Below are 55,765 nucleotides of genomic sequence, written 5' to 3'. Positions count from 1 at the left end.
TCTGGCAAGGCGTCGTTAGGCATGCGCCAAACGTTACCAGCGTAGTCCGGTAAGGACAAGTCATTAGGTTAATGCTTATGGCCCGGTGTCCTCACCGGGCGTCCCGTGCATGAAATAGGCAGGCTAGGTATCTCCGGAGGGGTGCGTTGACATCCCACGGACCGCGCCTAAATTCCGCGCCATGTCATTACCCGCGTCTCCGAACGACATCGTGCTGCGGGGCGTCCGCCACAACAATCTCAAAGGGTTCGACCTCCGCCTCCCCGCCGGCAAACTGATTGTCCTCACGGGATTGAGTGGGTCGGGCAAGAGTTCCCTCGCTTTTGACACTCTTTACGCCGAGGGCCAACGACGCTACGTCGAGACGTTTTCGCCCTACGCCCGCCAGTTCTTCGAGCGCATGGACAAGCCGCGCGTGGATTCCATCGAGGGCATCCCGCCCGCCATCGCCATCGAACAGCGCAACGCGGTCCGCACCACGCGTTCCACGGTGGGCACCATGACCGAAGTGTGCGATTACATGAAGGCGCTCTGGCCGCATGTCTCCACTCCCTTTTGCCCGAGCTGCCGGCGCGCCGTTCGCCAGGACTACCCCAACACGATTTGGCAGGAAATCTCGCCACTCTGGCCCGGAGCGGAAGTGTTGATTCTCTTCGAAGTGCCTTTGGCCAGAGGAATCGAGTTGCGTGAGTGCCTCGGCTGGGTGCGAAAACAAGGTTACCAGCGGCTCTGGTTCAACGGGCACGTCCAGAGGCTGGAAGACCTGGACACGGACGCGGCGGACAGCGCTTCGATGGGGTCCTTGATGCTGGTTCAGGACCGGTTGCGCTTGGTCGAATCCAGCCGGGCGCGCCTGGTCGAAGCCTGCGAACAAGCCTTCCATTTCGGGCGGGGCAAACTTCGTCTGTTGCGACTCGACCCGAGCGGATCAAACGAGGAAAGGAAGTTCAGCCGCGCGCTCGAATGTTCAGGTTGCGGTCGTTCCATCGCCGAGCCGAGCCCATCGCTCTTCAGTTTTAATCATCCGCGCGGGGCATGCCCGCAATGCAAGGGCTTTGGCAGGGTCATCGCGATCGATTATCGCCGCGCCCTGCCGGACCATGGACGAACTCTGCGCCAGGGGGTGGTGAAACCCTGGCTCGGAGGGCACGGACTCGAGTCGCAACGCGATTTGCTCAAGTTTTGCAAGCGGCGCGGCGTCCCGATGGATGTGCCGTTTCGGGAGCTTTCCGCCGAAAATCAGCGTTGGGTGGTAGAAGGCGACCCGGGCTACGGTTCCGACCCGGAGCATGAATGGCCTCACGCCTGGTACGGGGTGAAGGGATATTTTCGCTGGCTCGAGTCCAAATCCTACCGGATGCATTACCGGGTTTTCCTCGCCCGTTATCGCGCCTACGATCCTTGTCCAGCGTGTCAAGGAAATCGATTTCAGCCGGACGCATTGCTCTACCGGATGGAAGGAACGCCGGGCGGGGGAGGCGAAGGCGGAATCACTCTGGCCGATTACTACCGGCTTACGGTGTCCCGGGCGCTGGGACTGGTCCGCCAGTTCACGCTGCCATCGCATTTGGGGCGGGTCGCGGGGGAGAGTTTGCGCACCGTGTGGCGGGAGGTGGAGGCGAGGCTCGCGTTCCTTGAGGAAGTCGGGCTGGGGTATCTCACGTTGGACCGTCCCACCAAGACGCTTTCGGGAGGCGAGACCGAACGGGTCAATCTCACGACGTGTTTGGGAGCGCATCTCGTGAACTCACTCTTCGTGTTGGACGAGCCCAGTGTGGGGCTGCATCCGCGGGACACCGCCCGGCTGGTGCGCATCCTGCGAAGGCTCCGCGATGCGGGCAACACCGTGGTGGTGGTCGAGCACGAGGCCGAAGTGATGCGCGCCGCCGATCATCTCGTCGATCTTGGCCCAGGTCGTGGCGAAGCGGGAGGCCACATCGTTTTTCAGGGAAATTGGGCCGAATTGATGCGGCATCCTGACTCGCTCACCGGCGCTTATCTCTCCGGGCGGGCGCGGATCGGCGGCGGGCGGGCTCGCGTTTGCGCTCGGGAAGATGCCGCTCTGACGGTTCATGTGCGTCACCGACACAATCTGCGCAACGAGCGTTTTCGCTTTCCCCTGGGCAAGCTGGTTTGCGTGACGGGTGTCAGCGGCTCGGGAAAAACCACGCTGATCCAGGACGTCTTGCTGCCTTTGCTCCAGGAAAAATTCGCCGCTTCGTCCGTTGCCCCGGAAACTCCGGGGAGTGGCGAAGGCGGGGAGGAATCCGAGAATCTCGCGGATAGCGCCGAGGATGGACTGGGGGAGGTCCATGGTTGGGAAGTCCTTTCGGGGGTGGTTTGGGTGGATCAATCCGCGCTGGCCCGCACGCCGCGCTCGAATCCTTCAGGCTATGTGGGTGCCTGGGACGACATTCGCCGATTGTTCGCGCTTTCGGATGACGCGGTTCGCGAGGAGCTCGATCTGGGTTCCTTCAGTTTCAATTCGAGCCGCGGCCAGTGCGAGCGCTGCCGGGGTGCGGGTTATGAGAAGGTTGAGATGCAATTCCTGAGCGACCTGTTCATCCGGTGCCCTGCGTGCGAAGGCAAGCGGTTCCGACCGCATGTGCTCAAGGCGCGGGTCAGGCCCTCGAGTTCCCACCCGGGCTGGAACGCGGCCGAAATGCTCGAAGCCACCGTCGATGAGGCCGTTGCGTTCCTTGAACTTTTCGAGCATTGCCGGCCGGCCGCCGCGGCGGCGCGGCGGCTGCTTTTGCTGCAATCCATTGGCTTGGGCTACCTTCGCCTCGGCCAGCCCCTCAACACGCTCTCCGGCGGCGAAAGTCAGCGGCTCAAACTCGTGGGCCACCTTGCCGAGGCCGCGGAAAGGACGGGGGCGGCGCGGAAGCTCCAGCTTGGGGACGAGAATGCGAAGGATCATTCCAGCCCCGCAAGCCAAGCGCCGCTCTTGTTTCTCATCGATGAGCCCACCACCGGGCTCCACTTCGACGACGTCCGTCTGCTTTTGGCGGTGTTGCAAAGGCTGGTGGACGCGGGACATTCCTTGGTCGTGGTGGAACATCATCTGGGTGTTTTGCAGGCGGCGGACTGGATTCTCGATCTCGGTCCTGAAGCCGGGGACGCCGGCGGCCGGGTCGTGGTGGAGGGGCCTCCGGAAGCGGTTGCGGCTTGCCTGGAGAGCCACACCGGACGTGCGCTGCGGGAAGAGCGACGTTCCATTGCGGGCGCATTGGAACGCGCGGACGTGCCGGACTTGGCAGCCGCCATGCCCGCCGCGCTGATGGTTCGCGGGGCGCGCGAGCACAATCTCAAGAACCTCGACGCCGATCTGCCGCGCGATTGCTTTGTCGTGCTGACCGGGGTGAGTGGCTCGGGCAAGAGCACGCTCGCGTTCGACCTCGTTTTCAACGAGGGCCAGCGACGGTTCCTCGACTGCATGAGCGCTTACGCCCGCCAGTTTGTGGAGCGGATGGAGCGGCCCGACGTGGATGCCGTCCTCGGTTTGCCGCCCACGGTCAGCATTGAGCAACGCAACACGCGGGGGGGCGCCAAGAGCACGGTGGCGACTGTTACCGAGGTCTATCATTTTTTGCGGCTGCTGCTGGCTCGTCTCGGTGTGCAACATTGTCCGCAGTGCGGGCATTCCGTGGGCTCGCAGACCCGCGATGAGATCGTGGCCCGGCTCCGCACGGATTCGAAAGCGCGCGGCCCTCTCAAGTTGCTGGCCCCGCTGGTGCGGCATCGCAAAGGTTTCCACAGCCATCTTCCTTCCTGGGCAGCCGCCCGAGGCTACTCCGACTTGCGGGTGGACGGACGCCTCGTTTCCACCCAAGCCGCGCTGCACTTGGACCGCTTTACCGAGCACTCGATCGAGGTCGTGACCGGAACCTGCGCCGCCGGCGGCGGAGCGGGACGGCGGGATGCCATTCGGCTGCGGGGCCTGGTTGAAAGAACCTTGGAACTGGGCGGAGGAACGATGCTGGCTTTGGATCGCAAGGGCCGCGCGAGCATTCATTCCGTTGAGAGGGCTTGCGGCACGTGCGGGCGATCCTTTGAAACGCTTGACCCGAAGCATTTCAGTTACCACTCGCCTCAGGGCTGGTGTCCGCGCTGTCGTGGTTTTGGCGAGCTTTTTTATCTTCCGGAAACCGACCGGGGCGCTCGGGCCGATGCCATCGAGGAATCCTGGTTTCTCTGGCAGGAGGGGAAACGGGAGCCGTGTCCGGACTGTTCCGGGGCCCGGCTCAACGAGGTTGCTCGCGCGGTTCGCCTGCCCTATCAAACGAAAGGGGGGGGCGTCAAAGGGCGCAGTCTGTCCCCCTCCGATCTGGCCTCCTTCACGGTCGAAGGCGCCCTCGATCTTTTTCAGAAGATTCGTTTTCAAGGTAGGGCCGGCCAGGTGGCGCGCGATATTGTGCCCGAGATTCGCGAGCGCCTCCGTTTCATGACCGAAGTGGGGCTGGGCTATCTTCAGCTTGGACGCGCGGCGGGGTCTTTGAGCGGTGGAGAATCCCAGCGTGTCCGGCTCGCGGCCCAATTGGGCTCCAACCTTAGCGGCGTGCTTTATGTGCTGGATGAGCCCACGATCGGTCTCCATTCACGGGACAACGAGCAATTGCTCGCCGCGCTGGCCAGGCTCCGGGCGCGCGGAAATTCCCTGCTCGTGGTCGAACATGACGAAGAAACGATGCGGCATGCCGATCATGTTCTCGATCTCGGTCCGGGAGCAGGCGAGCAGGGCGGGCGCATCGTCGCCCAAGGCACGCTGGCCGATCTCGAAAACAGCGAACACTCGATCACGGGCCAATGCCTGCGCGAAAAACGAGTCATCCCGGCGCGCGGATCACGACGGCAGGTTTTTCCTGAAGCCCGAATCTCAGCCCTGGCGCGGAGGGTCCATGAGTCCTCATCCGCCATGGTCTTGCGCGAAGCGCCCGGTCCCCGCTTCCCGGCTCCGGACGCTCCGGAACCGGGTCATCCCTGGCTGCGGTTGAGAGGTGCGAGCCAAAACAATTTGCGCGATCTCGACGTCGCGTTTCCTTTGGGGCGCTGGACGACTGTCACGGGCGTCAGCGGATCGGGCAAGAGCACGTTGGTAAAGGAGTGCTTGCTCCCCGCCGTTCGCGTTGCGCTGTCCCGATCCGCCAAGCGTCGTCCGATATCCCTGCTTTCAGGCTGGGAGGGGCTGCGGTCGGCCTATGAAGTCGATCAATCCCCCATTGGGCGCACACCTCGATCCATCCCGGCGACGTATGTCGGATTTTTCGATGACATCCGGAAGTTGTTCGCGCTGGCGCCGGAAGCCAAGATGCGCGGATACGGTCCCGGGCGGTTTTCCTTCAACAGTGCCTCCGGACGTTGCGCCGTGTGCGAGGGTTCGGGCCAGATCAAGCTGGAGATGAATTTCCTGCCTCCCGCTTACGCGCGGTGCGAAGCTTGCCATGGACGCCGCTTCACTCCCGAGACGATCGAGGTCCGGTGGCAGGGCAAATCGATCGATCAAGTTCTCGAGCTGACGGCGCGCGAGGCCGTGGATTTCTTCGAGGCTCACCCGCGCATCCGGCGGCCTTTGCAAGCGCTCGTGGATACAGGACTCGGCTATTTGAAATTGGGCCAGACGAGCCCAACCCTCAGCGGCGGCGAGGCGCAACGCCTGAAATTGGTGACGCACTTGCTCGGAGGATTGAAAACCGGGGGTGCGGTTGAAAGCGCGGGGCAGGGCCATCTCTTCGTGCTCGAAGAGCCCACCATCGGCTTGCACATGCTTGATGTGCGAAAACTCGTCGAAGTGCTTCAACGACTGGTGGACGGCGGCCACACCGTCATCGTCATCGAGCACAACTTGGATCTCATTGCCGAATCCGACTGGATCATCGACCTCGGCCCTGAAGGCGGCAGCGGTGGCGGCCGCGTAGTGGCGGCAGGCACGCCCGAGCAGGTTGCTGAGATCAAGACCTCCCACACCGGACGTTATCTCAAGAAGTATTTCGCCGCCCATCGCCGCCGCCAAACCACGCGCGGCCACAAGGTTCCTGCCCGGGCCCGAGCCTGAGAGGTCCCTTTTTCATCACGGGGATCCCCCGGTTCATCCCGTCCAAGCCCTGATTCCCCTCAGGCCGGGAGAAGATTTGTAGAAAGGAGCTAAGGTGCCCCCAGCTCGACCCGCCCAGTCGATGGGGTCGGACGAAGAAAAAAACAAAAACCTCAAAATCCCAAAAACATGAAACTCGTGATTCAACTGTCCCTGGCCGCCTTGGTGGCTGCTTCACTCCCGCTCGAAGCTCAACGCGGACGCCCGCTCGGGGTGACCGTTGGCGACAATCCAAACGCCGAAACCCAAGCGGGTCCTCCCGCTGAAGGAGCCCGCCGCGGACGCCCGCTCGGTGTTACCGTGGGCCGTCCGTCCGACGCAGATTCTGAGAGCGACGCGGCCCGGCCCGGTGGACGTCCCCCGGCGGGGCGCCCTGATCCGGACTCCAGCGCCGAGCGCCTCGCCGGCCTGTATGCCAGCGTCCGCCCGTTCGATGCCAACAGCGATGGCAAGCTCGATGACAAGGAGACCGACGCGGTGGCCAAGGCAATCGTCGAGGGAAAACTCCGACCCGGCGCGCCGAAAGGACGCGGACCCGGAGGACGCCCGGAGGTCAGCGAGGATCGGGCCGGCCACGCCGCCGATCGCATCGCGGAAGGCTACGCGGCGCTGAGCCCGTTCGATAAAAACAAAGATGGCCAGCTCAATGAGGACGAGTCCGCGGCGGTGAAGAAAGCGATCGCCGACGGAACCTTGGATCTCCCGCATCGAGGTCATGGCCGGGGTGGACCCGGCGCACGCGGCCATGAAAAGCCCGAAGGAGGTGTTTCTCATGCGGAGGAGCGCGAAAAAATTCTCGCCACCTACGACACCAACAAAGATGGAAAACTGGATGAGAAGGAACGTGCAGCGCTGAGGGCGGACGTCGAGGCCGGAAAGATTGAACTGCCTGGCCGTCCTGGGCGATCCGGACGCGGACGCGGTCCGGGACGCTAAGGGCTGTTGATGGGGTGCCGGACAACTTCCTGTGGAGTATCCAAGGCCCGCCGAACCGCAAGGTTCGGCGGGCCTCAGCGTTCACCCTGGAAACCGCCATTCCGCAGCGTCGAGAGGCGCAAAAGCTGGAGCGTCGAAGGCCTGCCGAAAATCGAAATGGTTCCGCTGGGTGATCCATCGAGACTTGAGAGAGGCCTTTGCCGCGGAGATCTTGCGAGAGATCGATGCTGATCAAGGGCGGTTTCGGGGTTAACCCGAGCGCATTTCCTTCACGAGCTCAGGAAAGCGGCACTCGCTGCAAACGGCGTCGGTCTTCAGACAGAAATCCCGCAGAATCTGAAGCAGACCTTGCTGTTCGGCCGCGCGTCTCGATTTCCAAGGACAACGCCCTCCGAACAAGCGCAACTCGGCCTGACGCAGCAGGTGATTGGTTCCCGTGGCGGGCAGATTGAAGTAGCCCTCCATAACGCGGTGCGCCATGGGCTCGTTTCCTCCCAGCCAGGCTCGCGCCCACGCCCATGGCAGAACCGCGTTCATGGCCAACTCGGTGATGCGTTCACGCCCCAGCAAACGTTGGGGGAGGTTGCAGGGTCCCGAATCGAGAGACCACTGTTGGTGCCAAAAATTTTCCGTCTCAGGGTCCAGGATCTCGCCCAGGCGGCGAAGTGGGCCTTCTTTCTCATCGCCGCTCAGCGACTGAACCCACGTCTCCACGGCGGAACACAACTGAGGATTGGAGATCCATCCCGCAGCCACCGCCAGCCGGCGTTGGGGATGATTCGAAGGCCGGACCCCGCGGAGTGACCAGGCGCTTCGAGGCAAGGCGATTTCGGAAAGAGAGTCTCGATGCCGCCACCAATGCTGCCAAAGAGCGCGTGCTTTCGAAGCGGCTTGTCCCTCCAATCGGTCCGGTTCCACTGGGAGAAATCCACTCATCCCCAACAGGATGGCTTCGATGGTTTCACGGTCTCTTTCCGGCAAACAAAGCGGCTGCCATTCCGATCGGAGTTCCGCCAGCCGCTTCATCGGCCAAACATTGGCTTTGTATCCCAGGCCCGCGAATAACGCCTCCCAGAGGGCCTGTTCCCAGCCCACGGTCCGGGATCGAGCTGTGATGGCTTGGGCTTTGGCCTGGCAGCGAACCGCCGCCGCTTCGCGGAGTAATGCTCGAGCTTGCGATTCATCGAGCGTGGCCAGAGGTCCCTGGCATTTTCCGGCCATGCACGCGGGATGTTCCGGCGCTTCGACCAACCACCGCCGCAACTCTTCCAGAGGCGAATCCAGGAGGGGTTTCAAAACCAGAGTGGCCGGATGGCTCGGCGCCCGCGCGGACGAGGGTTCACTCCAGATCACGTGGAGGACGACGCGTTTGTAGAGCGGGTTCTGTTGGTGGCCGTGGCCCATCCAACTGGACGCTTCGAGATCGATCTCGACATCTCCGGAGAACGGAGGTTGCTGCTCGAATCGCACCAGGGCCTTTTGGAAATCGGGCCCCGCGGCTCGATTCCAGAATCCGGGATGCAGGACCTGGACGCGGCGGCCGTCGGTCAAGCGCACCGAATCACGGTCGAATCGCTGGTGAAGCCAGATCTGCTGGAGCAGCAGTTCCGAGGGTGGGGCGCTCGCTCGATCTTCGCGGAGGATGCTATTCGCCGCACGCCCAGCGTGAAGAAAACGCGCATAGACACTCAACTCAATCGGGAAACCATCCACCTTGGGAGGAAGTTTCGTGCTACCGGACGTTCGCTGTCAAGGCATGACGCGTTGAACCCCGGCCATTCTCATTTTGGGGAGCGCGGCTGGGTCGGAGACCAGCCGCAGCGCGCGGACACATCGGAAGACTCCAGATTTTTCAACCTCCTGCGGCGGGCCGATGGACGACCCAGCGCGCAGGCTTGCCCAGCCTGCGGGGCGACGAAGGGACCAGACGCGTGGAGATCATGGAAGGGCCTTGTTCTTCACCCGCCGGGCCGTCGGCGATACGTCAGGCTGGGCAGCCTGCGCCACAGTGCAGACAACTTGCGGCATGCGCCACCACCTGCCCCGGGTCAAGTTTCGCGCTTTCATTCAGGGCGGTTTCACGATAACTGGATTCATGTCTTCTCATTGTTCGACCCTTCGTGGGAATGCCGTCGCCTGGCTGGCGTTGAGACACCTCGTCGCCGTCGGCAGTCTGGTCGCGGTCGCAAGCCTCGAAGCGGCCGTCGTCTCGTTGCCGGGGCATCGTTTCACCGTGCCCGATGGCTTCACGGTCGAGCGCGTGGCAGGCCCGCCCCTGGTGGATCGCCCGATCCACTTCGATTTCGACGACGAAGGCCGCCTTTATGTCGCGGATTCGTCGGGATCCAACGCCAAGGTGGAGAAGCAACTGGCCGAGAAACCGCACCGGTTGGTCCGGCTCGAGGACCGCGACGGCGATGGTGTCTTTGACCATTCGACCGTGTTTGCCGGCGAAATGATGTTTCCCGAGGGCATGATGTTCTATGACGGCTCGGTCTATGTCGGAGCGCCGCCCAGCATTTGGAAATTGACGGACACGGATGGCGACGGCCAGGCCAACACGCGGAATGAGTGGTACCGTCCCGGCACCTTGACGGGTTGCGCCAATGACTTGCACGGGCCTTACCTCGGCTTGGATGGCCGGATTTACTGGGCGAAGGGGGCGTTTGCGCGCCAGCGTCACGAACGATCGGGGCGGGCTCCGCTGATCACCCGTGCCGCCCATTTGTTTCGCACCAAACCCGACGCGACGGACCTCGATGCGGTCATGACGGGCGGCATGGATAACCCGGTGGAAGTGGCGTTTCTCCCCAACGGCGAACGCTTCTTCACCACCACCTTCGTGCATCAGCCCGAAGCCGGGAAACGGGACGGCGTGGTCCATGCCATCTATGGCGGACTCTACGGGAAGGTGAATGATGTGCTCGACGATCACCCGCGCACGGGTGATCTGCTCCCCGTCATGGTCATGTTTGGGCCGGCCGCGCCCGCGGGCTTGATGCGCTACGAATCCCCGGCCTGGGGGGCTGACTATCAGGACAATCTTTTCGCAGCTCTTTTCAATTTGCACAAGGTGACCCGCCATCAACTTGTTCCTGAAGGCTCCACGTATCGTGCGGTGACGGAGGACTTTCTTGTTTCCGACAATGCCGATTTCCACCCCACCGACGTGATGGAGGACGCGGATGGCTCGGTGCTGGTGGTGGACACAGGAGGATGGTACAAAATCTGTTGCCCGACTTCACAATTGGCCAAGCCGGATGTGCTTGGCGCCATTTACCGCGTGCGCCGGATCGGGAGCTCCGCTCCTGCCGATCCACGCGGCAAGAACATCGGTTGGAATAATCTGCACGCGGCGGGGTTATCGGCTCTTTTGGGAGATCCGCGTCCTGCCGTCCGACGGCAGGCGGTGCATCGGTTGGGGAAGATGGGCGCGCGCGCGGTGCCCGCATTGCGAAGCGTGGTGGCGAGTGGATCTTCCGCCCCTCGGGGCACTGGAATCGAGGCGCGGCGGCAAGCGTTGTGGTCCCTGGCCCGAATCGAAACCGACGCCTCCATGGAAGCGGCCAGGATCGGCTTGGAGGATCCGTCGCGAGACGTGCGGCATGTGGCGGCGCATGTGGCGGGATTGTGGAGGGATCGTCAGGCCGTTCCCGCGCTGCTCGCGCTCTTGCGCCCGTACGAACCCGCACTGTGCCGGGTGGCGGCGGAAGCTTTGGGACGCATCGGTGACGCATCCGCCGTTCCTGCGCTCCTGGAAGCGGCGGGGCATCCCATGGACCGCATGCTCGAGCATTCCCTGATTTACGCCCTGATCGAGATCGGGGACCGTCAGGCCACGCTGCCAGGATTGCGCGCGGGCGCTTTGGGAACGAAGAAAGCCGCTCTCATCGCCCTGGACCAAATGAAGGCGGGGGGAGTTGGAGTGGAGGAAGTGCTGCCGTTTCTCGGCGCCGAGACCGTGAAGGAAACGGCCGCCTGGATTCTGGCGCGGCATCCGGAATGGGGCGAAGCCATCGCTCGACACCTGCGCCTGGCCTTGCGCAATCCCGACTTGAACGGGCCGGATCGAAACGAACTGGAAGGCTTGGCAGGAAAACTGGCTGGGAATCCATCCATTGCCGAGTTTCTCCAAGCCTTGGCCGCATCAGAAAATTCCTTGGAGAAGGCCAGCGGGCTTCTGGGCATGAGCCGGGCGAGCATGAAAGAGATGCCGAAAGGATGGCTGGATGAAGTCCTGCGGAGTTTGAAGACCGGTGGGCGGGAGGCAAAGCGGGCGGCGCTGAGGGCGATTCGGCAGTTGCCCCCGAGCAAAGCGGATGCGGCTCGCGCGGCCACCGCCTTGCGCGACTTCGCCACCCAGACCCGTGAAGAGGAGGAGCTGCGGCTCGAAGCGCTCGCTCTGGCGCCGGGAGGTTTGAACTCCGTGCCCGAGGCGTTATGGCACTTTCTGAAGCACCAGATCGATCCCACGCGGGCCGCCATGACGCGGGGCGTCGCGGCTCAGATCGTCGGACGGGCGAAATTGCAGCCGGAACAATTGCTCGAACTGGCTTCGCTCATCGAGAACGCGGGACCCATGGAAATCGGGCGCTTGCTCGGCGCGTTCAGCCAGGCGCCGGAGGAAAAATCGGGCCTGGCCCTCCTGGAATCCTTGAACAAGTCGAAGGGGTTGGCGGCGCTGCGTCCGGAACAGATTCGCACCCCTCTCACGAAGCATCCCGCGTCCGTGTTGGAAAAAGTGGAGGAACTCGCGAACCGGATGGACGAGACCGCGGCCGAACAACGCAGCCGACTCGAAAAGATTCTGCTGGAAATGAAGGGCGGGGATATCCGCCGCGGACAGGCCATTTTCAACGGTGCCAAGGCCGCCTGCGCTTCCTGCCACTCGATGGGTTACCTGGGAGGCAGGTTTGGTCCGGATCTGACCCGCATCGGAGAGGTTCGCAACGAGCGTGATTTGCTGGAATCGATCGTGTTTCCCAGCGCGAGTTTTGTGCGCAGCTACGAGCCCTTGATCGTGGCGACAAAGTCTGGCGAATTGCACACCGGCCTGCTGTTGCGGGACGCGGACACGGAAGTCGTCGTGGGAACGGGCCCGGATGCCTCGGTGCGCATCGCGCGGGTGGACATTAACGAGATGCGGCCGGGCGCAGTTTCGTTGATGCCTCAAGGACTGGAGGAACAGCTTTCGCGGCAGGAATTGGCGGATTTGCTGGCGTTCCTGAAAAACACCCGTTGGGGAGCGCAATAGAAACGCGACTCGCCCTGACCTGGCGCGGCGCGTCCGCTTGCCTTGAGGACGGCGGCTGAACCCCGCCCTGGCGAAGGATCGAACCCGGATGGACTTAACACCTCTTCGTGACCTGGCCCTGGCCGCACTCGGAGTTGGGTTTGCGTTCGTGGCCTCACCCACGACCGCGCTGGCCGCGAATGCGCCGGCCGGGCTCGAATCCGGTTCGAGGATCCTCCGCGAGGATTTTGCGTCCGATCCTCAGCTCCGGAACTGGATTTCGTTCGGAGCAAGCGAACTGTTTCGCTGGAACCAAGCGGCGCAGCGTCTCGACGTCACCTGGAACTCTGGAAAGCCCAACAGCTACTTTCGACTGCCCTTGGGTACGGTGCTCACGCGCCAGGACGATTTTAGCGTCGAGTTGGATCTCACCTTGAATCATATCAGCGCGGGAGGGGGTGCGGACAAGCCCGGGACTTTTCAGATCGCCTTCGGATTCCAGAAGCGTCTGGACGCGGAGAAGCCGGAGTTTGTGCGGGGGGCCGGGGATCGTTCTCCGAATCTGGTCGAGTTCAATTTCTTTCCAGACACCGGATTCGGTCCGACCGTCTGGCCCGCGGTGGTTTCGTCGCGTGGCCGCTTCAACTACAACAACGCGGGCGATTTCAGCCTGTTTGATCTTCCGGTCGGTGTCCCCCTGCGCATCGTCTTGCGGTATGCCTCGAGCGAGGAAACTGCCTCGATCCTGGTCACGACCAACGGCGTCCCCGTGGGGCCGGTGGCTGACGCGCCTCTGAGCCCAACCTTCACCGGTTTCGAACTGGATACCCTGTCGATCAGCAGTTACAGCGACGCCGGCCAAAGCCCGTTCCTGCCCGGATCCATCCTGGCGCAAGGTGAACTCGACAATGTGACCGTCACCATTCCGCCTCCGCCCATTCAAGACGAATCCGGTGCGATCGTCGATGGACGCTGGGAGCAAACCCTGACCAGCCGCCCCGGCTGGGAATACACACTGGAGGCCACAGTGGACTTCGCCTCGTGGAAGGCAGTCTCCGCACCCAAGCCGGGTTCAGGGGGATCGATTCGGCTTCGCGATCTCTCGGAGAGCGCGGGTTCATTTCGATTTCTGCGGGTGAAAGCCGTGCGGCTTCCCTAACTTCAGAGACACCACCTTCGCCCCCGGCCTCCGCATGTCCAAAGTCCTCCCCGAAGAACGCATTTCAGAAGCTGAGGCCCGGTTCGAATCGTCCCGGCGCCGCGTGGGACGCTGGCTCGCGCCACTGCTCGGACTCGTCGTTTACGCGATGCCTTTGCCTGGACTCGATCCCGGCGCCCATCGTCTGCTGGCGATTCTGGCCTGCGTCGTCGTCGCATGGATGACGGAAGCGTTGCCACTTGCGGTCACCGCGATGATCGGAGTAGCCGCGGGTGTGCTGTGCGGGGTCGCCCCCGCCCGCGAGGCGTTCAAGGGTTTCGGAGATCCCGTGTTGTTCATCTATTTGGGCGGGTTCCTGCTCGCGGAGGCAATCGTCCTGCATGGATTGAACCGGCGTCTGGCGTTGCGGCTGCTGAGCGTGCCGGGACTCTCCTCAACGCCCGCGCGCGTCCTGGCGGCCTACGGCGTCGTCACCGCCATGCTCAGTATGTGGATCAGCAACACCGCCACGACCGCCATGATGCTTCCCATCGGGCTCGCTTTGCTCAGCCAAATGGGTCAAGACCGAGCCAAGCCTTCCACCTACGCCGGCGCTTTGGTCCTAATGACCAGCTTCGCTTCCTCCATCGGCGGCATGGCCACGCCGGTCGGCACCCCTCCGAATTTGATCGGACTGGGTCAGATCGAACGTCTTCTCGGCGTCAAAGTAGGGTTTTTTGAATGGATGATGTTCGGAGTGCCCCTCGCGGCTTTGCTCATGGCGGGACTGGTTTGGCGGCTGGGACGAAGCGCCGCCGCCGCGACTCCTTCCTCTTCGGATTCGAGCCTGACAGGTCAAGCCAATCCGGCCTTGGCCTTGTCCGCGGCGCTTGTGCCGATGACGCGAGGCGAACGCAATGTGGTGTTCGCATTTGCCTTCACGGTATTGCTCTGGGTCCTGCCGGGTGCCGCCCTTTTGATTCTCGGTGCCGAATCCGGCTCGGTGAAATGGCTGCAGTTGCGATTGCCCGAAAGTGTGGCCGCGTTGCTCGGAGCGGGTTGGCTCTTTCTGCTGCCCGCTTCTGACCACCGCGGACCGGCGATGACCCTGGAGTGGCGTCATGCTGCGCGCATCGATTGGGGAACCCTCATTCTCTTCGGGGGCGGTCTGTCCCTGGGCGAGATGATGTTTTCCACCGGACTCGCCCGCTGGGTGGGCGAAAGCCTGGCTGGCTTGTTTCAGGTCCGCACCGAGTTCGGTTTGATCGTGCTGTTCACCGCGACCGCCATCGTCGTCAGCGAAACCACCAGCAATGCCGCCAGCGCGACCATGATCGTGCCCGTCGCCATCGCGGTGTCACAAGCCGCCGGGGTTCCTCCCCTGGCGCCGGCGCTGGCCGCTTGCCTCGGGGCTTCCCTCGGTTTTATGCTCCCGGTGAGCACCCCGCCCAATGCGATCGTCTATGGATCCGGAAAAGTCCGCATTCAACACATGGCCCGGGAAGGGCTCCTGCTCGATCTCGCGGGATTCGTGGTCATCGTGGCCGCGGCTGCCTGGTGGATCCCGGTGGTGATCAAAGCCAAATTATGAGGAGGCGCGGCTCCAACGCGTCGATTAACCTAGGTCGAAAGGTTCATGGTGAAATCAATTGCCCTGGCCGTAGGCGCGCATCCGGACGACATCGAGTTTAAGATGGCGGGCGCGCTTCTGTTGCTGCGCGAAGCCGGGTGGGACACGCACTACTGGACGCTGTCCTCAGGCAACTGTGGCAGCCAGACGCACGGCCCCGCCGAAACCGCCCGTCGAAGGCGTCTCGAGGCCCGCCGCGCCGCCGGCATCCTGGGCGCAAGGTGGCACGCGCCTCTCTGCCGGGACCTTGAAATCATTTATGATGTCCCGCTGCTGCGTCGCGTGGCCGCGAAAATCAGGGAGATCCAGCCCTCGATCATCCTCACGCATCCGCCGGTCGATTACATGGAAGACCATACCGAGACCTGCCGGCTGGTGGTGACGGCCGCGTTCGCACACGCCATGCCGAATTTCAAGGTCACCCCCGCGCGCCCCATTTACCAGGGAGACGTGGCTGTCTATCACTGCCTTCCCCACGGCCTCTGCGATCCTCTTCGCCGCCCCGTGCGCCCAGACTTTTTCATCGACACCACCTCCTTTCGCGAAACGCTGCGCGCTTCCCGCATCGCTCACGCCAGCCAGTTCGATTGGCTGAAACAAAGCCAGGGCATGGATTCCATGATCCGGTCCATCGAGGCGGAATCCTTCCGGGTCGGGAAGATGTCTGGAAAATTCCGCCAGGCTGAAGGGTGGTGGCGGCACGCGCACGCGGGATTCGGGTCGGAAAAGTTCGATCCCCTGCGCGTCGCTGCCGGAAAACGCTGCACCTCCGCCCGACGGTCCACTTGACCCGCTGCATGTCAAAATCATGGGATGTCATCGTGCTGGGATTGGGAGGCATGGGAAGTGCCGCGCTGCGGCATTTGGCCCGGCGGGGACGCCGCGTGTTGGGCCTGGATCGATACCATCCTCCCCACGGCTTCGGCTCCAGCCACGGTCGCACGCGCGTGATCCGGCAATGCTATTTCGAAGGATCAGCCTACGTCCCCCTCCTCTTGCGCGCTTATGAATTATGGCGGGAACTCGAGCAGGAATCCGGCGCGCGCCTTCTCGAATTGTGCGGCGGGTTGATGATGGGCGCCCCGGATTCCGAGGTCGTGTCTGGAAGCTTGAGCAGCGCGCGGGCTCATGGATTGCCCCACGAACTCCTGGACGCGGCGGCGATCCGCCGGAGGTTCCCCCAATTGTCAATGCCCGAATCCACCGTGGCCCTTTGGGAACCCCACGCGGGTTTGGTCTTCAGCGAGCACGCTATCGCCGCGCATCTCGACTCGGCCCGGCGGGCCGGCGCCTCCACGCTATTTGAAACGGTCGTCGAGGAATGGACCGCTTCCCCTGGCGGCGTTCGCGTCCGCACCGCGCGCGGCGAATTCGAAGCCGAACAGTTGATCGTCACGCCGGGGCCCTGGGCGCCGGACGCGCTGGCCGGTCTCGGCCTTCCTTTGCAAGTGGAGCGCCAGGTGTTGTATTGGTTTCAGCCCGATCGCGGGACAGACGATTTTGTCCCGGGACGGTTTCCGGTTTACATCTGGCAAAGAGACGAAAAGGTGCAGCCTTACGGTTTTCCCTCGGTTGATGGCGGGGAAGGAGGAGTCAAAGTCTCCTTTTTTCGCGCGCCGGAAACGAACTATTGCACTCCGGACACGGTGGATCGTCTTGTCTCGGAGGCCGAAGCTAGCCGCATGCGCGAAGTGGTGCGAGAATACTGTCCGGCCCTGGCGGGCCGTTTGGTTCACGCCGTGGTGTGCATGTACACGTTGACCCCCGATCTCCACTTCATCGTCGGCCAACATCCCGCGCACGCGAATGTGACGCTTGCCGCAGGGTTTTCGGGCCACGGCTATAAGTTCTGCAGCGTCATGGGTGAAGTGCTCGCCGATCTCGCCCTCCAGGGAAGAACCTCGTTCGACCTCGCCCTGTTTTCTCCCGCCAGATTCCCCCCAACACCGAACACCGCCTGCTTGAAGGAGGAAAGGAGTCCGTGATGAAACACCCCTCCGCGCCCGCCCAACCCGCTCCACGCTGGACTCGCCCTTCCGGAAGGGATTCTCGAGACACGCTTTGGCTCACCGTTTCGCATGGATGGTGGCTTTTCCTGCTGTCCGCCTCCGTCCTGCGCGCTGATTTCCAGGGCTCGTCCCATTTGATCGGCATCGATGATCCGCCGGTGAGCTATGCCAAGACCCAGGCTGTGGATCCCATCGCCCGGTTGCAGCGGAAAATCGATGCCGGGGAAGTCACGTTGCGAAAGGATCCAAAGTATGGATATTACCCATCCCTGCTGGAATTCCTGAACATCCCCGTCTCCTCGCAGGTGCTGGTCTTCTCGAAAACATCCTTCCAGCGCGACCGCATCTCAGCCAGCTCTCCCCGAGCTGTGTATTTCAACGACGACGTCTATGTCGGATTCGTCAAGGGATCCGAGATCATGGAGGTTTCGTCGGTGGATCCGCAACTCGGAGGCGTGTTCTACACGCTCGATCAGTCCTTGCCGAAGCCGAAATTCGTCCGCAACGACCAGTGCCTCGAATGCCACCAGTCCGCCAAGACCATGGGCTCGCCGGGACACCTGGTGCGCTCCTTCGTCACGGAGGAATCCGGACAACCCGATCTCAACACGGGAGTTTCCCAGGTGAATCATCGCACGCCTTTTCAAGAGCGCTGGGGCGGATGGTACGTGAGCGGCCAGCACGGCAAACAAATCCACCGGGGAAATCTCCTCGGCGCGAAGGAGGTGCTGCGGAACGAAAAGGAACCCAATTTCAGGGCGAACTTGGATTCCCTTCGGAATCTCTTCGACACTTCCGCCTACCTGCTCGACACCAGCGACGTGGTGGCTTTGATGATTCTCGAGCATCAATCGCACATGCACAACTTTCTGACGCGCCTGAACCACAGCGCGCGCATCGCCCTCAGCCAGTATGGTCACGTTCGCTATCTGAAATCCCCGGTGGAGGCTTTTCTCCGATACTTGTTCTTCGTGGAAGAAGCTCCGTTGACGGATCGCGTCTCCGGCTCGCCGGAATACGCGCGCGCCTTTCAAGCCCGCGGGCCCAAGGATTCCAAAGGCCGGTCGCTGCGTGAATTGGACCTGCGCACCCGGCTTTTCAAGTACCCGTGCAGCTATTTGATTTACTCGGGGGCTTTCACCCAGTTGCCCGCGCCGTTGAAGGACCAGATCTATGCACGCATGCTGGACGTGCTCACGGGCGCTCATCCGGCACCGGAGTACGCTGCGCGGCTCGCCCCGGAAACGCGGCAGGCCATCCTTGAGATCCTCGTGGAAACCCAACAGGATCTGCCCGCCGCCTGGCGCGCGGAAGTCGAGAAAGGATCCAAGCTGAAAGCATCTTATGCGCGTTGAGATCGTTCACCTTTTTGCCTCTCCGGGGCACAACTTCGTCGGGCATTACGGCCAAAAACCCGGCACTCATCCCATGGACGATCGCGACGCCGTCGAGTGCGTGGCCGGACGGGGCATCCGCGGGGACCGCTACTTCGAAAAGCAGCCCGGGGGGGAAGGGCAAGTCACGTTTTTCGCTTTCGAGGTGCATGAAGACCTGTCCATCCGCCTTGCCATGGAACCCGTGGCGCCCTCTGTTTATCGGCGAAATATCGTGGTTCGAGGGGTGGATTTGAACGCCCTTATTGGACGCCGCTTCGAAATGCAAGGCGTGGAATTTGAGGGCACCGAGGAGTCGAAGCCCTGTCTTTGGATGGATCAAGCCTTCGGTCCAGGCGCCAAGGAAGCCTTGCGAGGTCGAGGCGGCTTGAGAGCCAGGGTGCTGCGGGGCGGAACCCTCAAGAAAGGTTGGAGCGATTTGCGGCTCTTGGGCGAACAACCCATGGAACGTGCAGCATCCTAGCTGCATTTTTTGCATTCCCCGGGACCAGCCTCGAGACTCCTGACCTGACGCGGAATCAGGTTGAGCCCACTGGGCGGTCGATGAGGCGGAGGTCGCAAGAATCGTTTCGGTTGAGGTGAGCAAGCCGATGCGCGTCAGAGCGAATGGTGGGCCACGGAATGGGCGATGCCCAAAGCGACGGAGTCGCACATCCAATCCCAAAGGGATTGTGTCCTCCAGCCCAAGGTTGCGAGGAACGAGCTACCTTGGGTTGCCGTTTGGAGTTCAATTCAACCGCAACGCGGTTGTGGCTTTACGCCGCCAAACGGAAATAGGATTTCGTCACAACCCCGTTGGGGTTGGTATCCATTGGCGAACTGAGCCTCGAAGGTTGACGGTCAACCGGAGCCAACCCGTCGGTTTGATGTTTCCCCGACTGATTATGATGGGGACTGGCAGAGCCGCGAGCATCGAAAATGGCCCGATGGGAAAGAAGAAAGCCAGCCCGCTCAAGACCGCGGTGGTGGTGGGAGCCATCCTGATCCTCGTGGTCGCGGTTTTGCTGATCGTGGCCAACTGGGATGGGATATAGGATAGGCTGCTCCCGCCGGGAACAGGAAAGTAGCGGTTCGTTCGGAATGCGATCCACTCTGGCAGGAGCTCTGTATCAAACGCGGACTTGCGACAATCGAAGACGAGTCCCCAGAATCAGGGGCGTCGCTCACAGCTTGCCGACCGCGCCCCTCGGTCCTACGGTTCCTCATCCTTCCGCGCTCGCCATTCCATGAAGTCTTCAGCCATTCGCGTCACCGCCACTCTCCTTATCTCCGGCACATTCGCCGGTGCGGCGGCTGACGCCTTCGGAGTCTTCAAGTCCGAGGACCGCGGTCGATCATGGAGACGGTCGGACGACGGATTGCCGGAACGCTCTCGCATCAACGCATTCGGTTCCGCGAAGGGCATTCTGTTCGCGGGAACGGACTCTGGTGTCTTCACCTCGATCGATGAAGCGCTCAGTTGGCGGCCCGCCAAAGTAGCAAGCGCAGCGCCGGGCCGCGTCATCTCGTTCGCTAGCTTGGGGCGGAGAGTGCTGGCGGGCACCGATGGCAACGGACTGTGCGTATCCTCGGACGGGGGCGCATCATGGACTCTCGATCGAGCATTTCCTTCCCCGAAGGTGCGTAGTTTGTGCGTCCATGACGGCAAAGTTTACGCCGGCACCGATGCTCACGGTGTGTTTCACTCCACGGACGCCGGCCAGTCCTGGACTCCACTCTCGACCGGACTTCCCCGGCACGCGCAAGTTTTCGCCTTATCGGCAGCCAGAGGGGAATTGTTTGCGGGACTCTACAGCCGGGGGCTCTACGGCTGGGATCCGGAGAAACGATCGTGGCACAAGACCGGATCGGTGACCCCACTCGCGCTGGTCAGCATCGAGGATACCCTGATCGCGGGACACAATCCCGGCGGCATTAGTTGGAGTTCGGATTGGGGTGCCACTTGGTCGAAGGGCATGGCTGAAGGAAGCTCGGCCGAATTTTCAATTTCCTTTCCCGGCGTCCATTCCCACGCGCTCTCGAACGACGCCCCGGTCTGGGAACTTGGATCAGGCGGCAACCTAGTTTTTGCCGGAGCTTCCGCCGGGATCTACTACTCGCAAAACCAAGGCCGGACATGGACGCTCGCTCAAGGCGGACTTCCGGCGGGAAGTCCGGGCATCGCGTTCATAGTGAACGAGAAATTTGTCCTCGCCGGTGTGCTCATCAAAGGGAGCCAGAGCGAACTCAAACCGCCGGCCCAAGCAACGAGTGCGGATGTTCGTGGAGAATAAACCTGGAAACGGCAATGGATCAGCATCGATCCATCGCAAGATCTCGGCAGCGCGCGGCCAGGTCGGAAGACTCCAGATTTTTCAACGTGCTGCGGCGGGTCGAAGGACGACCCAGCCTCGCTCCGGGGCAAATGAGGACGACTGTGAAACATCGGACAAGAGCTGAACTTGGAGTGAACTCCTTCGCTCCGGCCGGCCCGATGAATTTCAGTTTCGCCGCCATACGCGGTAGAACCGGTAGGGCGACCCGGCTGGCGAGGGATCCGTCAGGCGCAAGACGGCGCCCCCGGATTCCTGGGTGACGACCGGTGCCCAGGAGACAAGGTCTTCCGAAACTTCGAGAACATAGGCGCGTCCAGGCTGCGCCGAATGCTCGATCATCGGACGCCGAATTGAACCGGCAAATCGAAACGCGTCGCCAGACACCAACAACCGTCCATCCGGCAACGCCCGCATGCCTTTCATAGTTCCCCCTCGCGCTCCAAACGCTGCACACCCGAGTAAAGTGCCTCGATGCCTGCCAAGCTTCTTGCAACCACGGATACACTTCACGGATAGACCGGTCCGCCGGTCATGCCCATCCGGCCGTCACCAAAAGGCCCAGTGGGCTCCTCCAGAGTAAACCAAATAGTTCGTTTTCCATAGCGCGGCGCTGCGCCAAACCACCGCGCCGTCCAGCGTGCAGAGGTTTCCGCCGGCGGCGCCGAAATGTTTTGGATTCTTTCCACCGGAAGGAAAGATGCCCGTTCCCTTGAACGGCCCCTTCCGAACCTGGCCTCGCGGTCCATGCGGCACCGTCACCCAGTTGGCATTCCACACGTTCTGATCGGAAAAAAGCACGAGCTTCGGATCTTCGCTGAGCTTTTGCGGAGATACCCATCCACAATCGGGCGGCATCTTTTTTCCACCGTGATAATTGTAACCGATATAATATCCGATGCCCGTTTGGTATCGGCTGTCCGGTTTGTCCGTCGTGCCGGGGTAGTGCACCGGGTAGAGATTCGGGCAGTCGAACACCTTGTCTCCGAATTGATTGCTGACGTAGCGATACATGAATGTTTCGATGCTCAAGGTGTAGGAATCATTGGCGTCACGGATGCCTTTGAACACCTTGTCGTCGAAATCGAGCCCGTAGAGGTGAGTGGCCAATCCAAGCTGTCGCAGGTTGCTCACGCAGTTGGATCGTTTGGCCTTCTCTTTCGCCGCGCTCAGCGCGGGCAGCAGCATCCCCGCAAGGATGGCGATAATGGCAATGACGACCAACAGCTCGATCAAGGTAAAAGCGGCAACGGATCGCGCCAGAGCAGGAGTCTTTGTTTTTGAGTTCATAGGGATGCGCTGGAAGAGCAGTCCTCACGGGGCGGAAGCCGGGAGGAACCAAGAATGGCACCGTACGGGCGGATTACGGCGGATGCGTCTCCCGCAGGCTGGAGCTGCACACGCCGGGCCGGGGCGGGGAACGAAATGCCGGCACCCATGTAACGGACCTGGGGCATATCGGCAGTTTTGGGAAAGGATGGAAGACCGTCAATTTGAAACCTCTCACCTTGCCACCTCCCCGTGCACCCGAAGTGGTCCGTCGTGTGGCGCAGGCTGCCCAGCCTGGCGTATCGCCGGCGGCTCGTCGCCCCGCAGGCTGGGCAGCCTGAGCCAGAGGCGCGACATCGTGAAGGGTCTCAAACCAAGCCGGCTCTCATGAGGCCTCCGGTGATCCTGGCCTTGGCAAGTCTTCACCATGTTCAACTGCCGTTGTCAGGTCGAACCGTCAAATGGCATCCATGACCTCCGGATCCTCGGCCAATGCCCTCAACTGCTCGTGCTGCGGCGTGGGATAGCGCACCCCTCCGCCGAGGATCAACTGCAGATCCTCCCAATTGAGATGCTTGGTTTGCTCGATGTTCTGTGTCCCCAATCACAGGGCGGCCGTCGGCGGCGGAGTTTGCGTCCGCGCTCGATCACTTGGTCGGGGAATAATCAGTCGCGACCAGGAACAGGGACTTGACCCCTCCCGGGGCCGTCAAGGAACCCCCCGCTTTCTCCTCCGACGCCTTCCGTGCCGCCACCCAATCCGGATCCTCGCGGAATGACTTGAACGACGCGTCCGCCGCCGCCTTGCTCGCGTGGCCCAAAATGTAAAGAAGGGTTTTGTCCGCGTCCTTTTGATCCGGCATCAAGTCCCAGTAGGCGAAGTTCGTCATGCCGTGCTTGGCGAACAGCTTGACCGTGTGGTTGCGGAAGCGGGCATTGAGCCCGGCCAAATTGCCTGGGGACGCCGTGTAAGTGCGCAACTCGAAGACGCGCGGACCGCTCGCGACCGCCTTGATGGAGGGCGAATAGTCCGTGGCAGTCATGAAGAAAGTTTCCACCTTGGCCACAATCGGTCCGTTGGCCTCCGTTTTCTTGGCGACTTCCTTCCATTCGGGATCGGCGACGAACGCCTTCCAGGATTGCTCTCGCGCTTCGCGGCTGGGATAGGCGAGGATGAAGACGAGTTTGTTTTCGGTGTTGTCCATCGGCACCCAATAACCGATGGATTCCATGCCGTGTTTCGCGAACAGTTTGAGGGTATGATTGCGGAAACGGGCGTGCAGATCGTCGAGTTTTCCCTGCGGGGAGTAGTAGACGCGCATTTCGTAACACCGGGTGTCCGCGGCAGCGGCGGCTTGGGGGGAGAAATTGGAAAGAGTCATGGCAAGGACCGCAAGAGTGAACAGGGCTTTCATGGGCCGGACCCTCGCATTTTCCCCCGCGTTTGGCAAAAGGAACGTTGACGCGGAAGCACTGCAGGGGAATGAAAAAGGGTGACCCGGTTGGCGCCGCGGTCTTCAGGCCGCTTTGATGTTCAACCGCCAAGCGCCTTTTTCGGCGCACCTCGACCCTGCTGAATTGCCGTTTTCAGCAAAAGAACTCCGCCGGGCCGGGGTGCGGAATGGTGAGTAACTTGAGCAACAAGTTCGTCGGGAGGTTTAACGAAGTTCGCGGTAGAGGATGTCTTTGAATTGAACCGTCATCGGTTCGCCGGAGCGCAACTGCAAACCGAGGATCCCGTTGAGATCGAAGTGCCCCGACTCCTGGTCGATCAGTTCGGAGCACTTCACACCATTGATGCTCAGGGTGATGGTTTGGCCCTTGGCGATGATGTGATACTCGTTCCATTCGCCCGCGGGTTTCATGGATGCGGTGACCCCGAGATCGGTGGCTGTCCGTTTGCCGGAGGCGTCGATGACGGTCCGCTTGCCGTTGGCCGTGAGCAACTCCGGCCCTTTCCGCGTGTGCAGTTCGTCGCAAACACCCCCCAGATAAGGGCCGCTCTGATAAATGTCGGCCTGATACCCGACCGCCAGGCCGTCCGGACGAATCACGCTGCGGAACTGGATGCCCGAGTTGCACCCGTTCCCGGTGGCTCGAAACTTGAGCTTCAGTTCGAAATCGGACACCTCGCCCCCCTGCCACACGAGGAATTGATTGGTCCGGCAGGGATGGGTCGGTGTGGACTGCCCCGTGATGGCTCCATCCCGCACCGACCAGTAACTCATGTCCAACGCCTTCCAGCCCTTGAGCGATGTGCCGTCAAAGAGCGAACAGAATTCGGATGCGGATACGCCGGCGGCCATGAAGAGAGCGAGGATGATGGCGAAGCGATAAGATTTCATGCGAGGGCCTTTGTTGGAACGGCAATCGATTCGTGGATGGAAGGGTAATGGGTTCTTTTAGGATTCGAGACGTAGATTATCCCAAGCCAAGGGCCTGTGAAAAGCCGCAAACGTGCGTCGGCCCGGATCCCGTGCCTCCATAGGTTGTCGGTGATGCGCGCAATACCGCCGGGGCGCGGCGTTCACGCCGGTTCAAGAGGTGTCTTCAAAGGGGCAGGGCAGCTTCAACGGGCAAGAGTGCTGCCAGGGGCGAAGGCATCCACCCAGGGCGGGCCATGGAATGGGAGGAGATCGCCGCGGCCGATGGGCGCGAGCGGCAGCGCCGTGATCGGCGCGCCCCGACGACTTGCGGATGCGCTGAGCCGGTAATCCTCCTGACCAGCCAAATCCCAGAGCAGGGCCTCGCGGTCGAGCAAGTCTTCTCCCTCTCCTCCATGAGAATGGAGGAGAGGGCTGGGGAGAGGAGTCGCGTCTGGCGGGGTGGGCGTGAAGCCCCTCTCCCTGGCCCTCTCCCCGCTCGTTCCTCGCGGGGCGAGGGAAACACTCTGCGCTGGGCCAGGCTGTGGTGCCGCCGGCAGCTCCAGATTCCACACGTTCATGCCGTGCGTCCGATCCTTAGCGACGTATGGGTCTTCGATCAACCGATGCGCGAGCGATGTCTTGCCCACCGCCCCTTCGCCGAGCCACACGACCTTGGGGTTGACGGAGCGACGCGTAGGTTCGGCAGGCGGAGCGGCGCGGACGGCGGTGAGGCAAAAGACGTAAATTGCATGGTGCGGATTCGCAGAGCCGACTCACAGTCGCGAAGCGTTCGGGCTGAAGGTGACCGAGATGGGCACGACGTAACTTTCCTCGGGTTTGAATACCTGTCGGCACGCCCCCGACCTCCAATCCCAGAGCCGAACCGTGCATCCCGAAGTCGTCTGTCATGTGGCGCAGGCTGCCCAGCCTGCCGTATCGCCGACGGCCCGTCGGCCCGGCGAGTGAAGAACGAGGCCCTTCCATGCTCTCCACGCGCCTGGTTCGCTTCGTCGCCCCAGGTTGGGCAGCCTGGACATCAGCAGACAGTGCTGTCTGCGTGACCACGACAACCCGGTCACCGACAATCTCTGGAGGCACCGTAGTGCTCGCGCCGCTCGAGCAAGAACTGGCGAAAGGGCCGGGTTCAGGCTACGGTGTGGGGAACCGCGACGATATGAAACCTGTTCCCTTTCTCGTTTTCATTGGAGCTGTCTGTTTGTTGGGGGGGGTGACGGTATGGCAAGGGGTTCAGGGAGCGAGCCGCAACCGAGGAATTTCCAGCCTCCAGGCGGAACTCGAACGGCAGCGGGCTGCGACAGAGGATCTGGGCCAGCGGTTGGGAGTGGCGGAAGCGGAGAGAGCACGCCTCGAATCGGTGGAGACCGGGATGGTCTCCAACCACAATGCGCGGCTGGCCGAGTTCCAGGCCACCTCGCGATTGCGGGACTCGGCGGAACGTGAGCTGCAATCCTCGAAAACGCAGAACGAGCGCTATCAAGCGGCGCTCGCCACGGCGACGGAGAAATTGCAGCGCCAGAACGAGGACATCCATCGTCTCAACGAAGAACTCAAGCGTCTGGCTGGAGAACGCAACACACTGATCGAGCGTCATAATCGCGTCGCCCAAGAGTTCAATGAGCTCACCAAGAAATGGAACGCGCAGCAAAAGGAGCTCGCTCGAATCAACGCCGCCGTTGAGGTTGGAAAATCCACGCCATGAACCACGGAGCGATGTCCGCCCATCCGCATGCCTGAATTGAGGCTTGAGGCGGTTTCCAAGTCTTTTCCACGTCCAGCCGGCGGCGAGGTGTGGGCCTTGCGCGCTTTTTCGCTGACCGTACCCCCGGGCGCGCTGTTCGCCGTGGTGGGTCCTTCGGGGTGCGGAAAGACCACGTTGCTCCGGTTGCTGGCCGGGTTGGAGACCCCGACCTCGGGCCGGATTTGGATCGGCGGCCGCGAGGCGGCGGGACTCGACCCGGCGGCGCGTGACCTCGGGCTGGTTTTTCAGAATCACGCGTTGTACCCGCATCTGACGGTGCGGGAGAATTTGGAACTGGGGCTGGAGGCGAGGCGTGTGGACAAGGTGGAGATTCGCCGTCGCAGCGCGGAGATGGCGGACCTCTTCGGTTTGCGGGACACGCTGGGGTGCCTGCCCGGCGAACTTTCCGGGGGCATGCGGCAACGAGCGGCCCTGGCAAGGGCGTGTGCGCGAAGGCCGGGCGCCCTCTTGCTCGACGAGCCCTGCGCCCACCTCGATCCGGAAACGCGGCGAGAGGCGCGGATGTTCCTTGCCCGGCTGTGGCGCGAGTTGCGCATGACCTTGATTTGGGTGACCCATGATCAAAGCGAGGCGATGGCGGTGGGAGAACAAGTGCTCGTGATGCGGGACGGAACGCGCTGCCAACTGGGCACACCCAGAGAAGTTCATGGACATCCCGAGAATGCTTTCGTCGCACGTTTCATGGGATCGCCCCCGATGAACCTGTTTCGAGGACGTTTCGTGAAGCCGCCCGGGTCGGCGAGCTGGGCGTTTGAGGAATCGGGTTCGAGCGCGAACGCGGAGGCGAAGGGGACGCGTTTGCGCCTGATGTGGCCCGAGGATTGTCCGATCCCCGGCGCCTTGTCCACGGGACGGGAAGTGCTGTTGGGGGCGCGTCCCGAGCATCTCGCCTTGGAATCCGTCGAATCGCTGGACGAAACAAATGGCGACGAGCGAGCGCGGATCGAACATGTGGAATGGTTGGGGGCGGAAACGGTGGTTCACTTCAGCACGGCGTTTCATGAGGGGACGGCGCGGTGCGGTGCGGTCTCGAAATGGGCGCCGGGAGTTTCGGCTCGCGTGCGGCTGTGCCGTCCGGAAGCGATCCGATGGTTTGACGCTGCGACGCAGGGCAGGCTGGCGGGCGGAGAGGTGCGCTCGCCTCACTCGTAACGCAGGGATTCGATCGGATCGAGATTGGCGGCTTTCCAGGCGGGATAGGTGCCGAAGACAATGCCCACGACGGAACAGATGAGCAGCCCGTACACGGCCCAATCCACCGGAATGACCGGTGTCAGTTTCAGATAATAGGCGATGAGGTTGCCGCCGAGAATTCCGAGCAGGACACCGAGGAGCCCTCCGAATTCGCAGAGCATGATGGCTTCGAGGATGAATTGGGTCATGATGTTCCGTTTCTTGGCGCCGATGGCGCGGCGCACGCCGATTTCGCGGGTGCGCTCGGTGACGGAAACCAGCATGATGTTCATGATGCCGATGCCGGCGGCGAGCAGGGCGATGGAGCTCACGACGGCCACGCCGGCGCGCACGGTCAGGGTGAAGCTTTGAAACTGGCTGATCATGGAATCGTTGGTGGCGATTTCGAAGTCATCCTCTTTCCCCGGCGGCACTTTGCGAATCACGCGAAGCGCGCCGCGGACTTGTTCGACGGTGTCGTCGAAGGATGCCTGGTCCCAGGCTTGCACGAGCACGCTCAGACTGCGCCAGGAGCGTCCGTAGCGGTTGAGTCCGGTGGTGATCGGGATGGCGGCGAAGTTGTCGGCATTCCCGCCGAGGGCGGAGCCTTTGCCTTGCAGCACGCCGACCACGGTGTAGCCGATGTTGTCGAGTTTGACCTTTTCGCCGAGGGCGGAGCCTTGGGGAAAGAGATTCGTGGCCAGTCCGTGGCCCAGCACGCAAACCTGGCGGGTGCTTTCCAGATCTGATTCCGTGAGCGAGCGACCTTCGCCGATGGACCAATTGCGGGCCGGAAAAATGCCGGGGGTGACGCCATGGACCGGGACGTTGGGGGGCGTTTTTTCGTATTTAGAAACGGCTTCGCCGCCGAAGAGTTCAGTTTCGACGCCAACGTTTCGAGCGAGCGTGGTGCGGTCTTGGAGAAGTTTGCCCTGGGCGTAGGTGATATTCTTGCGGCGCCAATACTTTTCGAACCCGCCCGGACCGCCAAAATACACCTCGGGAAACTTGGTGATGAGGAACGTGTGGCTGCCCAGCTGGCTCAATTCGGATTCGATGGAGCTCTGCAGCACCCGCATGGCGGTCATGACGACGATGATGGAGAAGACGCCGACGAGCACGCCGAGCAAAGTGAGGGCGGAGCGCAGCTTGTGCGAGGTGACCGCGTCGAGGGCCATGACGAGGCTTTCGCGAAGCTCGCCGGCCAGCCGCGACCAGCCGCCGGCCTTTTTCACCGGCGCCGCGGCAGGAGGCTGGACGATCGAGGTCATTCGCTTCGCAGCGCGTCCACGGTGTTCATGCGGGCGGCGCGCCAAGCGGGCAGGAAACCTGAGACGACACCGGTGAGGGCGGAGACCGAGAGCGCGGCGGCGAGCACTTTCAGGGACATCGTTGCGGGGAAGATGCGATTCACGCCGAGCGTCACCATCCAGGCGATGGCGACGCCGACGAGGCCGGCGAGCAAACAGATCAACGCCGCCTCGACGAGAAACTGCACGAGAATGGCCCGTCGCTTGGCGCCGATGGCTTTGCGGACCCCGATCTCTCGAGTGCGCTCGGCCACGGAAACGAACATGATGTTCATGATGCCAATGCCGCCGACGAAGAGGGAGAGTCCGGTGAGTCCGAGCCCGGCGGAGGCGATGGTGCCCTGCACCTTTTCGAATGTCTTGATGAACATGTCTTGTTGATTGATGGAGAAATCGTCGGGAACACCCGGCGGGACCCGGCGGATCTTGCGCATGACACCGCGCAGTTCCTCCTTGGTTTCGTCGAGCTCCGCCAGGGAGCGCGCCCGCACCTGGATTTCGAAGTAAGGAAAATTCCAGAAGCTGCTCATGAATTGTTTGAGCGGGACGATCACCTGATTGTCCATGGAGAAGCCGCCGAGAAAATTGCCCCGTTTGTCGAGCACCCCGATGACTTCGAGCTGCGCGCTGCCGACCTTGATGCGTTTGCCCAGGGGCGGCTCGTTCACGAAGAGATTGCTGGCCACTTGGGATCCGAGCACACAAACAGGGCGGCCTCCCTCCACTTCGCCGGACGTCATGAAGCGGCCGAGCTGGACGGCGATGTTGTCCGTCTGCAGCATTTGGTCGGTGGTTCCGATGACACGGACGCGCACGGAGTTTTTGTTTTTGTAGCCCACGGGCTGGCCGGTGACGGCGATGGGCGAGACGGCGCGGGCCGTGGTCATCATGCGTTCGACCGCCTGGGCCTGGGCATAGTTGATTTCGCGCCGGCTCTGGGAGCGGATCCAATCCTCGTAGGAGTTATTGAGCCAGGAGAAGCGGCTGACGAAGAGCACGTCGGCGCCCATGGAGGAAATGCTGGTCATGAAGGCGCGATTGAGGCCTTCGATGGCGGTGCCCATCAGAGTCACGGTGACCACGCCGATGACGATGCCGAGCGTGGTCAGCGCCGAGCGCAGGCGGTTTGCGCGCAATGCGTCCCAGGCGATGCGGAGCCCTTCGATCAACTCGGTCAGGGGCATCATGGCGGGGAAGCGGGCACGGGGTGAGGCCGGAGCCTTTGATCGTCGGCCAGAGCCTCGTCGCTGGCGATCAAACCGTCGCGGATGCGGATGATGCGCCGGGAATGACGGGCGACCTCTTCCTCGTGGGTCACCACGAGGATGGTATTGCCTTTCGCGGAGAGCTCGTCGAAAAGCGCGAGGATCTCCTGTCCGGTTCGCGAGTCGAGGTTGCCGGTGGGTTCATCGGCGAGGAGGATGGAAGGGTCATTGACGAGGGCGCGGGCGATGGCGACGCGCTGGCGCTGGCCGCCGGACATTTCGTTGGGTTTGTGGTGGACCCGGTCGGCGAGGCCGACGTGGGCAAGGCGGTCCAAGGCCATGCGGCGCCGATCTTCGGGGGGGATGCCGCCATAGATCAGGGGTAATTCGACATTGCGCAGAGCGCTCGCGCGGGGCAGCAGGTTGAAGGTTTGGAAGACGAACCCGATTTCTTTGTTGCGGATTTCGGCGAGCTGGTTGTCGTCCATCCGGCTGACATCGGTCCCGTTGAGGTCGTAGCTGCCGGAGCTGGGAGTGTCGAGGCAGCCGAGGAGATTCATGAGGGTTGATTTGCCCGAACCGGAGGGGCCCATGATGGCGACGTATTCGCCGCGCTCGATGGAGAGCGAGACATCGCGCAGGGCGAAGATGGTTTCGGCGCCCATTTCGTAGCGCCGGGAGATGTTGCGAATGCGGATAAGGCTCACGGCAGGCGGTTTGCAGCGTCCGGGTTACTTGGCGGGTTCTCCCGGCTTTTCGGATCCTTTGACCTCGATCTTGATTTTCTTGCCGTCCTCCAGTTCGCGGCTGATGGCCTGGTGGCTACCGGAAACGATTTCCTGGCCTTCGGTCACGCCCTCGAGAATCTCGGTGTGATTGTCGTCGCTGATGCCGGGTTTGACGCGGATCATCCTGGCCACGTCGCCTTCCTTGGCGAAGACCACTTCGACCGGCTTGTCGGATTCATCCTTGCGGCGCGTGGAATCGGGCGACGTCGGAGCGGGGACGGGTTTCGAATTTTCGGCGCCCGCTGTTCCGGGTTTGTCGTTCTTCTTGGGGAGGCGGGTGGTAACGCTTTGGATGGGCACGGTCAGCACGTTGGTGCGGTAGCGGGTTTCGACTTCGGCGGTGACGGTCATGCCCGGGCGGAAGATTTCCTTTTCCTGAATGCGAATACGGACCTCGAACTTGGTCGCGTCCTGGGACGAGGAGGAGGAAGAGGACATGGAGCCGATCCCGGAGAGGCCTTTGGAGGAATTGGCGATTTCGGTCACGAGGCCGCTGAACTTGCGGTCGCGGAAGGCGTCCACTTCGAGCCGGGCTTTTTGGCCCAGGGCGATGAGGACGACGTCGATCTCGCCGATATCGACTCGCGCTTCCATTTCATTGAGGTCGGCGACGATCATGACTTCGGTGCCGGCCATCATGGCGGTGCCGACGACGCGCTCGCCGAGTTGGGAGTTGAGCCGGGAAATCGTACCATCGATGGGGGAGACGATCGTGGTCTTGGCGAGGTCTTCCGTGGCTTTTTCCAGGGAGGCCTTGGCCATCTCGACTTGATGGGTGGCGCTTTGGAGTTGGGCTTTGGCGACTTCAAAAGAGGTTTTCACGTCGAGGAAGAGCGACTCTGAAATCAGGCTCCTTTTCATCAATTCCTCGTGCCGTTTGAACTCGGTATCGGCCTTGTCGAGGTTCACCGTGGCGGTTTGCTTCGCCGCCAGCGAAGCTTGGAAGCTGGCATGGGAGGATCTCCGACTGGCTTCGTAGAAGTCCGGTTTGATTTTAAGCAGCAAATCGCCCTTCTTGACCAATTGTCCCTCTTTGACGGGGAGGGCGATGATTTCGCCGCTGACCTCGGGGCTGATTTTGACCTGGATCACCGGTTGAATCCGCCCGTTGGCCACGACCAGTTCGGTCAGATTTCGACGACTCACCTTTTCGGTCTGGATCGCGATCACGGGCTGGCGTTTCTTGTAGAAGTAATAGCCCGTTCCCCCGCCCCCGAGGAGCACGAGGATCAGGACCACCCAGAGGATCGTTTTCCCCCTGCCTTTTTGGGTTGTCGTCATGATTCAGTCGATTTGCGGCCTAGCCCGATGGCTCGGGTCGGATTCATGGTCCGGCTGAAAACCACCGCCGCGATATGAATCAGACACCACGAAGGGCTCATTTGTTTCCAGAACCTTGCTGAAAGGAACGTTCTTGTCACCTGAAGGCTTGATTGGAACCCACGGACCAGCGCTCGCCATGGTGCAGGACGCGATAGGGCTGGTCCAGGTTGCAGGCGGCAGACTCGAAGTCCGCGGGACTGGCGGTGTTGAACTCGAACATGTCGTAGTGGCAGGGAATGACGAGGGCAGCGCCGATGTCTTTCGCCAATTGCGCCGCCTCGGGCCCCCACAAGTTTCCCGCCACCCGCCGTTCCTGTCCACGTCCATTGATGGGCAGGAGCGCCACATCGGGGCGGAACGGCCGCAAGAGATCGACCATGCCTTCGTAGCGCATGGTGTCTCCGCTGTGATAAATCGTCCATGGACCGAGTCGGAACACATAACCCAGATAACAGCACCGGCCCAGGGCGTCTCGATCGATCGCCTCGTGGGCGGCGGGGACGGCGTGGATGTTCAGGGGTCCCAACGCGAGGTCCTGGCCTGCGTCGAGGGAATCCAGGCGCGAAGGATCCAAGCCGAGGCGTTTTCCGGCGAAAGCCACGTTGGCCGCAGGCACGACGATACGCAGGGAAGGATTGCGATGCAGAATCGGCCTCAGGGTTTCGGCATCGAGATGGTCGGTGTGATTGTGGCTGGAAGTTGCGGCGTCGATGCCAGCGAGTTCGCCTGGATTCACGACGAGACCCGTCATGCGGACGTGCGGTTTGTCGGTGGTGGCGTACTTGGTGGTCAGCGCATCGGAAAGGTACGGATCGATCAGGAGGGCAAAGCCGTTCCAGGCCGCGAGGAATCCGCTTTGGCCGAGCCACCACAAGTGGAGCCGTTCGCGGTCAGCGCGAGCATGGGCGACGTCGTCGAGGAACGCGGCACCGCTGAGGAAAGGCGCTTGCACAGGGCGGGCTAGGCTGGCGGCAAGCCTCGTTCCTGCCGGACTTTTTCCACACCGGCGACGAGGTGGCGAAGCTTTTGTTTTGCCGCCCACCTTGCCGTTTGACTCAAGCCGCAATCCGGGGCGAAAGAGAGCCGTTCTGCCGGAGCGTGGACCAGACAAGCGCGGACGCGCGCCGCGATGTCGTCCGGGGTTTCCACGTGATAACTCTTGACATCGACGATGCCGACGGCGGCGTCCTTGGAACGGGCAATGGCGGCGAGCAGGTCGAGTTCAGAGAATTCGCGGCTGGCCATTTCGAGGTGGATTTCGTCCACATGCATGTCGAGGAAAGCCGGAAACATGGGGGCGTAGCGGCGGGGGCCGACGGCACGGCCCTTGTAGTTTCCGAAGCAGAGGTGCGTGGAGAGCCGGCATCGCCCACGGACCGGTTCAACCGTGCGGTTGAAGATATCGACGAAACGTCGGGGATCCTCGCGATAGGCGTAGCAGCTCATGGAGGGTTCATCCACGGTAATCTCGGAGCACCCTTCATCGGCCAGGGCTTCGAGTTCAGCCCGCACGAACGGGAGCAGCGCTTCGGTCAACGCCCAGCGGTCCGGATACTGGGCGTTGGGGACCAGCCGTCCGCTCAGGGTGTAGGGTCCGGGCACGCTGGCTTTGAGGGCTGGTTTGGGGTTGAGCAACTCGAGCTGGGGGGAGGCGAGGCGGCGCAGGCGGCGAAAATCCTCGACCGCGCCCAATCCGCGGGGAGCAGACAGGGTGCGAACCACCTTGTGTCGTCCGCGCTGGTCATGGGCAGGCGGACCGAACACCCGGGGCGGAGCCGATTCGAGTTCGAGTCCATCCAGGAATCCGTAGAAGGAGAGATTGAAATCGAGCCGGGTTTGTTCCCCATCGGTGATGACATCGAGGCCGGCTTCGAGTTGATCGCGCACCGCGATGGTCACCGCGTCCTCGATCAGTTCGGCGCGGTCGGATTCTCCGAAGCGGTCCAGGTGTTGGCAGGCGAATTCGAGCCAACTGGGGAACGGGTAACTGCCGATGACGGTGGTGCGCAGGGGACGTTCTTTCATGAGCATTCGAACCGTTCGTTCAAGGATCCAAGGTCCGCGGGACTAGACGCGCGGTTGCTGGTAGAGCCGGGCCATGCGATCCGCGTGCTCGTCGTAGGCGGATTCGAACAACTGGGTGGCGCGATCTCCACCCACGAGCGCGCCGGCTGTCAGCACTTTCGGCGGCTGACCCGCGGCCGTGAGTCGGGCGGCCACTTCAGCTTTGATCGCATTGACGAGCAGGCAGCCTCCGATCGTCGAGCCGGGGGAAACCGGCGTATCCAGGCCGGGCACGGTGACCATGGCGTCGCCAACCGGGGCGCCTGTATTGAGGACTAGGTCCGCCGTTTCGTGGAGCTTGTGTCCGCGCGGATGGCGGCTGGTGCTGGCGTCCGCGTGGGCGCGGCTGACGATGGCCACGACTTTCACCCCTCTGGCGCGGAACAATTCGGCCATTTCAACCGGTACGACATTGCATCCGCTGGAGGACACGATGAGGGCGGTGTCGGCGGGGGCGAGATGGAAATTCCGGAGGATGCGGGCGGCCAAGCCGGACACATTTTCGAGAAACATGGCCTGGCGCTGGCCGTTGGCGCCGACGACGAGATTGTGGAAGCTGAGGGAGAGTTCGACGATGGGGTTGAATCCGGGGAACGATCCGTAGCGGGGCCACATTTCCTCAACCAGGATCCGGCTATGCCCGGAGCCGAAGAGATGCACGACGCGGCCGGCGAGAATGGAGGCGGCAAACCAGTCCGCGGCCGTGCGAATGGCATCGAGTTGGGACTCCACCGTGCCGACGAGACCTGCGGCCCGCGTCAGGAAGTCGCGGGCTGGAGAGGTGGAATCCATGCCGGGGGTGGTTTGGAAAGATCCGGGGGCTATTTTTTCTCCGCTTTGGGCTCGGTCACCTTTTTGTAAACGTCCATGCGGGGGGCTTCGTCGCGTTCGCGATCGAAATTGGAAGCCATGGTGAGGGAGTCATAGCCCAATTGATACAGATTGAGGCGGTCGTCGTTGACCTCGCTGAGCTCGTTTTCATTGACACCACCCTTGATGTCGCCGAAGCGAAGCGCCTGGAAGACTCCTTGTTTCTCGATTTTCACCGAGCCTTCAGCGTAGAGCCGGAGGGAACCGTCCGCGTCCTGCATGCGGAACTTGAACTTGCCGGCCTTGATTTCGAGGGTGAGTTTGGCGACTTCGCCATCGGGCGACTTGCGCTCGGTTTTCCAGGTCCCGTTCAGGCGATCGAGATCATTGGCGAGAGAGAACGTCGCCAGTCCGAGGGAAAACAACAGGACGAGGAGGGAACGAGGAAACAGTTTTTTCATAATGCGAGAGATGGATGCGTTGACCGAGCGTTGCGGGGCCGATGGTTGAAGGCGTCCGCTGCCGAACTCAAGCGAAAAGGCCCAGCCCGACGCGATGACCACGCGCTGTGGCTGGTGTCTCGACTCCGCCGCGCTCGGGGATGGAAAGGGGGGATTTTGGGGGAGCGCGGCTGCGTGCGAAGCGCCAGTCGCAACGAAGCCGAATGAAATCGAGCTGGGTGACTTGAACCTCAACGGAGCAGTTGAGCGGTTGCGCCTGCGTCCCGACAAGCTGCCACGAGGGCTTGGCAAGGCTGCCGGGTTGGGCAAATCTTGGCGGATGACGACGGCGGAAAATGAGTTGTTGGAGGCATTGTTGGAACTGGAGCGGAGTATTCAACCGTCAGGCTCGGCAGGGGCCAACGTCAGTTTTCAGGCGTTGTTTGCCCGCATCGACGAGGCCGGGGCCAAACTGGGTCCGGGTATCGACCCGGCCCTGAGGCATTATCTGCAAAAGAAGAGCTACCAGAAAGCCCGGATGTTTCTCCAGGGACGCGAGGCGGAAAATCAGCGCGGTCCCTGTGGCCACGTCGAGTAGGCGAAACCGGACGACACATGTTGAGTCCGGAGGATACCATCGCGGCTATTGCCACGCCTTTGGGCGAGGCCGCCCTGGGCCTCGTGCGATTAAGTGGTCCTCGCTGCCTTGAGGTCGCGGATCGCTGCTTTCGTCCCTCAGGCCAAGGCAGCCTTCCCAGCCATTGCGCCACACACACGGCGCATTACGGTCATATCGTGCGGGATGGAAGGGTGGTGGATGAAGTCATGGTGTTGATCCTGCGCGCCCCGCGCACGTTCACCCGCGAGGATTCGGTTGAGATTGGGTGTCACGGAGGACTGGTGGTCGTGAAAGCCGTGTTGGAAGCCGTCCTCGCAGCGGGAGCGCGTCCGGCCGAACCCGGTGAGTTCACCCGGCGCGCCTTTTTGAGCGGCCGGATCGATTTGACCCAGGCTGAAGCGGTTGCGGACTTGATCCATGCGCGCACGGAGTTCGCCGCGTCGGTAGCTCAGGAGCAACTGGCGGGGAAACTTTCCAAGCAAATCGAAGCGTTGCGCGCCGAGTTGATGGAGGCGCTCGCGGTGGTGGAGGCCCATATTGACTTTCCCGAGGAGGATCTCCCGCCCCAGACGCAGGCTGGCTTATGGGATCGAGTGACGCGCGCGCGAGCGTTCGTCGGGCGGCTTCTCGCTCGAGCAGGCGAAGGACAGGTCTTGAGGCGTGGTTTGCGCGCCGCGCTCGTGGGACGTCCCAACGCGGGCAAGTCCAGTCTGCTCAATCATCTTCTCGGCCATGAACGCGCCATCGTGTCTCCGACGCCGGGCACCACACGGGACACCATCGAGGAGACGGCCTCGATTCGCGGCATTCCTGTGATCTTCATCGACACCGCGGGGATGCGGGAAACGGCCGACGCGGTGGAACGGGAAGGAGTGGAACGCAGCCGGCGAGCCATGGGCACCGCCGATCTGGTTTTGCATGTTGTGGATCAGTCGGAACCACCCCATTCGGACGACCTCTCCCTGTTGGCGGATGGATCGGGATCGAAGTCGATCCTGATCTTGAACAAGTGCGATCGGTCGTGTCATCCGGACTGGACTCGGGTCGTGGATTTGCGCGAGGCGGTTCGCATCAGTTGCCTGGAAGGGACGGGCTTGGAGGACTTGAAAGAGGTTGTTTCCCGGCGCGTCTGGCAGGGCGGCGGTCCGGCCGAATCATGGCAGTTGATGATCAACGCGCGTCATCAAGACGCGCTGCGGCGGGCGGGGGAAGCCTTGGAGAAGGCGCAAGCAGCGATGGAGTCAAACTGGACGCTCGAGATCGCCGCGATGGAGTTGCGCGCCGCGGCGGGCGCGGCGGGCGAGGTGGTGGGGAAAACCTCGACCGAAGACTTGCTGGACCTCATTTTTAGCAAGTTCTGCATTGGGAAATAGTCCTTCCGGCGATCGTCAGGCCAGGATTTCCCGAATCGGACTGCCGTAGTCGATTTCCAAACGCTTGCGCCCGGGAATATCCAAACGGCGCGATTCCAGACCCAGCAGATGCAGGACCGTGGCGTGCAGGTCGGTCACGTAGTGTCCTGGACCCAGAGCGTGATAACCCAGTTCGTCCGTGGCGCCATGGATGGAGCCCGGCTTCACGCCCGCGCCGGCAAACCAAATCGTGAAACCATGCGGATGATGATCGCGCCCGTCCTTGCCCCCGGCGCGCTGTTCCAGTCCGGGGGTTCGTCCGAATTCCGTGCAGAACACCACCAGGACATCCTTGTCGAGGCCGCGTTGCTTGAGATCGCGAAGCAAACCGGCGGTGGGGAGATCCACGGACGCGCAGAGTTTTTCGTGATTATCCTTCAACTTTTGGTGCGAATCCCACCCACCCAGGCGGCTGGGATAGGCGAGGACGAAGCGGACGCCGCGTTCCACGAGGCGGCGCGCGGCGAGGAAGCGTTCCCCGGCGACTTTGGTATGGTCTTGGTCGAGTCCGTAGAGTTTGCGGATGTGCGCCGACTCGGCTTCGAGGCGCATGGCCTCGGGCACGGCAGACTGCATTTTGAAGGCAAGCTCGTAGGCCTTGATGCGGGCTTGAAGGCGTTCGTCGTGGGGATGCCGTTCGGCGGCCAAGCGATTGAGATCGTGGACCAACTCGAACTCGCGGGCCTGTTCCTCGAGGGTCATCCCGGGCTGTCGAACTCCGAAGGGAAGCGGGTTTTGGGGATCGGTTTCAAGCGGGACGCCCGCGTGCTCGGGGCCGAGGTAGTGAGCATGCGCACATTCGCTGGAGTTGTGTGCTTTGGGAAGTCCGACCGTGACAAAACTGGGCAGGTTGTCATTCACACTGCCAAGCCCGTAGTGAATCCAGGAACCGATGCTGGGCTGAGTCTCGTCCAGGCGATGGCGCCCGGTATGAATCTGGTTCTCAGCCCAATGATCGTTGTCGGTGGTCCACATGTTGCGGACCCAGGCGATGTCGTCGGCACATCCGGCAAGGTGAGGCCACCAATCGGTGATCCCGATCCCGCACTGGCCCCGTGATTTCCACCCGACCTGCATGGGGTAGATGATCGGGTACACATCGCGAATGTTGATGTCGTCCGCGGGAACGGACCGGAAGCGCTTTTGGTGGAGCGGCGAATGGAGCGGGTTGGCGAAAGGCGTTTTGTCGAAGGTTTTCCCCGCGTGCTCATTCAAGGCCGGCTTGGGATCGAAGGTCTCCATGTGGCTGTAGCCGCCGCTGAGAAAAATCCAGATGACGGATTTGGCTTTTGGAGGGAAGAGGGGCTGGCCGGTAGGCGGCTTCCAAGGGAGGTGAGCGGAGTCGCCGGCGCGGGCGTATCCGTCACGCCAAAGCATGGAACCGAGGGTCAGACCGGCAAAACCCATGCCCATGTCGGACAAGAAACTTCGCCGGGGAAATCGGCCGCAGAAGGTGCAGTCAGAGTTCATCGGATGGTGACGAATTCGTGGTGGTTGAACAGGGCGTGAACCAATCCGGCGCGCGCGGCCAGGACAAGGGTTTCCGTGGAATCCTGGCGAGGGGCTCCGGGTGCGGAGGATAACGCCGAAGGCTTCAAGTCGAGGAACGAGACGGCCTTGGCGACCTCAGCCTCGGTCGGGCGCCGGGCCAGAATATGTTCCCACGCGTGTTGAACAAATTGGCGGGCGTCGGTGATCGGCGCCAGTTTGCCAGCCAGCGCCCGGCTTTGGTCAAACCCCAGCTTGCTGTTGGAAAGTGCCAAAGCCTGCTGGGGCACGATTGTTTGGCTGCGCCGGTAGCATTCGTTCGGATTCGGCGCGTCGAAGAGCTCGGCGAAGGCACTTTGGCCGAGGGGTTCAGGGAAGCACTCGAAATAGAGGCTGCGATGACGATTCGTTTCGGCCTGGCTGTTGGGGAGAGGGTATCCCACCGCCTTGAAGTCGAGCTCGCCGGCGAGATGGAGCAGGCTGTCCCGCAGCACTTCGGCTTCCATCTGGCCGGCGTTCATGCGCCAGAAGAGCTTGTTTTCGGGATCCTTTTCCCGTTGCGTCGCAAACCGCTTGGCGGCGGCTTCCGAATCGTCGGGGGAAGAGGCTTGGCGATAGGTTTGACTGGTGACGATGAGACGGTGCAGGTGCTTCATGCTCCAGCCGTGCTCCATCAAGTCGGCGGCGAGCCAGTCCAGGAGCTCGGGGTGCGCAGGTTGACTTCCGTTGCGTCCGAGATCGAACGTGGTTGCGACGAGGGGCGTGTGGAAGTGACGCGTCCAAATATGATTCACGGCGACGCGTGCGGTGAGGGGATTCTCAGGACTCGCGAGCCATCGGGCGAGAGCCGCGCGGCGTCCGGTGCTTTGCGAGGGGTACTTTGGCGAGAAGGGGGTGTGAGCCAGCAGGTTGGTTTGCAAGTTGGCCGGAAGCGCTTCCAAACGTCTGCGTTGGGCGGTGACCTTTTCGGAGGCACTCTTGCGGGCGGCTTCGGCTTTAACCTTTTCCTCTTTGGATTCGGCAGCGCCGCCCGCTTTCCGCCGCGCTTCCGCCATGGCTTGCTCGGCTTCGAACAACGCGAGAGAAGCTTCCGCCTCGTCGAGCTCGGCCTCGGCTTTGCGAAGCGCAAGCCGTTTCTCGGCGGTGATGGCGGATTGGGAAACATCGGATGCGGGCTGCGACGAGGCGGCCGGGGTGGGAGGCGGGAGCGGAGCTCCGTCGGCGGCCAATCGATTCTGCACCGCTTCGAGATCTGCCTGGGCAATCCGCCATTGGTTGAAGCGTTGTCGGCTCAGGGTTTCAGCCGCCAGCCAGCGGGAGAAGGCTTGCGCGCGCTCGACGGGTGCGAGGGACGGCGAAAACTGGGCGCGTGCCTCTTCGAACTCACGATCGGCTTTCTCACGGGCGTTGACGGCTTCATCGAGAGCTCGCAGCCGTTTGGCCAGCTCAGCCTCGCGGATGAAAGCTTTGGATCCCGGATAAGACGCCTGGGAGGGAAGATGGACCCGTTCGGCGGCCAGAGGGTCGGCGCGCAGGAATCGCGGCAGGCCGGGTTCGACGGTTGGTTTGCCATCGGGAAAGCTTCGTTCATCTCCGCGCAAGTAGATGAACGTCCTGGCGTCGAGGGTTTCGTCGAAGACGCTGACGATGCCGTTGGTGACGACGCGGCGCAGGGTGCTGTAATCGTATTTTTGGAAGGGGCCCGGATCCGCCTCGCCTTGAACCCAGTCCTGGCGCACTTGAATCGGTTCGAAGAACGCGCGGAACCGGAAATAATCCTCGTGCCGGATGGGATCGTACTTGTGGTCGTGGCAATGCGCGCAGTTGAAAGTGAGTCCAAGGAACGCTTTGCCGGTATGCTCCACGACATCGCGGAGCCATTGATTTTTGTTGAGCGCGTACCAATTGCGCACGAGATAGCCGGTGGCCGCGCGCGCGCCGTCGTCCTGGGGAGCGAGTTCGTCGCCGGCGAGCATCTCGGCCAGCATCCTGTCATAGCCTTTGTCCTCGTTGAGCGATCGAACGATCCACTCGCGCCAGCGCCAGACCTGGGGGGCGCTGTTCCAGACATCGGGCACCTGGCGGCGTCCGTACCAATCGCTGTATCGCCAGATATCCATCCAATGACGAGCCCACCGTTCACCATGAGCGGGGGCATTGAGAAGGCGATCCACAACCCGCTCGTAAGCGTCCTCGGAGGAATCGTCGAGAAAGGCTTCGATTTCAGCGCGGGTGGGTGGATGCCCGGCCAAATCGAGATAGACCCGGCGGAGCAAAATCGATTTGGGAGCCTGACCCAGGGAGGAAAGCCCCGCCGCCTGACGCCGGGTGGAAATCCAAGCGTCAATGGGATTCGCCGGTCCGTGGAACGCGAAGAAAGCCGCCACGGTAGGATCGGACTTCTCGGCGACAAGGGTCAATGCCGCGGAGGGGAGTGGCGCTTTGACTGGAGGTTTGAACGCCCAATGATCCTTGGGGTCGGATTCGGGTTTCTCGTCCGGCGGGGCGGTGGCGCCGGCGAGGATCCAGGCGCGAAACTTTGCTTGTTGCTCGGCGGACAACGGTTCTCCTTCGGGAGGCATCCGCTCGTCGGCGTCATGGGAATCGATGCGTGCGAGGAGCGAGCTCTCGTCCGGTTTGCCGGGCTGAACGACGGGGCCTTTCTTGCTGCCTCGCAACATGGACGCGGCTGTATCGAGCCGCAGGCCCGCTTTTTGTTCGAGCGCGCCGTGGCAGCTGTAACAGCGGGCTTTGAGGAGCGGTTTGACATCGCGGGCATAGTCCACGCCTTCGGCCGCCCGGCCGGTCAGGGCGGTGAGGCAGCACATCCAGAAAATGACGCGAGGCCAGGGCATGGGGTTCGATCAGGATCCGCATCCTGGCACAAAGTGTGGACCGATTCAACTGGGCGGTGTGAGGTTCCCGTAGTTCCGGTGCATCTGCTGGTTGCCGGGGCTCGCCGTTCATGGCGCTTCCGCTCGCTCCCCTCGGCCGCGGCGCTCTCCTCCCGTTCCATGGCCCGCCCTGGGTGGATGCCTTCGCCCCGGATGATCGACCGTCTGGGTGCAACTCCAGGACAGAGAGGAATTCTCCACTCATCCGCGCGATCCGAGCGGCTGCTGGCGGCGAAGCTCAAACTAAGCGGGTGGACTGCGGCGCGACGGACCCTTGCCTGCTGATCAGGTGATCGAACTCTCCCCGCTCAGAAAATCCACCACGGCCGATCCGATTTGCAAACACGCCGTGGCGGCGGGAGATGGGGCATTGATGACATGGACCATGCGTCGATCGCGAATCAGTTCGAAGTCGTCCACCAAGGCGCCGTCCGGACGCACCGCTTGCGCGCGAATGCCCGCCGGAATGGGCGTCAGGTCCTCAGCCCCTACTTCCGGGATGAGTCGTTGCAAGGCTTTGACGAAGGCCGCCTTGGACAAGCATCGATGGAACTCGCCCATGCCCATTCGCCAATGCTTGGCCGCCAGCTTCCGGAAACCGGGAAACGTCAGCATTTCCCAAGTGTCCCCCCAATTCACATCCGAAAACCGGTAACTCTCCCGCCCGAAGGCCAGGACCGCATTGGGTCCGCACTCCAACCCTCCTTCAATCATGCGTGTAAAATGCACCCCTAAGAAAGGGAACTGAGGATCCGGCACAGGATAAATCAAGTTCCGGCACAGATGGGTGCGCCCGGGCCGAATCTCGAAATACTCGCCGCGGAACGGAATGATTTGGGATTGGGCGTTTGCCCCGGCCAGACGCGCCAGCCGGTCGGAATGCAGACCGCCGCAATTGACGCCGAGGGAAGCGGTCCATTCCTGGTCTCCTGCTCGCAGGACCACTCCATCCTCGCGCGCTTCCAGCGATTCCACGTGCGCCCCGGTCTCCACGGATCCGCCCGCGCCCCGGATCAAGCGGGCGAGCGTTTCGCACACGCCGGGGTAATCCACAATGCCGGCATCGTGAACCTGAATCGCCGCGATCCCGGCGCAATGCGGTTCCAGCTCCCGAATGCGTTCGGGCCCCACCTTTTCGCACCGCACGCCATTGGCGCGGCCGCGTTCGAAAAGGGTGTCCATCCGCGGCAGTTCTTGAGGGTCCGTGGCCACAATCAGTTTCCCGCACAGGTCGTGGGCAATGCGGTGTTCCTGACAGAATTGGATGAGCGCTTCGCGTCCGGCCCGGCAGTGAAGCGCTTTGCGTGAGCCGGGCTTGTAGTAAATTCCCGAGTGAATGACGCCGGAGTTGCGTCCCGTCTGGTGAGAAGCGAGCCGGGATTCCTTCTCGAGGACGAGCACCTTGCCGCCCGGATGGCGCCTGGCGAAGGTCCACGCGGCAGCCAATCCCACGATGCCACCGCCGACCACGGCGAGATCGAATCGATTCACGTCGGCATCCTGACTAATTCTTGGCGGGGCGTCGGAAGACCTTGTGAAGGGCCGCTTGATCCGTGCATTTGATGATCATTTCATCGATGGTGACGTGTTTGGGCCGGCTAGCCACCCAAACGAGGGTCTCGGCGACGTCATCGGCCGTGAGCGGCTCCACTCCTTCATACACTTTGGCGGCCTTGGCGGCGTCCCCGGAAAAACGCACCAGGGAAAACTCGGTTTCAGCCATGCCTGGATCCACGGTCGTGACTCGAATGCCGGTGCCCGAAAGCTCCAGCCGCAAAGCCTTGGTGATTTGCAATTCGCCCGCCTTGGCCGCGCAATAGGCCGCGCCGCCTTCGTAAGCCACGCGTCCCGCGATCGAACCGATGTTGATCAAACTCGATCCGGAACGCTGGCGCAGCAGGGGCAGCATCGCGCGGGACATGCGCAGCACCCCGAGCACGTTGGTCTGCATCATCCATTCCCAGTCGGCGTCCTTGCCGGTCTCCACGGTGTCCAATCCTTTGGCACCGCCCGCATTGTTGATCAGCACGTCCAAGCCTCCGGGGGTCGTGGATTTGGCCCACTGGGCGAACTGTTCGACGCTCGGGGTGCTGCTGACATCGAGTTCATGGCTGAGGGCCTGGGGAGCTCCGGCTTCCCGGCAGCGTTGCGCGACCTCGTTCAGCTTGGCGACACGGCGGGCGCCCAGGAGCAGGTTCGCTCCTTCTCGCGCGAACGCCACGGCCGCGGCGGCGCCGAATCCGCTCGAGGCTCCGGTGATGAGGACCCATTGATGGGCAAAACGTGTTGGCATGCGCCGGTTGTACCAGGAAGGAATCCTGGATCAAGTCCAGCCCCTGAAAACGATTCGGCCCCGGCGTTGCCGCGTGCACCACGGCCAATCTGCGGGTGCACCGAATTCAGGCCGGTGCATCCAGAGGTTGCCGGTGACCGGGTTGTCGTGGTCACGCAGACAGCCCTGTCTGCTGTGGCGCAGGCGGCCCAGCCTGCGGGGCGACGAAGGAAACCCGGCGTGTGGAGAGCATCGATGGGCCTCGTTCTTCACCCGCCGGGCAGACGGGCCGTCGGCGATACGGCAGGCTGGGCCGCCTGCGCCACATTAGAGACCAGTTCGGGATTCACGGGAATTGAGGCACCCTCCCGGTTCCATCCTTGCTGGATGAGCACCTTACGCTTAGTTTCGGGGCAATGGATCACGACGCTCCCGCCTCTTCGTCGCCGGGCTGCCCCTCCGATGCCGCTGCGGAGGACGCTTCGACTTGTCCGCCGTCACCTCCACCCATCATCCCTCCGCCCCCGCCCATCGTGCCCCGGTCCTTTCCTTCCGCCGCCCCGCCGACTGCGCCGCCCCCCTCGCGGGCGCCGCGATCCAGGATGCGTTTCTGGGTGGTGTTGCTGCTGGTCGTGGGTGGGTTTGGAATCTGGGTGCTCTATGCACTCGTTTCGGGCTTCAAAGAGGGCTTGGCTCATTTTTCCCATGTGTCCGATCACGCCAATGGCGATTCGCTCGTGGAAACGGTGGTGGTGAACAACCATTCCAGGAACAAAATCGCGCTCGTTCGCATTGAAGGCATCATCATGGATGAGGCCTTCGATCCTTCTGGGCGTTCGACGGTTGATCTCATCCAGGAACAGTTCGACCGGGCGGCGGACGATGACCGCGTCAAGGCGGTGCTCTTGAAGATCGACTCCCCGGGCGGGGAGGTGCTGGCGGCGGACCGGATCTACAAGATCATTCGTGATTTTCAAAAAGAAACAAAGAAGCCCGTGATTGCCGCGATGGGCAGCCTGGCGGCTTCGGGCGGATACTACGTCGCCGCTCCGTGCCGGTGGATCGTGGCCAATGAATTGACCATCACCGGCAGCATCGGAGTCATCATGCATAGCTACAATTACCGTGCATTGATGGACAAAGTCGGCGTGCGTCCGGAAGTCTATAAAAGCGGGAAATTCAAGGACATGCTGAGCGGGGACCGGTTGGAAGTCCTGCCCGAGGAAAAAGAAATGATGCAGTCCATGATCAACGAGACGTATGAACGCTTCAAGACGGTCATCCTTGAGGGACGGCGCTGGGCGGGGGAAAAGAACGGCGACACCGGTGGAAAGCTGGCGGAAGACTGGGTGCAGCACGCGGATGGACGGATCTTCTCGGGCCGCCAGGCGCGAGACAAGGGCTTCGTCGATGAACTCGGCGATCAAAGCTCCGCGATCAAGAAAGCTTTGGAAATCGCCGGCATCCCGGACGCCAACATTGTCAGCTTTAAGGAACCTTTCGAATTCGGGAGCCTCTTCAGACTCTTCGGCAAGACGGAATCGCGGTCCGTCAAAATCGAACTCGGGCTGGACTGGCCCAAGCTCAAGGCCGGGCGGCTTTATCTGGTTTCAAGCCACTTGTTCGGAGAACGTTGATCGCCGGGTTCTCTCGGATGGGAGAAACGGCATCGAAGGGTCCGGGCGAGTGGGCTCTTGCGATCAAACCGGCTCGTTGCCGCCGCTTTGCACCCAGCGCGTGACCCGTTCGAGCGCGGCCTCGGGGCTGGCCAAGACAACCGTTCCACCTCGAGGCTTCAGTTCGACTTCGCCTTTGGCCAGCGACTTCTCCCCGACGGCGATGCGCAACGGGATGCCAATCAAATCGGCGTCTTTGAACTTTACCCCCGGACGATCGTCACGGTCATCCAGCAGAACATCCACGCCTCGGGCCTGCAATTGCTCGTAGAGCCGGGTTGCGGTGTCCATGACGGGTGTTCCGGGCTGGATGGCGAGGGGCGTGATGACGACGCTGTAAGGGGCCACGGGCAACGGCCAAAGCACACCGTCCTTGTCGTTGCACTGTTCAATGACCGCTTGCAGGGTGCGGGTGACTCCAATGCCGTAACAGCCCATAAACGCGGGCTGTTGCTTGCCCTGCTCGTCGAGGAAAAGGGCGTTCATCGCCTGGCTATATTTGGTGCCCAGCTTGAAAACGTGGCCGACTTCGATCGCCCGCCGGATTTTCAGCGGAAGCCCGGAGGTCACGCAAAGTTCTCCTTCGCGGACCGTGCGCAAATCGTGCCAGGCGCTGACGCGAATATCCCGTGTCATGGACACGTGGCGGAAATGAAAACCATCCTCGTTCGCGCCCGTCGTCATGCCGTTCGCGCTCCGCAGCGTCTCGTCCGCGTACACTGTCAACTGATCGACACCCACGGCTCCCAGGCTTCCAGGCTTGGCGCCCAAGGCACCTTGGATTTCTTCCGGCGTGGCCGGTCTGAACGTTGTGGTGCCGAGTTGGGCGGCCAGCTTGGCTTCGTTCAACTGATCGTCGCCGCGGATCAGGACCAGCACCGCTTTGCCCTCCACCAGATACACCAGCGTCTTGATCTGTTGTTCGGGGCGCACGCTGTAGGGGGGTTGGGCGAGCGCTTCGATCGTCACCACACCGGGTGTCGCGAACTTCTCCACCGCGGCTCCCGTGGAGGTTGAAGGCGTCGGCTCAAGGGGGCCCCGACTGGATGCCTTTTCGATGTTTGCGGCGTAACGTCCCGACTCGCAATAAACCACCTCGTTCTCACCCGTTTCGGCCGGGACCATGAACTCGTGGGAAAATTTCCCGCCGATCACGCCCGTGTCGGCCTCTACGGGGAACGCTTTGAGTCCGCATCGCTCGAAGATGCGGGTGTACGCCTCGTACATCTTGTGATAGCTGGTCATGGCCGCCTCGTCGCTGACATCGAAACTGTAGGCGTCCTTCATGATGAATTCGCGCGCGCGCATCAGGCCAAAACGGGGGCGGATCTCGTCGCGGAATTTCACCTGAACCTGATAAAAATTGCGCGGCAACTGACGGTAGGAGCTGATTTCTCCCGCCGCCAGCAGCGTCACGACTTCCTCGTGGGTCGGGCCCAGGACCCATTCCTTGCGCGCTCGATCACGCACCTTGAACAAGACCTCGGAGGCCGTTTTGTAGCGTCCGCTCTGCTGCCAGATCTCCGGGGGCTGAAGCGCGGGCATCAGGATCTCGAGCGCTCCCGCGCGGTCCATTTCCTCCCGGATGATTTGCTCCACCTTGCGCAGGACCCGGAGCCCCAAGGGCAGGAATGTGTAGAGGCCGCCGGCGAGCTTGCGGATCAAGCCGGCCCGGAGAAGGAGTTTGTGCGAGACGATCTCCGCCTCGGCGGGAGTTTCCCGAAGGGTGGGAATGAGAGTCTGGGACCAGCGCATAGTTTGATCATCGCCCCGGCAACTCCGAGGCGGCGGGAAACGTCACCGCCCCAACCCGGTGAGACAAGTCAAAACCACACCTCGGCTGGACCTCCGGTGCATCCACAAGTTGTCTGTCGTGTGGCGCAGGCTGCCCAGCCTGCCGTATCGCCGACGGCCCGTCGGCCCGGCGGGTGAAGAACGAGGCCCTTCCATGCTCTCCACGCGCCTGGCCCGGATCATTCATCCTGAGCTTGAATCCGCGACAGTTTGCCGCGTGAGGGCACGCGGCCTACCATCGCGCCTGGCTCTGTGTTTGGAGGCCCGGTGTCCTCACCGGGCGTCCCGTGCATGAAATATGCGGGCTAATTTCCTTCGTCGCCCCGCAGGCTGGGCAGCCTGCGAAACAGCAGACAGGGCTGTCTGCGTTACCAAGACAACCCGGTCTCCGACAACCTGTGGATGCACCGCTGGACCTCGGGCGCTTCTCGCGTTTTTTGCTCCTTTACCGGAGCGAGGCTTTTCCGAATGGCTGCGGCATCAGCGAATCCAGGCCAGCAACATCCAGGCCGCGAGTCCGGCCGCCACGAGGACCCAAAGCCAATGGGGCCCCTGTCGCTTCCGGGGTTCGTCAAACTCCTCCTCGACGTATCGATCATAGTCGAAACCTTCCTGCGGAAGGCCCAGCCGGTCGGCTTGGGCGTCATCCGACCAGCCGGTGTTCTCATCCGAGCCGCAATCTGGGCACGCACGGGCGCGCTCAGGGATCATGGCTCCGCACTGGGGACAAACGTCGGGCGGCATGGGCCTTATCCCATCCCGGCATATTCCTCGTCCGTCAGGAGGTCCAATCCCATCACGATGTAGTCGTGCGAAACTGCCTGCAGGTCCTTCACGTAGTCCGGCAACCGCAGCAACACGCTGAAGCCGAGCAACGCGAAGACTTTCATGGCGCCTTCCTGGCGGCTGATGAACTCGGCTTCCATTTTTTCAAGGCCGGCGGAGGCCGCAAGGTGAATCAATTCGCTGATCAAGGCGCGGGCCAGTCCTCTCGAACGGAAATCCGGATGCACCATGACGCTGACGCGTCCGATGTGCCTCTTCCATCCGCCGTGCTGTTGATGCAGCGTGGCGGCGGCGGCGACGCGGCCATTCGCCCAGGCCAGCAGAGGCAGATTGCGGTCATAATCGATCTGTTGGCACCACTGGCGAATCAGCGCGCGGTCGGTGACGTGATGCTTGATGAAGAGCCGCTCAGGGGCGGGAATTTCGAGGAAAAACCGGTGGAACGCCTCCTCGTCGGACTCGGCCAGCGGCCGCAATTCGGCGTTCAGGCCGCCCGGAAGAGCCACGGTCTTGGGGTAAACATCCAGCGCGGATTCGAGAGACATGCGATGCCTGATTGAAGGTTGATCAGAGAGTATCGACCTTCAATCCATGCCGCAAGTAAAAGCGGGACGGAGCTGAGTTGCCGTTTCCAGGTTTAAGCTCGAGTTGCCGGTCGAGGAGCAAGCCCAACCTGCGCTTGGCGGTGAACTCAGCCTCGAGTCGGGCGGCGCGCTCGACTTCGACCCGGCGGATCAACCGGGGCAGATCAAGCCCGGATATTTCATGCACGGAACGCCCGGTGAGGACTACAAACACGGAGGCAGTCGCGATGGTAGGCCGCGTGCCCTCACGCGGCAAACTGTCGCGGATTCAAGCTCAGCATGAAATATCCGGGTTAAGCCGTGCGGCCGACGGGGTGAATCGGGTGCCTCACGCCGGGCGACCCGACCCGTCAGATGAAGCAAGCAAACTCCACACTACCTTCCTGTCACCTCGGATGAGGCAGGAAATCGATCGGGGATCGATCCCATCCACTCGTGGGTCTGTTCACCCGAGCCTCCCCGGCGGGCCGCCAGGGATTGCAGCCACGCCTCAGCCGCCTCGATATCGGCGTCGGGCGTGGAGGTCCCCGCCGTAATCCCGACGGTTTCTGCTTGATCGAACCATTCCGGCCTGAGTTCGGAGGCCTGCTCGATCCGGAGCGAGCGCGCGCCAGCGCCGGCGCAGGTGGCGGCCAATTCGCGGGTGTTGTTGCTGTGACGGCCGCCAATCACCACCACCACGTCACAAATACGAGCCAGAGCTTCGGCGGCTTGTTGCCGCTGCTTGGTCGGACGACACACGGTGTCCCGAAACTCCACCGCCGCATCCGGAAAATGCCGCCGCATCGCCGACACTAAGTCCGTCACGCGGGCAATGGGCTGAGTGGTTTGAGCCACCACCCCATATCGGGCTCGCCGAGGCATGTCGCGGAAGTCGTTCTCGGTCAACACCACGGAGAATTCCTCGAAATCCCCCGTCAATCCCCGTACTTCAACGTGCCCGGCCACCCCAACAACCACCGGATAATGCCCGGTGTCCACCAACGCCCGTAACGCCTGATGCGCATGATGAACCAGGGGACACGTGCCGTCCAGCACGGTGGAAGTCTGGTGCGACAGCAGGGCGCGAATATGATCCGACGTGCCGTGGGCGGTGATCATCACCGGGCCCTGGGGCGCTTCCAAGGAGAGTGGTGCGAAACGAATCCCCTGGCGGCGCAGATCCTCCAGCACGGTCGGATTGTGAACCAAATCGCCCAGGATGGTGAGGGGTTCGGGGTTCTGAGCGGCGGACGATTGAGCCATGGCGATGGCGTCCTTTACCCCAAAACACATGCCCAAATGTTTGGCTCGAAGAATACGCATAGAGTTCAGGAACGGGCGATGACGTGCGAAGAGATGGGGTTCTTGAGCGACCGACGGCGTCCAAGCCGACCCAGCATGACTCCAAGCGTCACCGGGAACAGCACCGTGCAGGCCGCGAGAATCGCCGTGAGATTGGGCATCGGCTGGGTCCAGGCGTGGCGCAGGAACTCACCCACCGGAACCGGAAGCGCGATCCAAGGAACCCAGCGCGGAGACTGGGCGGGGCGGAGGAATCCGGCGAAGAGGGCAGCCGTGAAAGACGTGCGCGCAGCCAAGCGTATCTCGTCCGTCAACAAATTGAGATAACCGGCAAGGCAAGCCACGAACCCGATGAAGAACTGGGGCCAGAGTCGAGGCGCGCGGCGCAAGATCCAGGCGCCGCAGCCGAGTCCGGCCAGGAAAAGATGAACTCCTCCCGATTCTTGGAACACCCTCCAGGGGATGGCCGCCAGAGCGGCGGCGGAAGGTTCAAGCCAGATTTCGGTGATCATGAGACAACGGTCCATTCGCGCGATCCAAGGAGGCATCGGCGAGGTCCGGAAAAAGTTTACTTTGCTTCAAAAAGTCTCTGACCGTGGCGGCTTGTTTTTGTTCAAAAATCAGGGCTGTGCTTTTCGATGCTGCCGGACCAAGGCCTCCATGTGGTCCAAGTATTGTTCGAAGGCCTTGCGACCATCCCCGGTCAGGGAGCAGGTCGTCAGGGGACGGTGATTGGAAAAGGTTTTGGACACGACCAGGAATCCCGCGTACTGCAACGTCTTCAAGTGAGTGATCAAGTTGCCATCGGTCATGCCCAGGGCTTCCCGAATTTCCGTGAAGGAAAGCTCCCGCGCGGCGGCCAGCATGGACACGATGGCCAGCCGGCCTTTTTCATGGATGACCCTGTCGAGTTGATGATGAAGGGAAGTGGAGGTCATGACACGAGATCGGGATCCCTCTTTTCAGCCCAGCGCAGCACCACCCCGCTGACGAGATGATACCCGCCGAATGCGGTTCCCATGCACCAGTGAAAATCCGAGGGCTTCGGTTTCCACCAGGAAAAGGCAAACGCGAGCCCGAGCGCCGCGCCCGTGGCGATGAACAACCACGCCAAAAGCTGGGGCCCACGCGGCAGGAAAAAAGCCGCCGCATGCATCGATAATCCGTAACAAACCATCCAAAGCGCAGGGACCAGCTCGGCCATGGCTTTGCCCATGGGACGGTCGGACAGCGTGGGCACCGCCAGGATGGCTCCGGCGGCGAACCCGGGACACACGGCTTGAAGCACGCGCCTCGCGGGCGGGGTCCAAAACCGCTCGCCCGCACCCAAAGCCTGACGGCGAACCAGCACCAAGGCAAAGGTGCCGACCACGAGCCCGGTGAACATCCAGAACATCACCGTCTGGCGGGGGTCCTTCATGTCCAAGGCCACGCCAAACAGCGCCCCCGTGACCCCCACAACTCCGGCCAGGACTTGCAAGGGCGCCACCGCTCGTCGATAGAGCGCCGACCGCTCCATCAACGTTCGAATCGCGGCCAAATTGGCTTCCGCCGAACGGGAAGGCATGCAAAAACTTTGCACTGCAAAGTCGAAAAGTCAAAGCTTTCTCCGACCTGAATGCCGAGGGCTTGCGACAGTCGCTCCTCCGCCTTGCTCTCGTGGCGGGGATGATCCGCAGCCTCACGCCGTCTCTGTTCATGTGCCGTCTCCGTTGCGTGAACGATGCGAGGGACTCGCTTCCCTTCAGTTGCCAGCCGCCACCGTGCGGGCGCTCTTGGAGATGTTGGAGCAACGGCACCCGGAACTCTACGTCTGCCTTTGCGATGAAACCGGCGCCGTCCGGCGCCACATCAACGTTTTTATCAACACCGAACACATGCGAGACCGCGCTGGAATCGAGACACCGCTCGCCGATGGCGACGAAGTCATTTTCCTCCCCGCCGTCTCCGGAGGATAAATCCCATGGCTCAACGAATCGTGCTCACCCTCGGAACCAAGAAAGGGCTCTTCGTCGCCGAAGCCGCCAGAACGCGGAACAAGTTTGCCTTGCGTGGCCCCTTCGGCGCGGGAGTCTCCGTCTATTCCTCACTCATCGACACGCGTGGCACGCCGCGCATCTATGCGTCGAGCTGCAACCCCTTCTTCGGAATGAAGGTCCTGGTCTCGACCAATCTCGGAAAAGATTTCCGCGAAACGAAGTCTGCCCCTGCGTTCCCCAAAGGAGACGGACGCGCCCTCGCGAATATTTGGGCCCTCGAAGCGGGGCGCGACAAAAAGGAACTCCTCTGCGGCGTCGAGCCCGCCTCGCTGTTCCGCAGCCGCGACCAGGGCGACACCTGGGAAATCGTTCCCGGCATCAGCAATCACCAGCACGCTTCCCAATGGCAACCGGGCACCGGCGGGCTCTGCATGCATACCATCCTTCGCGACGGACAACGCGTCCATCTCGGCATCTCGACCGGTGGACACTACCTCAGCGAGGATGGAGGCGAAACTTTCACGGCCGCGAACAAAGGCGTGGGCGCGGGATTCATGCCCGATCCCTATCCGGAATTCGGCCAATGCGTGCATAAAATCGCCGGGCACAAGGCCGCGCCAGGCCGGCTCTACATGCAAAATCACGGCGGATGGGCCGAGTGGGATGGACCCGGCGGAAGGCGTCCGAACATCGGCGTGTTGCGCAGTGACGACCATGGCCATACCTGGCGCAGCATCGCCCAAGGTTTGCCTTCGGATTCCCCATCGCCGTCCATCCGCACCATCCCGACGTCGTTTACGTGATGCCGTTAGAACCAATGACGCGGACCAGCCCCGGGGGCGCCCCGGCGGTCTGGAGAAGCGAGTCGGGCGGCGACGGCTGGACCCGGTTGGCGAAGGGACTGCCCAAGAAACACGGCTATTTCACGGTGTTGAGGGATGCGATGGACATCGACGAACTTGGCGCGCCAGCGCTTTATTTCGGAACCACGACCGGCCAGCTCTGGATCGGCCGGGAAGGGGGTGAGGAATGGGAATGCCTCTTCTCGAACCTGCCGCCGATTCATTGTGTGAAAGTTGCGGTGGTATGATGATCTAGCCGAAGCGGCAGGAGTCCCTCATCCCTGTGCCCGCGAACAACCAGCCAGCTTCCTCCGAATCAACGTTGCCGCTGTGCTTTGAAATAGGTTAAGAGCTTGGTCAACCATCTGGCCTCCTTATGCCCTCGACCTGCAACACCTCCCGCAGAAGACACTTTCACCACGGATTCACGTTGATCGAACTGCTGGTGGTCATCGCCATCATTGCCGTCCTGGCAGGAATGCTTTTGCCCGCGATTTCCAAAGCCAAACAGAGCGCCAAACGCATTCAATGTCTGAACAATCAACGGCAGATTGCGACCACCTGGACGCTTTACTCGGCGGATTTCAATGACGCCATGGTGGCCAATGGCGCGGAAGAGGGCGCCGGCCGGGACACCCTTTGGGTGGGGGGTGGTTATCACAATTTCAATCAACCGTTCACGAACGAGATTTATCTGATCGATCCGCGCTATGCCTCGTTCAGCCGTTATTTAACCACGAAACATGTTTATAAGTGTCCCAGCGACCGCACGAGTTTCGTGGCTTTACGTGGACGCCCGGTTCCCCAAGTTCGGAGCTTTGCCATGAACTTGTATCTCGGGCCCACCGCTTCCATGAACCGGCACCATTCGAGCCGATATCAAGTGTTCAAGAAGACTTCCCAGCTCTCCCAACCGTCCGGGATTTTTCTAACTCAGGATCTGACCCCTCAAAGCCTCTGCACCCCCGCGTTTATCGTGCTGATGCCGGGTGCCAATGGAGGGGGTGACACCTATTTCCATCTCCCGGCCACTCACCACAACAACGGAGGCGTGGTCAGTTTCGCCGATGGCCATGTCGAACTGCATCGCTGGCTCGATTATCGCACCATTCGTTCCACCACACCCGGCCAGCGCATCGCCCACAATATCGTCGCCCGCGCCAGCAAAGATCTGCAATGGATCCAGGAACGGACGACGACGTTGAAGTAATCTGCCCGATTCCGTTTCGATCACCCGCCGTCCCGCCTCCGGCGCGAGGCGAATGGCGCCAGCAAAACCAGAGCCACCACGCTCGACGCGCTGATTGCGCAGCCCCGGACGAAGCTCCTGTCCTCATAACGAAGCCGCACGCGGTGTGTTCCGGCCGGAACTTCCAGCGCTTGAAACGCCGCATTTCCCTTCAGCAATCGAACGGGCTTTTCATCCACGGTCGCTCGCCAAGGAGGATACCATGCTTGAGCCACCACGGCCAAGGTCGGCTCGGAGGTCCGCACCGTGAACTCGATCTCGTGATTCCCCCAGCGAACATTCTCCACCACCGCGTTCGACGATGCAACCGCACCAAGTGCCAATGGAACCTCGGCATCGAACAAAACCTCCCGCCGCGGGTTCCAGGCGCCATCGGCCAGGACATCCCACATGGCGGCGGACACTCTCGGTCCTTGACCCGCGGTGATCCAAGGCATCGCATCGGGTCGGAGCCGCCACTCCAGAGCGCCATCTTTCACCTCGACCATCGTGCGCACCCCTAGAAAATTCAGGAGCGGTTCGCGTGATGCCGGCACATCCAGTGTGCGATAAAGGAGTTGGCGGTGGATTCGGTCGACATCCCTGATCGAGAGCGAAAACAAGCCGTCCACTTTGGCGGGCCCGTCGAGCAGGTTGCAGTTCGACAATAACAACTTCCGGCTGAGCAGAAAATCCCGGACCGGATCCTGGGCAGGCCGCCGTTGAGCCTCGACTTCGGATCGAGGCGTGGTCATCCCGCGGTAGGCTCCCGCGTGAAGCGGATGCGCGGGATCTTGAATCAATCCCGGTTGGTAAATCTCTCGCGTCACCGTGGGGTTCAATTCGGGAACGTGGGTCTTCAAGTCCAACACCACGGCCAGCGCACACAGTCCTCGCGCGATCTCGCGCCACTTTGAGGAGGCGGACACGAGCCCGACCATGAGTGAACCCGCTCCCACAAGGAGACACAACGTCCGCCCCGCCGCGTTCGCCGCCAGCGGCAGATCCACGCCGGAATGTTTCGGATAGCGGTGGCCCTCCCAGGCCAGGATCCACACAAGGAGCAGCAGCACGCCGAACATCCACCCGCCTCCTCGAACAAGCCCGTTTGCATTCCGAGGGCGCTTCTCCATCCAAGCCAAGCCGAAGGCAGCCAGCAAAGGCAGGGCGAACGACGAGACCACGACCCATTTCACGGGATATCGAAAGAGACCCGCTTGCGGGAGAACAGCCCGGAAGAATCCATCCAAGAAAGTCGCTTCGGCCAGAGCGAGGATGATGGACAGAAGAAACAGGCCACCCAAGGCCAGTCCGCGGCAGTCTCGCACGCGCACCAAACTGACAGACGCCAAACCCAACACGATGATCCCGCTGTAATACGAAGCCGTCCAGTATTGCCCAAATTGTGCGGGCACCCCGAAGAACTTCGTGAAGCAGTGGTAGAGCGGCAGAATGAAATTAGCCCAACCTGTCGCAGGCATGGCCCAATCGGTGCCCCCGAAATCCGCGTCGCGCTGGGACCATTGCAGCAACTCAAGGAAAGGGAGGAGCTGGCAGGAGGCCAGACCTGCGATGGCGAGGACGGCTCCGGCGAAGCAGGCGGATCGGGTGCCGGCAATTTTGAAAGCATGTTTGA

At 62.1% G+C, this 55,765-nt stretch carries 44 protein-coding genes and 1 pseudogene; 19 read left to right on the top strand and 26 right to left on the bottom strand.

Annotated features, from left to right (window positions below):
• Positions 1–181 precede the first annotated feature (181 nt).
• Both uvrA and FJ404_07865 read left to right on the top strand, forming a co-directional pair.
• On the top strand, positions 182–6,052 hold the full coding sequence (gene uvrA / locus FJ404_07870) for an excinuclease ABC subunit A (GenBank protein MBM3822785.1): 5,871 nt from the start codon (positions 182–184) through the stop codon (positions 6,050–6,052).
• A 168-nt stretch (positions 6,053–6,220) separates the two neighbouring features.
• Positions 6,221–7,027, top strand: a complete 807-nt coding sequence (locus tag FJ404_07865) for a hypothetical protein (GenBank protein MBM3822784.1) — start codon at positions 6,221–6,223, stop codon at positions 7,025–7,027.
• 249 nt (positions 7,028–7,276) lie between these two features.
• Here the strand turns inward: FJ404_07865 and FJ404_07860 are convergent, their stop codons facing one another.
• Positions 7,277–8,740, bottom strand: coding sequence for a DUF2851 family protein (locus FJ404_07860; GenBank protein ID MBM3822783.1), 1,464 nt, complete (start codon positions 8,738–8,740; stop codon positions 7,277–7,279).
• Between the two features lie 160 nt (positions 8,741–8,900).
• On the opposite strand from FJ404_07860, the gene FJ404_07855 reads away from it, so the two are divergent.
• From FJ404_07855 to FJ404_07820, 8 genes are all read left to right on the top strand, one after another.
• Complete coding sequence (locus FJ404_07855; protein MBM3822782.1) at positions 8,901–12,281, top strand: dehydrogenase; 3,381 nt, start codon at positions 8,901–8,903, stop codon at positions 12,279–12,281.
• Between the two features lie 88 nt (positions 12,282–12,369).
• Positions 12,370–13,419 carry a hypothetical protein gene (locus tag FJ404_07850; protein ID MBM3822781.1) on the top strand — a complete coding sequence of 350 codons (1,050 nt, stop codon included), beginning with the start codon at positions 12,370–12,372 and terminating at the stop codon, positions 13,417–13,419.
• 34 nt (positions 13,420–13,453) lie between these two features.
• Positions 13,454–14,989: an SLC13/DASS family transporter gene (locus FJ404_07845; protein ID MBM3822780.1), complete on the top strand. Its 1,536-nt coding sequence runs from the start codon at positions 13,454–13,456 to the stop codon at positions 14,987–14,989.
• Between the two features lie 45 nt (positions 14,990–15,034).
• Complete coding sequence (locus tag FJ404_07840; protein MBM3822779.1) at positions 15,035–15,817, top strand: LmbE family protein; 783 nt, start codon at positions 15,035–15,037, stop codon at positions 15,815–15,817.
• A gap of 8 nt (positions 15,818–15,825) precedes the next feature.
• Positions 15,826–17,013, top strand: coding sequence for an N-methyl-L-tryptophan oxidase (gene solA / locus FJ404_07835; GenBank protein ID MBM3822778.1), 1,188 nt, complete (start codon positions 15,826–15,828; stop codon positions 17,011–17,013).
• Positions 17,013–18,392 carry a hypothetical protein gene (locus tag FJ404_07830; protein MBM3822777.1) on the top strand — a complete coding sequence of 460 codons (1,380 nt, stop codon included), beginning with the start codon at positions 17,013–17,015 and terminating at the stop codon, positions 18,390–18,392. Before solA ends, FJ404_07830 begins: the two co-directional genes overlap by 1 nt.
• Positions 18,382–18,894 (top strand): molybdenum cofactor biosysynthesis protein, encoded by a 513-nt coding sequence (locus FJ404_07825; GenBank protein MBM3822776.1) that lies wholly within the window; start codon positions 18,382–18,384, stop codon positions 18,892–18,894. The genes FJ404_07830 and FJ404_07825 overlap by 11 nt, the downstream gene beginning before the upstream one ends.
• A 763-nt stretch (positions 18,895–19,657) precedes the next feature.
• Positions 19,658–20,704, top strand: coding sequence for a hypothetical protein (locus FJ404_07820; GenBank protein MBM3822775.1), 1,047 nt, complete (start codon positions 19,658–19,660; stop codon positions 20,702–20,704).
• Positions 20,705–20,911: 207 nt separating this feature from the next.
• On the opposite strand, the gene FJ404_07815 is transcribed toward FJ404_07820, so the two are convergent.
• The 4 genes and pseudogenes from FJ404_07815 to FJ404_07800 form a co-directional block, all read right to left on the bottom strand.
• A complete protein-coding gene (locus tag FJ404_07815; GenBank protein MBM3822774.1) occupies positions 20,912–21,169 on the bottom strand; it encodes a hypothetical protein in 258 nt (85 codons plus the stop codon).
• A gap of 642 nt (positions 21,170–21,811) precedes the next feature.
• Positions 21,812–22,033 (bottom strand): annotated as a pseudogene (locus FJ404_07810) (type II secretion system protein).
• A 626-nt stretch (positions 22,034–22,659) separates the two neighbouring features.
• A complete protein-coding gene (locus FJ404_07805; protein ID MBM3822773.1) occupies positions 22,660–23,427 on the bottom strand; it encodes an NIPSNAP family protein in 768 nt (255 codons plus the stop codon).
• A gap of 243 nt (positions 23,428–23,670) precedes the next feature.
• Positions 23,671–24,357 (bottom strand): DUF1080 domain-containing protein, encoded by a 687-nt coding sequence (locus FJ404_07800; protein MBM3822772.1) that lies wholly within the window; start codon positions 24,355–24,357, stop codon positions 23,671–23,673.
• A 1,123-nt stretch (positions 24,358–25,480) separates the two neighbouring features.
• Here FJ404_07800 and FJ404_07795 point away from each other — a divergent pair.
• Together FJ404_07795 and FJ404_07790 are read left to right on the top strand one after the other, a co-directional pair.
• Positions 25,481–26,098, top strand: coding sequence for a hypothetical protein (locus FJ404_07795; GenBank protein ID MBM3822771.1), 618 nt, complete (start codon positions 25,481–25,483; stop codon positions 26,096–26,098).
• A gap of 27 nt (positions 26,099–26,125) precedes the next feature.
• On the top strand, positions 26,126–27,310 hold the full coding sequence (locus FJ404_07790) for an ABC transporter ATP-binding protein (GenBank protein MBM3822770.1): 1,185 nt from the start codon (positions 26,126–26,128) through the stop codon (positions 27,308–27,310).
• Here the strand turns inward: FJ404_07790 and FJ404_07785 are convergent.
• The 8 genes from FJ404_07785 to FJ404_07750 all read right to left on the bottom strand — a co-directional run bounded on the left by FJ404_07785 (position 27,301) and on the right by FJ404_07750 (position 35,292).
• Positions 27,301–28,602 (bottom strand): FtsX-like permease family protein, encoded by a 1,302-nt coding sequence (locus FJ404_07785; protein MBM3822769.1) that lies wholly within the window; start codon positions 28,600–28,602, stop codon positions 27,301–27,303. The two genes, FJ404_07790 and FJ404_07785, sit on opposite strands and share 10 nt — an antisense overlap.
• Positions 28,599–29,828: an FtsX-like permease family protein gene (locus tag FJ404_07780; GenBank protein ID MBM3822768.1), complete on the bottom strand. Its 1,230-nt coding sequence runs from the start codon at positions 29,826–29,828 to the stop codon at positions 28,599–28,601. Before FJ404_07780 ends, FJ404_07785 begins: the two co-directional genes overlap by 4 nt.
• Positions 29,825–30,511 (bottom strand): ABC transporter ATP-binding protein, encoded by a 687-nt coding sequence (locus tag FJ404_07775; GenBank protein MBM3822767.1) that lies wholly within the window; start codon positions 30,509–30,511, stop codon positions 29,825–29,827. The genes FJ404_07780 and FJ404_07775 overlap by 4 nt, the downstream gene beginning before the upstream one ends.
• Before the next feature lie 66 nt (positions 30,512–30,577).
• Positions 30,578–31,915 (bottom strand): efflux RND transporter periplasmic adaptor subunit, encoded by a 1,338-nt coding sequence (locus FJ404_07770; protein ID MBM3822766.1) that lies wholly within the window; start codon positions 31,913–31,915, stop codon positions 30,578–30,580.
• 136 nt (positions 31,916–32,051) lie between these two features.
• Positions 32,052–32,909, bottom strand: a complete 858-nt coding sequence (locus FJ404_07765; GenBank protein MBM3822765.1) for an MBL fold metallo-hydrolase — start codon at positions 32,907–32,909, stop codon at positions 32,052–32,054.
• Positions 32,910–32,917: 8 nt separating this feature from the next.
• Positions 32,918–33,982: a cobalamin-independent methionine synthase II family protein gene (locus FJ404_07760; protein MBM3822764.1), complete on the bottom strand. Its 1,065-nt coding sequence runs from the start codon at positions 33,980–33,982 to the stop codon at positions 32,918–32,920.
• Between the two features lie 42 nt (positions 33,983–34,024).
• Positions 34,025–34,813 (bottom strand): SIS domain-containing protein, encoded by a 789-nt coding sequence (locus tag FJ404_07755; protein MBM3822763.1) that lies wholly within the window; start codon positions 34,811–34,813, stop codon positions 34,025–34,027.
• Positions 34,814–34,842: 29 nt separating this feature from the next.
• Positions 34,843–35,292, bottom strand: coding sequence for a hypothetical protein (locus FJ404_07750; GenBank protein MBM3822762.1), 450 nt, complete (start codon positions 35,290–35,292; stop codon positions 34,843–34,845).
• 94 nt (positions 35,293–35,386) lie between these two features.
• Between FJ404_07750 and FJ404_07745 the strand changes: the two genes are divergently transcribed.
• On the top strand, positions 35,387–35,869 hold the full coding sequence (locus FJ404_07745; GenBank protein ID MBM3822761.1) for a hypothetical protein: 483 nt from the start codon (positions 35,387–35,389) through the stop codon (positions 35,867–35,869).
• Between the two features lie 17 nt (positions 35,870–35,886).
• The gene (mnmE, locus tag FJ404_07740; protein MBM3822760.1) at positions 35,887–37,263 is read left to right on the top strand and encodes a tRNA uridine-5-carboxymethylaminomethyl(34) synthesis GTPase MnmE; all 1,377 of its coding nucleotides are present in this window, start codon (positions 35,887–35,889) and stop codon (positions 37,261–37,263) included.
• A 15-nt stretch (positions 37,264–37,278) separates the two neighbouring features.
• Here the strand turns inward: mnmE and FJ404_07735 are convergent, their stop codons facing one another.
• The 4 genes from FJ404_07735 to FJ404_07720 form a co-directional block, all read right to left on the bottom strand.
• Positions 37,279–38,772, bottom strand: coding sequence for a DUF1501 domain-containing protein (locus FJ404_07735; GenBank protein ID MBM3822759.1), 1,494 nt, complete (start codon positions 38,770–38,772; stop codon positions 37,279–37,281).
• Positions 38,769–41,645 carry a DUF1553 domain-containing protein gene (locus tag FJ404_07730; protein ID MBM3822758.1) on the bottom strand — a complete coding sequence of 959 codons (2,877 nt, stop codon included), beginning with the start codon at positions 41,643–41,645 and terminating at the stop codon, positions 38,769–38,771. Before FJ404_07730 ends, FJ404_07735 begins: the two co-directional genes overlap by 4 nt.
• A gap of 324 nt (positions 41,646–41,969) precedes the next feature.
• Entirely contained in the window at positions 41,970–43,175 is a 1,206-nt protein-coding gene (gene lhgO / locus FJ404_07725) for an L-2-hydroxyglutarate oxidase (GenBank protein ID MBM3822757.1), read from the bottom strand.
• Between the two features lie 13 nt (positions 43,176–43,188).
• Positions 43,189–43,977 carry an SDR family NAD(P)-dependent oxidoreductase gene (locus FJ404_07720; GenBank protein MBM3822756.1) on the bottom strand — a complete coding sequence of 263 codons (789 nt, stop codon included), beginning with the start codon at positions 43,975–43,977 and terminating at the stop codon, positions 43,189–43,191.
• Positions 43,978–44,372: 395 nt separating this feature from the next.
• On the opposite strand from FJ404_07720, the gene sppA reads away from it, so the two are divergent.
• Positions 44,373–45,593: a signal peptide peptidase SppA gene (gene sppA / locus FJ404_07715; protein MBM3822755.1), complete on the top strand. Its 1,221-nt coding sequence runs from the start codon at positions 44,373–44,375 to the stop codon at positions 45,591–45,593.
• Positions 45,594–45,656: 63 nt separating this feature from the next.
• On the opposite strand, the gene FJ404_07710 is transcribed toward sppA, so the two are convergent.
• From FJ404_07710 to FJ404_07675, 8 genes are all read right to left on the bottom strand, one after another.
• Positions 45,657–47,387 (bottom strand): proline--tRNA ligase, encoded by a 1,731-nt coding sequence (locus FJ404_07710; protein ID MBM3822754.1) that lies wholly within the window; start codon positions 47,385–47,387, stop codon positions 45,657–45,659.
• Positions 47,388–47,906: 519 nt separating this feature from the next.
• Positions 47,907–48,170, bottom strand: coding sequence for a zinc-ribbon domain-containing protein (locus tag FJ404_07705; GenBank protein MBM3822753.1), 264 nt, complete (start codon positions 48,168–48,170; stop codon positions 47,907–47,909).
• A 5-nt stretch (positions 48,171–48,175) separates the two neighbouring features.
• On the bottom strand, positions 48,176–48,757 hold the full coding sequence (locus tag FJ404_07700) for a GNAT family N-acetyltransferase (GenBank protein MBM3822752.1): 582 nt from the start codon (positions 48,755–48,757) through the stop codon (positions 48,176–48,178).
• A 22-nt stretch (positions 48,758–48,779) separates the two neighbouring features.
• The gene (locus tag FJ404_07695) at positions 48,780–49,010 is read right to left on the bottom strand and encodes a hypothetical protein (GenBank protein ID MBM3822751.1); all 231 of its coding nucleotides are present in this window, start codon (positions 49,008–49,010) and stop codon (positions 48,780–48,782) included.
• A 161-nt stretch (positions 49,011–49,171) separates the two neighbouring features.
• The gene (gene ispH, locus FJ404_07690; GenBank protein MBM3822750.1) at positions 49,172–50,101 is read right to left on the bottom strand and encodes a 4-hydroxy-3-methylbut-2-enyl diphosphate reductase; all 930 of its coding nucleotides are present in this window, start codon (positions 50,099–50,101) and stop codon (positions 49,172–49,174) included.
• A gap of 5 nt (positions 50,102–50,106) precedes the next feature.
• Positions 50,107–50,592, bottom strand: a complete 486-nt coding sequence (locus FJ404_07685) for a hypothetical protein (GenBank protein MBM3822749.1) — start codon at positions 50,590–50,592, stop codon at positions 50,107–50,109.
• A 108-nt stretch (positions 50,593–50,700) separates the two neighbouring features.
• Positions 50,701–51,018 (bottom strand): transcriptional regulator, encoded by a 318-nt coding sequence (locus FJ404_07680; protein ID MBM3822748.1) that lies wholly within the window; start codon positions 51,016–51,018, stop codon positions 50,701–50,703.
• A complete protein-coding gene (locus FJ404_07675; protein ID MBM3822747.1) occupies positions 51,015–51,647 on the bottom strand; it encodes a hypothetical protein in 633 nt (210 codons plus the stop codon). Before FJ404_07675 ends, FJ404_07680 begins: the two co-directional genes overlap by 4 nt.
• On the opposite strand from FJ404_07675, the gene FJ404_07670 reads away from it, so the two are divergent.
• The 4 genes from FJ404_07670 to FJ404_07655 all read left to right on the top strand — a co-directional run bounded on the left by FJ404_07670 (position 51,646) and on the right by FJ404_07655 (position 54,111).
• A complete protein-coding gene (locus FJ404_07670) occupies positions 51,646–52,038 on the top strand; it encodes a MoaD/ThiS family protein (protein ID MBM3822746.1) in 393 nt (130 codons plus the stop codon). The genes FJ404_07675 and FJ404_07670 overlap by 2 nt on opposite strands.
• A gap of 5 nt (positions 52,039–52,043) precedes the next feature.
• On the top strand, positions 52,044–52,862 hold the full coding sequence (locus tag FJ404_07665; GenBank protein ID MBM3822745.1) for a hypothetical protein: 819 nt from the start codon (positions 52,044–52,046) through the stop codon (positions 52,860–52,862).
• Positions 52,859–53,149: a hypothetical protein gene (locus FJ404_07660; GenBank protein MBM3822744.1), complete on the top strand. Its 291-nt coding sequence runs from the start codon at positions 52,859–52,861 to the stop codon at positions 53,147–53,149. Before FJ404_07665 ends, FJ404_07660 begins: the two co-directional genes overlap by 4 nt.
• Positions 53,150–53,277: 128 nt before the next feature.
• Positions 53,278–54,111 (top strand): prepilin-type N-terminal cleavage/methylation domain-containing protein, encoded by an 834-nt coding sequence (locus tag FJ404_07655; GenBank protein MBM3822743.1) that lies wholly within the window; start codon positions 53,278–53,280, stop codon positions 54,109–54,111.
• Positions 54,112–54,131: 20 nt separating this feature from the next.
• On the opposite strand, the gene FJ404_07650 is transcribed toward FJ404_07655, so the two are convergent.
• Positions 54,132–55,765: hypothetical protein (locus FJ404_07650; GenBank protein MBM3822742.1), on the bottom strand; the 1,634-nt coding region annotated here is incomplete at its 5' end.

The organism is Verrucomicrobiota bacterium (assembly GCA_016871495.1).
Taxonomy (GTDB): Bacteria; Verrucomicrobiota; Verrucomicrobiia; order Limisphaerales; family VHDF01; genus VHDF01.
The sequence above is the reverse complement of the archived record's forward strand: the minus strand, read 5'-3'. Positions and strand labels throughout refer to the sequence as shown.

Coding starts and splice junctions, on each gene's coding strand:
- FJ404_07720 (MBM3822756.1), bottom strand. CDS start 43,977: ATGCCAACACGTTTTGCCCATCAATGGGTCCTCATCACCGGAGCCTCG.
- FJ404_07680 (MBM3822748.1), bottom strand. CDS start 51,018: ATGACCTCCACTTCCCTTCATCATCAACTCGACAGGGTCATCCATGAA.
- FJ404_07735 (MBM3822759.1), bottom strand. CDS start 38,772: ATGAACTCTGACTGCACCTTCTGCGGCCGATTTCCCCGGCGAAGTTTC.
- FJ404_07865 (MBM3822784.1), top strand. CDS start 6,221: ATGAAACTCGTGATTCAACTGTCCCTGGCCGCCTTGGTGGCTGCTTCA.
- FJ404_07825 (MBM3822776.1), top strand. CDS start 18,382: ATGCGCGTTGAGATCGTTCACCTTTTTGCCTCTCCGGGGCACAACTTC.
- FJ404_07670 (MBM3822746.1), top strand. CDS start 51,646: ATGCAAAAACTTTGCACTGCAAAGTCGAAAAGTCAAAGCTTTCTCCGA.
- FJ404_07705 (MBM3822753.1), bottom strand. CDS start 48,170: ATGCCGCCCGACGTTTGTCCCCAGTGCGGAGCCATGATCCCTGAGCGC.
- FJ404_07760 (MBM3822764.1), bottom strand. CDS start 33,982: ATGAAAGAACGTCCCCTGCGCACCACCGTCATCGGCAGTTACCCGTTC.
- FJ404_07805 (MBM3822773.1), bottom strand. CDS start 23,427: ATGAAAGCCCTGTTCACTCTTGCGGTCCTTGCCATGACTCTTTCCAAT.
- FJ404_07840 (MBM3822779.1), top strand. CDS start 15,035: ATGGTGAAATCAATTGCCCTGGCCGTAGGCGCGCATCCGGACGACATC.
- FJ404_07780 (MBM3822768.1), bottom strand. CDS start 29,828: ATGATGCCCCTGACCGAGTTGATCGAAGGGCTCCGCATCGCCTGGGAC.
- FJ404_07685 (MBM3822749.1), bottom strand. CDS start 50,592: ATGATCACCGAAATCTGGCTTGAACCTTCCGCCGCCGCTCTGGCGGCC.
- ispH (MBM3822750.1), bottom strand. CDS start 50,101: ATGCGTATTCTTCGAGCCAAACATTTGGGCATGTGTTTTGGGGTAAAG.
- FJ404_07745 (MBM3822761.1), top strand. CDS start 35,387: ATGACCACGCGCTGTGGCTGGTGTCTCGACTCCGCCGCGCTCGGGGAT.
- FJ404_07800 (MBM3822772.1), bottom strand. CDS start 24,357: ATGAAATCTTATCGCTTCGCCATCATCCTCGCTCTCTTCATGGCCGCC.
- FJ404_07815 (MBM3822774.1), bottom strand. CDS start 21,169: ATGAAAGGCATGCGGGCGTTGCCGGATGGACGGTTGTTGGTGTCTGGC.
- FJ404_07675 (MBM3822747.1), bottom strand. CDS start 51,647: ATGCCTTCCCGTTCGGCGGAAGCCAATTTGGCCGCGATTCGAACGTTG.
- FJ404_07790 (MBM3822770.1), top strand. CDS start 26,126: ATGCCTGAATTGAGGCTTGAGGCGGTTTCCAAGTCTTTTCCACGTCCA.
- sppA (MBM3822755.1), top strand. CDS start 44,373: ATGGATCACGACGCTCCCGCCTCTTCGTCGCCGGGCTGCCCCTCCGAT.
- FJ404_07750 (MBM3822762.1), bottom strand. CDS start 35,292: ATGAAAAAACTGTTTCCTCGTTCCCTCCTCGTCCTGTTGTTTTCCCTC.
- FJ404_07785 (MBM3822769.1), bottom strand. CDS start 28,602: ATGACCTCGATCGTCCAGCCTCCTGCCGCGGCGCCGGTGAAAAAGGCC.
- FJ404_07850 (MBM3822781.1), top strand. CDS start 12,370: ATGGACTTAACACCTCTTCGTGACCTGGCCCTGGCCGCACTCGGAGTT.
- FJ404_07830 (MBM3822777.1), top strand. CDS start 17,013: ATGAAACACCCCTCCGCGCCCGCCCAACCCGCTCCACGCTGGACTCGC.
- FJ404_07855 (MBM3822782.1), top strand. CDS start 8,901: ATGGACGACCCAGCGCGCAGGCTTGCCCAGCCTGCGGGGCGACGAAGG.
- FJ404_07710 (MBM3822754.1), bottom strand. CDS start 47,387: ATGCGCTGGTCCCAGACTCTCATTCCCACCCTTCGGGAAACTCCCGCC.
- FJ404_07700 (MBM3822752.1), bottom strand. CDS start 48,757: ATGTCTCTCGAATCCGCGCTGGATGTTTACCCCAAGACCGTGGCTCTT.
- FJ404_07845 (MBM3822780.1), top strand. CDS start 13,454: ATGTCCAAAGTCCTCCCCGAAGAACGCATTTCAGAAGCTGAGGCCCGG.
- mnmE (MBM3822760.1), top strand. CDS start 35,887: ATGTTGAGTCCGGAGGATACCATCGCGGCTATTGCCACGCCTTTGGGC.
- solA (MBM3822778.1), top strand. CDS start 15,826: ATGTCAAAATCATGGGATGTCATCGTGCTGGGATTGGGAGGCATGGGA.
- FJ404_07665 (MBM3822745.1), top strand. CDS start 52,044: ATGGCTCAACGAATCGTGCTCACCCTCGGAACCAAGAAAGGGCTCTTC.
- FJ404_07775 (MBM3822767.1), bottom strand. CDS start 30,511: ATGGGCGCCGAAACCATCTTCGCCCTGCGCGATGTCTCGCTCTCCATC.
- uvrA (MBM3822785.1), top strand. CDS start 182: ATGTCATTACCCGCGTCTCCGAACGACATCGTGCTGCGGGGCGTCCGC.
- FJ404_07820 (MBM3822775.1), top strand. CDS start 19,658: ATGAAGTCTTCAGCCATTCGCGTCACCGCCACTCTCCTTATCTCCGGC.
- FJ404_07755 (MBM3822763.1), bottom strand. CDS start 34,813: ATGGATTCCACCTCTCCAGCCCGCGACTTCCTGACGCGGGCCGCAGGT.
- FJ404_07770 (MBM3822766.1), bottom strand. CDS start 31,915: ATGACGACAACCCAAAAAGGCAGGGGGAAAACGATCCTCTGGGTGGTC.
- FJ404_07730 (MBM3822758.1), bottom strand. CDS start 41,645: ATGCCCTGGCCTCGCGTCATTTTCTGGATGTGCTGCCTCACCGCCCTG.
- FJ404_07655 (MBM3822743.1), top strand. CDS start 53,278: ATGCCCTCGACCTGCAACACCTCCCGCAGAAGACACTTTCACCACGGA.